Genomic DNA, 57,671 nt, shown 5'->3' on the forward strand with positions numbered 1-57,671 from the left:
TGACCTGCCCCCACGATTAGATACAACACTCAGTTAGTAACGTCGGAATCTTCATTCTCAGAATGACCCTTTCTCCAGCCCGCTGCAAATTCAGACGGTGTCTGATAATTCAGCGTGGAGTGCGGGCGGCATTCGTTATAATCCTGCCGCCAGTCATTAATAATTTTCCTGGCATGAACGATATCGCTGAACCAGTGCTCATTCAAACATTCATCGCGAAATCGTCCGTTAAAGCTCTCAATAAATCCGTTCTGCGTTGGCTTGCCCGGCTGGATTAAGCGCAACTCAACACCATGCTCAAAGGCCCATTGATCCAGTGCACGGCAAGTGAACTCCGGCCCCTGGTCAGTTCTTATCGTCGCCGGATAGCCTCGAAACAGTGCAATGCTGTCCAGAATACGCGTGACCTGAACGCCTGAAATCCCAAAGGCAACAGTGACCGTCAGGCATTCCTTTGTGAAATCATCGACGCAGGTAAGACACTTGATCCTGCGACCGGTGGAAAGTGCGTCCATGACGAAATCCATCGACCAGGTCAGATTGGGCGCCGCCGGACGGAGCAGCGGCAGACGTTCTGTTGCCAGCCCTTTACGACGTCTTCTGCGTTTTACGCCCAGGCCACTGAGGTGATAAAGCCGGTACACGCGCTTATGATTAACATGAAGCCCTTCACGGCGCAGCAACTGCCAAATACGACGGTAGCCAAAACGCCTGCGCTCCAGTGCCAGCTCAGTGATGCGCCCTGATAAATGCGCATCAGCAGCCGGACGGTGAGCCTCATAGCGGCAGGTCGACAGGGATAAACCTGTAAGCCTGCAGGCACGACGTTGCGACAGACCGGTCGCATCACACATCAACATCACGGCTTCCCGCTTCTGGTCTGTCGTCAGTACTTTCGCCCAAGAGCCACCTGAAGCGCCTCTTTATCCAGCATGGCTTCGGCAAGCAGCTTCTTGAGTCTGGCGTTCTCTTCCTCAAGCGACTTCAGGCGCTTAACTTCAGGCACCTCCATACCGCCATACTTCTTACGCCAGATGTAAAACGTGGCATCGGAAATGGCATGCTTGCGGCAGAGTTCACGGGCGGGTACCCCAGCTTCGGCTTCGCGGAGAATACTGATGATCTGTTCGTCGGAAAAACGCTTCTTCATGGGGATGTCCTCATGTGGCTTATGAAGACATTACTAACATCGGGGTGTACTAATCAACGGGGAGCAGGTCACCATGAAACTAGTTCTCCTTAAGAGGAAATCACTCAAATATGCACAGTAGTGCTGACGATAGGAGACGCATTGAACAGGCAGAAAGCATCAGCAATTTGATTGCTCTGGCGGCGAGTATCAGAACAGGCGCGCAAGTACAGAAAGCATCATTCGCGGATTAGGTTGGGGGCGAAAGGTAGTGATTGTAAAAATCAATGCACGCTTCCTCTACCGTCAAGAGGTCGTCCCTAAGAATCATCTTAGTATTTTGCTAACATTAAAGTATAACGCGAACTTGATCTATAGATTAGGTCAGCCCAGTAATCTGAGGTGGGATAGCAATTTCAGAAAGATTTATGTTTTTGATAAATATATTTTTTTCTTTCATCCCTCGATTCACTTGTAACGATGAACAACAAAAAAAAACAAGAAAAGATGATGTTCGATATAATATTTTGAAAAATTCCTAGATAACAATTGAATATATCTCTTGACCTGTTCCCTGTTGTTGAGCAAGGCACTATTTTAATCATACCTTTGTCAAACTGTGAACTTCCGCTATTCGCTCAAAACAGACCGTCACGTTCCCATTTTATTTTTTTTGATATAACTGATGATTGTATTGAGCCCTCAATAATGAAGGCTCAATACTAGCTCTTCCTATTGTAGAACTTTTTCCTCCAGGAATTTACTCACCATATCAGCAATCTGCACATTATTTAAATCAGAGAACGGGAAGTGGGTATTCCCTTTGATTCCTTCCTCAGGCAGATGCGTCACAGTGACATCTCCGCCATGCTTATTCACCACGTCACGCCACTCGCGAGCCATTGCCAGACGCACGCGCCAGCTGTCTTGCGCGGGCATGGCGACAGGTTTATCAGGGATGTTATCGCCGTAAATAATCAGAATCGGAATTTTAGTCAGTGCCATAAACTGCTCCATCGGCACCGGTTCACCCTTCAGCGTGTCGAACGCGCTTGGCATTGGGGCAGGGAGCTCTTTCTCCGGGAAGACAAAGCTGCTACCAGGCTCGAAGGCGACAATGGCTTTGACCTTGTCATTTTTCATCGCCGTGTACCAGCCTGGTCCGCCACCCTGGGAGTGGGTGAAAAGGATAGCCGGGCCGGATTTATCCACGACGGCGGACATCGCATCGGAGATAACATTGATATCAAACGGCCCGGTATTTGGGGTCATCTGACGGAAATACTGATTCAGGGCTTCTTTGTCGTGAGAAAACTGAACGCCCTTAAAATACTCTGGCCACACGCCAACGCGGAACTGGTTAAACCACATCTGTTCATCCGGTTTAGGCGTAACCGTACCTTCTACCGTCGTGCGCCCGGCGCTGCCCCGGCGGGGCTGATCGACAAGATAAGTTGAGAATCCACGACGCAGGAATATGTTCTGGAATCCTTCGCGACCATCCGGGGTGGTTTCCCAGGTGCGGGAGAACTGACCTGCGCCGTGCAGCATGACGATAGGGTATTTATGCGGATTTTCCGGAATTTGGTAGAACACAGACGCATGATCGCCATGCCAGGTTTGACCCGCAGAGTCCAGCGGCGTTTTCGCGTCAAATTTCCCTGGTGCGGTGATGATAGTGCCACCAGCAGAAAAGCTTCCCTGTTCCTGAATGACCAGCGGCTCGGCGTATACCGACTGAGCCACCATGCCACCCGCCATCGCGCAGATGGCCAGCGTTTTTAAGACAGTTTTCAAGATTACATCCTCTGTTATGTTTGCCGTTCAATCATATCTGAGTTGTCAGCGTGAATTATTTAGCACCTTTGATTGCCCTTATTTGGCAGACTCATGAATGCGGAGGATTAGCACCGTATCGTCTCAAACCAACGCCTAACTGTTTGCTAACGCCCGTTGCAGCGCCTGTTCCGCCCGCGTAGCCGCATCTTCTTCGCCATTTTCACGAAGAACTTGTGCCAGTTGGCGCAGTTGCGCTGCCGTCAGGCCGACTCGCATGCTGGCTCGCGTATGCGATAACAGCTGAGCTTCAACGCCCGGCGTGGCGGCTAATGCGCCAACCGTTGCCAGCTCGCGGCTTTGCCAGTCGAGGTTATCGCGGGCGAAAATGTCGCCGAACAGATGCGTTTGTAGGAATTGATTAATGACCGGGGCAAAATCAAACAGAGGTCCCTGGACGGGGGCGCCGGAGATTTTAGTCTGGTTTGCGGTACCGACACGGCGAAGCTCATCTCCGACAGGGATGGCGGCGACCGGCTCTTTACCTTCAACGTCTTCAACGCCACGTTGTTTACGTGCTTCGACGACTTTCATCAGTTCATTCAGCGCGTTCAGGCTACGGGGAAATCCCGTATAGGCATAGAGCTGGACGAGAATCTCTTTGGTCTCGTTTATCGTGAGTCCTGCATCAAGCCCCTGATTCAGTGCCGCATTCAGCTTATCCATCTGACTGCTGGCCATTGATGCCGCAATCAACGGGATGGCTTGCTGGCGAGCTGACAGCGTATCTGAAACCGTTTGTTCGTGGTTCATTTCTGAGGCTCCTTTATTGACGGGCGCAGCATGTGCCGTGAGACCCAAACCAAAGGTCAGCAGTACCGCTGCCGTTAATGCCTTAATGGGCGTGGTATTGTTCATCTGTCACTTTCTCCATCCAGTTAACGCTTTTGCCATCCACAATCCCGGTTATCGCCAGGTGCGTCATTGCGCTGCCGGGGGCCGCCCCGTGCCAGTGTTTGACGCCCGCCGGGCAAGAGACAACGTCGCCAGCGCGGATGACCTGCACCGGCTGGCCTTCTTGTTGGGTAAGCCCAATTCCCGAGGTCACAATCAGCCGCTGCCCTGCCGGATGAGTATGCCAGGCGGAACGAGCACTTGGCTCAAAGGTGACATAAGCCCCGGAAACGCTAATTTCGTTATCTGGTTTGAAGAGAGGATCAACCCGGACGCGACCGGTAAAGTTCTCTGCTGCCCCGTACACCGCATTCTGGCTTCCGGCGGTGGCGATATGGACAGCGGGATTTTGCTCCGCCGCCCAGGATGAAAACGTAAAGAGGGGCAGTAACAGCCCGAGGTAACGTAAATGTCTGATCATGCAAAGCGTCCTTATCTACAATGATGGAGAGGGTCTGCAATGATTCTAATCAGGGGGAGATGTCGTCAGACTGACGCCAGCCTGACAATTCTGTCAGTTAACCCTTATTATGGTGACGCTGCTTTGTCTTTTCTAAAAATAAGGCCCCAAAGCGAAAACCGTGTAATTAATGAAAATAAAACAATAATGGCCAGGTAGCGTAGATAAAAAAGTAGGGCAGATTCATCGTAATCGAAAAAGGAGAAATCGACCTTTATCAACAAATAATCGAGATAGTCCTGGTTCAGTAATTCGTACAATCCCAGTAGTGCGATTAGCGAAAAAACTCCTGGCATCATGACATTTGCAAAGAATGAATTGCTGGAGATGTTCAGGACCCGGCAGAAAAAGGTTGCCAGCATTTTCCAGTGCAACCCGATATGCAGCGCCAGAATGAGCATTCCCCAGTGGACCAACGTCATGTGTACTTTCCTGACCCCGCTCGCCGGGTTGTGGAACGCCAGGTCCAGAAGGATATGTCGGGACAGCATCATGCCCGAGACAATCGCGGTCAGAATGACAACGAATGTCACTGCATTAATGATTCTGTTAACTACCAGCATGGTTAACGGAATATTGGGCGACAGTGACCACAAGCGATGCCGGTTAAGATATAAATGCAGCATGATGAGCAGCGTAAAAATAATACCCGCCCATTCATGCACGATTTCACCGTGAAGGTGAAATCCCATCAATACCAACAGAAGTAACGTCATCAGCGCATCCTGCATGACCTGGAAAATATAAATTTTCTTCATGTCGATGGATTAACGCTGTGGCTGGACTTGTTTTACCCATTGCTCAACCTGCGCGGGTACGTCAGGAGCTGAAATATCGTTGCGCGAGATCGCGAGCGCACGAGTGACTAATTTGGCCTGTGGCTGCATGCGAGCAATTTCTCGCAGGGAGTCGGCTAACCTGCTGCCACCATGGGTGGTAAAGGGAACGACCGTTTTGCCTGCAAAGTCATTTTGCTCAAAGAGGCTGTATATCACCATTGGCATGGTATACCACCAGATGGGGTAGCCGACGTAAATGGTGTCGTAATCGCTCAGGTCAGGGAGCGGCGTTTTTAGCGAGGGTCTGGCTTTCGTTTGCTGTTCCTTTTCGGCAACGCGCAAAAGTGCATCATGCTGGCGAGGGTAGGGAGTGGCGGTTTCAATGCGAAACAGGTCGCCGTGAGTCTGCTTCTGAATAAGTTGCGCAATAAACTGCGTGCTGCCGGTCTCTGGCGTATTTTTTTGTAATACGCTGGCCCCGGAAAAACCATCCACGGCACCAGGTTTCATCTCCTCTGGTTGTGAAAAGTAGATAATCAGCGTGCGGGCGTGCGCGGATGAATCCTCTGATGCGAACGCGGGCTGCCCCAGAAGCCCCATGACCATCATCGCCAGAAACCCGCTAAATACCTTTTTCATTCTCACTGTTTCATTCCTTCAATCAGCCGTGGTGAGTATCAGCAGTGATTCTGGCGCAGATAGCCTGACATCAGACTGACGACTCTCTGACAATTTTGTCAGAAGTCTTTGCGCGCGGAGATCCCGATTTTGTCTCTGAAATCAGTCTCCCGGTTCGGATAGCGTCAGGCTGTTTAGCAAACGTCAGGCCAAAGGTATTGATACCGTTCTCGCTACGGGCAAAGACATCTCCCCGGTGCATAATGGCGACGGCACGGACAATCGACAGGCCCAGCCCATGATGGGTATCACTCCTGGCTCGGGAGGTGTCAACACGATAGAACCGTTCGAAAAGCCGGTGTAAGTGCTCTGGCGCTATTGGATCGCCAGGGTTAGAAACGTCTACACAAGCTTGATTGCCTTTTTCGCTTAAGCGCACCGTAACCGTGCTATTGGAAGGGGAATGCCTGGCGCTATTTTCCAGCAAATTAGCCAGTGAACGGTGAAACAGCCGCCTGTCGATATGCGCCGTGACGTCGCCCTCAACCTCCAGCGAAAGCTGTTTTTCAGCAAAAGAGGGTTCAACATATTCCGCTGTTTTCAGGGTTTCTTCTCGCAGGGACACCTGCGTAAGCTGGGAAGCATGTTCACCTGCGTGCGCATGAGACAGGAACAGCATGTCGTTAACTATCGACGTCATGCGTTCAAGCTCTTCCAGATTGGAACCCAATAACTCTTCCAGTTCATCTTGTGAACGTCGGCGTGATAGCCCGAGTTGCGTCTGACCGATCAGGTTAGTCAGCGGGGTACGAAGTTCATGCGCAACATCGGCATTAAAGCTCTCGAGCTGTCGCCAGGCGATTTCCTGACGCTCTAACACGCCGTTAAATGATGATGCCAGTTGCTGCAGTTCTTCGGGCAACGCGCGGGTATTCAGGCGCTGGCCATGGTCACCTGGTGCAAGGTGTTGTGCCTGCTGACTGAGCATGCCCACCGGACGCAGGCCAATCCGTGAAACAACGTATCCCAGTAAGGCGACAATCAGTACGCCCAGCGCGGCAATAATCAGCAGCGTCCGTGTGAACGCATCGAGTGTGCCCATATACGGCGTAGAGTCGATGGCAACCACATAGCGCAGCTCAGGCCTTTCACCGTTGGCGGGGATGGTTTTCACTAACAGGAACAGTGAGCATGCACCTTCCGATGCGCCGGGCACTTTATTAAATCCCTCCTGCAAAGAGGACCACTGAACGCTCACCGGTGGTATTCCCCCCATGCTAAAGCGCGGGTTATCGCTCACTATCCAGTAGCGAACGCGCTCACCTTCAGAATTGGTTAGCAGAGTAAATTTATTAGCCAACGTCGACCAGCCGTCAGCCGAGGTTCGTGCGGCGATCCACGGACTCATTAATGATTCCCGGAACAACAGTTCGTTGTGCATCTGCTTTTGCAAAGAGTCATGTAAGGAGCTTCTGAGCAAGATGCCGATAATGGACACAATCAGCAGCGCGGATAAGGCAAACATCAGCGCCAGGTGAACGGAGATGGAACGTTTAGGCATGCTGAGCCTCTTCATTTATTCCGACCGGACTTCGAGGACATACCCCATGCCACGAACGGTATGTAACAGTTTGACGTCGAATGGGGCATCCACTTTGGCTCGCAGACGTTTAATGGCGACTTCAACCACATTGGCATCGCTGTCAAAATTCATGTCCCATATCTGCTCAGCAATCATCATTTTTGACAGAATCTCCCCCTGATGCCGGGCCAGAAGACTTAACAGGGAAAACTCTTTTGCGGTCAACTCCAGTCGCGTTCCGGCGCGAAATACGCGGCGGGCCAGCAGGTCGAGATGCAGATCGTGAATTTGCAGTTGGGTGATGTCTGCGCCATCCGTGGAGCGGCGACGCACCAGAGCCTGAATGCGCGCCACCAGTTCAATCAGCGAAAAGGGTTTAGGGAGATAATCATCCGCGCCAAGCCGAAGCCCTTTGACGCGCTCGTCGACCGAACCGCGGGCCGAGAGCATCAGTACCGGCGTTTGTTTGACGGCCCGCACCCCCTCGAGTACCCGGTAGCCATCCATCCCCGGCAGCATCACATCAAGGATTATCGCGTCGTAGTCAAGCTCCAGCGCGTAATGAAGACCTTCAGCGCCATCTGCAGAGACATCTACCGTAAATCCCGATTCACTCAACGCACGGTTGAGATAGGTTGACGTTTTTTCTTCATCTTCGACTAGCAACAGGCGCATAACGGGATTTCCTCTTAACTGTTCAATCGGGTTATTCTGCCTCTTGATTGCCAACATAAAGCTGACGCTTACCTGACAGCATTGTCAGAAACATGAAGCCATCTCAGCCTGCTTGCTGACAAAAATGTTATTTACCTGTCACGATGCTGACAGGCCTCTCTCTCTAACCTGAGTCGGCACATTTAAATCCGCAAGCCTGAAACTCATCGGGAGAGACCATGAAATTCAATCTGTTAACTGCAATACTGCTCACGGCAATAACCGGGGCCACCTCAGTCAATGCGGCTGATTACAAAAAAAATCCATTCACCCTGGCCTATGACGGTGCCATCACTGATAACGTCAAAGGCAAGGTCAACATTCATCCGGTGAAGTACGATCTGCATGGCATTCAGATAGCTGCGAATGTCTATACCCCTGCTAACTACGATCCCGCCAAAAAATACCCTGCCGTGGTGGTTGCACATCCGAATGGCGGCGTAAAAGAGCAGGTCGCAGGTTTGTATGCCCAGCGTCTCGCCGAACAGGGCTACATCACGATTACTGCCGACGCGGCTTATCAGGGCGCGAGCGGTGGGATGCCTCGCAGCGTGGATAAACCCGCTAATCGTATCGAGGATATCCACGGCATGGCTGACTACATCAGCCAGTATCCGGGAGTGGATACTTCCCGCCTCGGTCTGCTGGGTGTTTGCGGAGGTGGCGGTTATTCACTTGTTGCGGCCGAAACGGATCAACGGTTTAAATCGATTGCAACCATCAGCATGTTTAATTCAGGCCTGGTGCGCCGCAACGGTTTTCAGGACTCACAGTTGGATACTATTCAGCAGCGTCTTCAGCAGGCTTCTGACGCACGTGCTCAGGAAGCTTCCGGAGGCGAAGTCCTGTACTCCGGTGATGCCAATCTGACTGATGAACAGATCGCTAAGTTACCTTTTGCCTTATATCGACAGGGCTATGAGTACTACTGGAAAACTCACGCGCACCCGAACTCTACGTTTAAATACACGACAAGCAGCCTGTTAGATTTGATGAGTTTTGACGTTACGGACCATATCAATCTCATCAATAAACCGCTGCTGATGATTGCTGGCACAAAAGCGGATACGCTCTATATGACGGAAGATGCGTTTGCGAAAGCCACCGGTACAAAAGACAAAGAACTCTTCCTGATCGATGGCGCTACCCATATCGAGACGTATTGGGTTCCTGAGTACGTCGACAAGGCTTTGCAAAAGCTGGACGTCTTCTTCGATAAGAGTATTTAACCCCTATCAGACGATACCTTTGGCCAGCCACTCAGGCTGGTCATATCAGGACATAATGAGTGTGTCCGCATGTGACCAAGACTAACGAAGTCGGGAGGAAAGATAATTACGCACATTAAATAGCCGCTATGAATGAAATTCATAAAACGGCAGCGACATCTGAGGATTATTTTTTGCCTGTAAGGTTTTACTTCGTGGTCCAGGCCAACTTTAGGTTTAGCATTACCGCATTGAATTCCGGTGAGCATAACGAGCTCTTGTTTGTACTGTCTCGTTACGAGATGGATTTACACTCTATGAAATGAAAAAATCCACGCAATTGCGTGGATTTTGTAGACTTTTTCAATATTCATGAGATTTGATGAAACCTCATGAGACGAGAAGTTTTGTTTAGACGTTGAACAAAAATTAATGTCTCAATATCTTGTTTTTATTGTTAATATATTTTAATTTCTTTAGTTATACTCACTTTTGTACTCATCTTTGACTTTGTTTGCCACGCGAATGGACGGATGAAGTGTGTTGTCGTTTGCCACCACAGAACTATATCTGGCGATCTGCGACGGATACACAGTGCAAAGCAAACCTGAATTTTGCTAGTGTAGCGGGTTTGTAAATCCCATACTCATTAGTTCAGACGTGCCAGCGCCAGCTCTTTTTTGCCAGTATGTCCTACAGCATGGTTTTGTCGAAGCTCAGTCGGCAACCAGTCGCATCTGTTCCAATTCTAAGGGGAAATCCCATCATATTCTTGCGTCACGTATGAAATGTGGAATCGGAGGTACTCAGCTTACGACAAACTTCCGGCACAGATGTACCCAACTCGTCCAACTTCAGGGCAAAGATAATCTGTTTGTCGGTAAATCGTAACATTTTCATCGGTATAACCTCCGCTTAGGGGAGTGAATATCATGCCGGAGTCCGGTTTTTGAATGGCACAGAATGTCGGGGTAGGGTGAAAAAATCAAACATGCTGATGTAAGATTTGTTGTGCTAATGTATAATCTTTCCTCATGATTTTATGGATAAATTGATAATCCATTGAGAGTTTTTGCACAGTTATAAAAGAATTTTGGCATGGGTATATGAACAGTATTTTCGAAAGAGACAATGATAATATCCGAGTACTTTCACTATTCTCCGGTTGTGGTGGTATGGATTTTGGGATTACCTCAGCCGGTGGAGACATCGTCTTTGCCAACGATGTCGTAGAGAATGCCTGTAAAACATTAGGAAATTATTTCCCCGATACTGATGTCAGACATAGCGATATCTCTCAAATTCAGTCTTTTCCAGATGTTGATATTGTTGTTGGTGGCTATCCTTGCCAGTCATTTTCAATGGCAGGTAACAGAAAACCAAACAATGACGACAGAACAAATCTTTATAAACACTTTCTACGGGTATTAGAGACCGTTCGGCCTAAGTATTTTGTTGCTGAGAATGTTTCTGGCTTGAAACATTTGGGAGCCGGTAGTTTTCTGGAACAACAGCTCACAGCATACAAAGCTGCCGGATACCAGGTCAGCTATCATATGGTAAACGCAAGGGCTTATGGCGTACCTCAGTCACGCAAGCGTTTGTTTATCATTGGTGTCAGAAACGATCTGGGGCAATACTTTGAATTTCCTGCTGAAACACATGGCAAAGCGACAAAAAAGAATCCTCATTTAAAACCCTATGTTTCGCATGGTGAGGCTATTAGGGATTTACCACTATGGCCTGAAGGTGAGTTTTACGAACGACCACATGATCCTGAAGGGCATTTCTCATGGTATTTCATGTCCCGAAATCGTAAAGCTCTATGGGACAGCCCTGCTTACACCGTCGTAGCTAACTGGCGTCATGTGACATTACATCCTGCCAGCCCGGTGATGAAGTTAACATGGTCAAACCTGGAGGATGGCTGGAAGCAGCGCTGGGACTTTTCTGATGAATATGAGCATCTAATTGTTGATACTTCTCGTCCCAAACTGGAACAGGCAAGGCGGTTATCATGGCGGGAATGTGCACGAATACAAACTTTTCCACAGGGTTTTGAGCCTGTAGGAGACGTCGAGTCAAAATTTACCCAAATTGGTAATGCTGTTCCTCCACTGCTGGCTGAGGTACTTTTTCGGCATTTATTTTCTGGTACTGGTTTGAAAATGATGACAGCGAACGGTAATTAGGCGGTGAGTATGGATGATTCTTTCCCGGTTACTTTAGAAGAATGGAATGCTGAACTAGTAAAGATCGTCTTTCTTGAGTCTTCGCATACGGGCTCGACTTTAAGCCGAATTGATACTACGGGCCGCATTTTTGAGCAACTTGCAGGTCCACGTAGCAAAGAGGATGCTAAGCGAAGTTTCCTGATTTCGTTTGGAAAAAAAGCGTCTAAAATCCAGGATGCTCTCAGAGATGAGTCGCGATTAGACATTTTAGCGCAAATAAAAGGATACCCTACTTATTTTGCCGTTTTATATTTAACATTACTTGCTGCCAGTGCTGATGATGAAACACATGACGAAGGGGATTTTCGGGTTCGATTTTCTGTGCTGCTTGGCTTTGATAAAAATAAAAAATTTGTTTTTACTGAATTACCCAACTTATGGGAAAGGTTAGAAAGATGGAGTAGTAAAAGACAAAACTGTACCCGTTTAATCTTGCCAAGGCCATCAAAGCATGAAAGATTGATTGGGTATTCCAAGAGAATTGCTTTTCCCTGCTACAAAGATGAGGTCTTTTTACGGAATATTCTCATCGATAATAAACTAGATAACTATTCAACTTTTGAATCAGTTAATAAGGTAGTACATCAATATATATCTTATTTTAGCGAGGTTTTTAACCAAGAGTTTATTGAGTTCAGAACATTACTTTCAAAGGCTGCCATGCAGCAGGCTTATGACTCTCCTTTTTGGGGCGCTGTTCGTGATATCACTGTACATACGGAGAGAGAACAACTCAAAGAGAATGGTAAGTATTGTATTCACATGGAGTTTAATGATTCAGGTAATCCGGAGATTTATCTTCTTATGGATGACGCTGCTGCTACAGCCTCAGAAATCCAGCATTATTACTCCTTGCCTAATGAAATAGAGAACTATAATAATATATATTACGAACGAGACATAGGCACCACATTAAATTCCTTGGATTTATTATTAAAAAAACGGAAGGGTTATTTCTATAAATCACGAGTGGGAGTCGCATTGCGGTCTGGGTGTTTACCGCTTTTTCGTGATGATTTTTGTCATATTAGTTCAGAAGGAGAATATTATGAAGATTCTCCAACCTATTTAATACTTCATCATACATATGCAGACAGTGTTTTCACTGTCTTGAAGAAGGTTGGCGAAAGAGTACAACGTCGGGATATTAAATCTACCAAATGGTCGATAGTTTCTTCCGATAAAGTTGGCAGGCAAACGCTGGATAAGATTGCCCGTTTGTTACCAGAAGAAGCCAGTCGTTTTCTAATACAGGGATGGCAGCCTGCTCGACCTCGTATGTCAGGTGCAGCGCGATTTGGACAGGCTATACTGCTTAACCCTGCCAGTACACCGATAATTCATATGCCTGAAGTACTAAGAGGATGCTATGTCATCAGCAATAAAGACGGAGAAGAATTAACTCATGGCTCGCTATCTCAGGGAGCTGAAGGATTATTCATTCCACCAGAGGAGTTGATGGAAATATCTGGTCAGGCATTTTGTCGCTACGAACTTACGTTAGCGCATTCAGATATCCCAGTAAATTTTGATGTGCACGTGTTAGATCATGCGCCTTACGCCACTTATTGTAAAATTTCAGAGCCACATGATTGGCTGACTGATGGACCATCGGGAGTATTAATGGCGTTAGGGGATACGGCAGTGATCCCCCCACTGAAACGCGAAGAAATAACGCCATTGAGTGGTGCTCAGATGTTATGGCAGTATGAAAATGGCTTTCCTGTAACATGTCAATATACTGAATTACATAATATACCCGCAGCATTTGACTGGATCGCTGAAGCGCTGGCCTTGCGTTTTCAACGCCGTAGCACATTGCCTTTTGGTGAATTAAAAAAACATATTGAACCGGTATCACAGGTAACGAGGATACCCGAATGGCAATTGCGTCGCATGCTCTTTGCCGCTGGCTGGCTTTGTGTAGTACAACGACGTCATGCGCCATATTCGTTAGTCTCATTGGCTGAAAGAACCATTTCCGTTGATGTCACTGAGCAGGGAATTGTTGCCCGAATTCTGGGGATGTTTACAAGAAGTGAACGTAATCTTCTACAAGAAGCACTTAATAACGGTGAGCGAATAGGGCGTCGGTTAGTTGAGGATAACGGCTGTTCAATGGGTTGTATTGAATTGCATCTGTCAGCCAGAGAGCGTGTCCATGCTTTCATTGAACAGTTTGGGTTACGTTTGGTTAATCACGACGATTTCCCCGTAAATGCTTTGAGCGGAGTATTGCTACCGATGTCTCAAATGCAGTTTACCCCGGCTTTACCCCCGGATCTCCATGTGTCGCTATGGCAAGCTGAAAAATACCAATGGTCAGAAGAACAGCGGATTACTCAAACGGCAAATAATCTATTGATACGGTGTCAGGAAAAACAGCGTTATCGTTATTTTATTAGGCAGAATGCTGGATACTGGCAAACCGATAGCTTCTCCTGGGCCTTAATGGCTCAGATGATATGTTCAGGAGAAACGGTTGGTGTGCAAAAAGGCGATAGTGGCTGGTGCTGGTCAACGAAAATTATTGCGTTACCGCCCTCCGTTTTACAGTGGTGGATCCATGTTGCCCATGGATGCTTGTCGATAACAGATAACGGTGGTTACTTATTTGCAGGGGGGAAAGTTCCACTCTGGGACAATGTAATGACCTTCCCCTCCTGTCAACGAGCGTTGGCACGACGGAACAGAGCGCTGACAACACGCAAGTTGCGCAGAACCTTACAGTAATTTTACAGAATCAGGTGGTAAGGAGAACGTTTAAGATGGCTAAAAAGAAAAATATTATCAGCGACCGGCTGGGCCAAATGTACTACTTCGGTACAGAATCTCATGAATTGATCAGATGCTTGCAAGAGTGCAAGCAAAGACTCACCAGAAATGGCGCTAAAGCGGATAATTTACCGAAAGGACCGGAGAAAAGGTTACATTTTCTCCGTACGTTACCACCTAAGGCCAAACCTGTTGTGTCTGATTGGCTTCGTGAAAATTTAACGTTTTCTGAACAAAATGACCCACAAATTGTTCTTAGAGATCTGTTAGAAGCAGAAAGTAATGCAGAAGATATTGAACTCTGTAAACCGTTATGGCGCACCATTCTGGGATTCTATATCTCTTCTGACTGCCCTGAAATTATAACGAAATTCCTGAATGGTGAAGAAATTGATTTACCCCAACATGGTGTTTCTGACTCCTTGACAATTAATTTCACTGACGAAGACATTGAACAATGTGCCTTAATTAGTCAGGGTAAAGAAATTTCTATGCCAGAGCGCACTATTCCACTGTTTGTTGGGGGATTGGTTGACGCTCTTAGGGGAACGCGTACAGCCGATAATCGATGGCGGACAAAGCTATCAGAACATTCTTTACCGCTGGCGCGAAAATTGGGTGAACTTATCGATCAGTTTGAAGCCAGTCACGACCTTAAAAAAATGGATGGTACCAGTGTAATACAGGCTCCTCCCGTTGTTTCCAAAGAAATCGACAGTTCGATGGACGAAGTTATGTTCATTGGAAAAGTGTTAGCGTTAACCGCGTCCGGCGCTTTTTTTGTTACGCCGATTAGTCTGTTAATTAATGGCAACCTACGAGACCTCCCGGAGGAACTGGTAAAAGATCTTTTCCCTCATGGTGGTGAAGCCATTGGTTTTGAGAATCATTTCAGCAAAAAATTTACTCGGGGTGAAATTGCAATATGGAAAGCCCGATATCAGCCGTCTGATAAACCCGCGCAGTATGTCATTACTGACTACCTGTCGCGCGTTTATCCTGTCGTCGCGCTGCCTCATGCCTCTGATGAACCTGATACTGTCAGAGAGTGGTTACTCACCAGCTACCAACCGCAAAACGATACGTCGGTCATTTTTCAGCTAAGTGATGGAGTATCCCTGAGATTACCGGGTGACTTGTCTGATCCTAAAAAATATGACTTTGATATGCCGCTGGAGAGTTATCGTCAGGTTCCTCAGACATTACTTGGTTCTCATGCCCTCACGGTGATCACTGAACTCCCTCAGGTAAGTGAAAAGTATGATTGTGCTGAAGCTACTACGTGGATCAAACGCCTGCTTAAACGAACTGATTCAGCAAAAGACTTCCCTCAATTCAGTAAAGGGCAGCTACAAAACTTAACCCATTTTATTGCTGAACATGAATCTGATAATGAGGCATCCTATCTTCGTGCAGTATCTCATCTGGAACAGATAGCAGATACAAGATCCTTTCTTAATGATACGACTCAACAGTTACTGGCTTTACCTGAGGTTGAGGCGCAAATTAATATTGAGAAACAGGAAATACTGACTCGTTACGAAGACGAACAGTATCAGATTAAACAATCAATAATGGTATTATCTGAAAAGAAAATACAGCTTGAAAATGTAATAGCCGATCAGAAGAAAAAACTGAAAAAAGAGACCGATCGAATTAATAAAGCACTACGTCAGCAAGAAAATGAGCTGGAACAACGGATTAAAAAGACCTTCGAAGCCGCATCTCAAGCGGGAGTGGAAACGCTAGCCCAGACAGCGCTACTGCGGGCGATTATCAAAAATGAAACAGCGCAGGAACAACCTGTCCAACAACGGATAACACCAGAACCTGTAGCCGAATCAGTAAATTCTAATTTCCCATTAGCAGAGGTGAGCATCCTGACTCGCAAGCATCAACTATCATTGGCTATCGAAAAACAGGCACAGGCAACGGGACTAAGTGAATCTTTATTATCCAGCCTGATTGCCACTGCGAGTATTACACCCGCGATCGGATTGATGGGAAAACAGACAAAACAGACTATCGCTTCATTAGCGAACCTTTTAGCTGGTAATGTTTGGGGGGAAGTATCGGTACATAGCGATCATTTTAGCTTCAGCGATTTAATGAACTCCCCCACGCTGATCCGCTTATCCGGCGATACTCATACCATGACACTGGGCGATTTTTTGACCCAACAACAAGAGGCAGGGCTGGCGAGCATTATTGAATTGCGTGGTTTTAACCGTACTCCGCCAGAAACGCTGCTCCCCGAACTCCACGAGTGTTTATTCAGAACTCCCCATTCTGCCGCATGCAGTTGGACGGATCGGCGACAGGCTTTGCGACATTTGCCCATCCGGCACCCAATACTTTTTTTACTCACATTCACCACCGGGAAAAGCACGTTTCCATTACAGGCTCCTCTTGCTTACCAGTTACCTCTGTTTCTGGCAGAGAATATATGGTCGGATGAACGGCCATTTGAGCAAAATACTGACATCACGCCTTCTCGTATTGCCCCAGAACTATGGCAGACAATCTATGTGGACAACCACCAGCCAGAACACCCGGCTTGTGCGCCATGGGAAGCACTAAAAGCAGCGCTACTCTCTTTACTTCCTGATGAACAAGCGCAAGCCGTTGCCCGTCTGGCTTACGGTCTCGGTCGTAGTACAACACAAGATATTGCGACCACGATTGACATTCTTGCACCGGAATTAGGGCCATATGTTCAGGAAATGACTAGCGGTGAATCGGCAAGCGTACTTGAGCACCTTTTCCAGTTATAAGCAAAGGAATAATAATGAATAATCCACTGGAAACATTTGAATCAATAAGAGATTTTTATATTTCATACCTTGAAACAGCCTTCCGTATTGATTCATCAGACATACAGTCTGAACGGCGAGCGTTACTGGAACAGCAAGGGACATTATGTGCCGATCTATTTCTTGAACCGATGCCCCGATATCAGCATTATGGCTTAACTATCAGCGAATTACGAAATGATGCTTATGGCCAGACATGGTTGCCAGGGTTTAATGCGCAACAAAGGGCGGCATTCATCGACCTCTGTTTAGGTGGACTTCTGCCCCACAATAAAACGGATTCAACTAAGGGACGTTTTAATCTTTATACCCATCAACTGGACATGCTGAAAAGAGGGGTACAGCCAGGGAAACCGGGTATTGTCACCTCCGGGACCGGTTCCGGTAAAACCGAATCATTTTTACTGCCTGTTCTGGCACAGATCGCAAAAGAAGCTACCGGCTGGCCGCAAAGCCCGGTGTTGAAGTGCTGGCAACCGTGGTGGCATAAGGTAGCGGATAAACAGCCCAGCTTCATGCGCGAGCATGAAGCCGCTGCTCGTCCGAAAGCGGTACGCGCGCTGATCCTCTACCCGATGAATGCCTTGGTAGAGGATCAACTGGTACGTATGCGACGGGCGCTGGATTCCAGCGAAGCTCATGATGTCATGGATACGCATTTCGGCGGCAACCGGATCTTCTTTGGCCGTTATACCAGCGCAACTAAAGTAACTGGCTGGCTTAAACATCCCCGACTCAGTGAAGAAAAAAATGAGAAAAAGCGCGTGGCTAAAAAAATCACTGAGCTGCGTGAATATATGCAATTAACGGAAGAGACCCATCAGGAGGCGGTACGACAAGCGCAGCAGGACAAGGATAACGAATTATCGTTTAATTTCCCCCGAACCGCTGGCGGAGAGGTTCTCAGCCGCTGGGAAATGCAAAAGACACCGCCCGATATTCTGATCACCAACACCAGCATGCTCTCAACGATGCTGGTTCGCGAGGTGGACGATCCTATTTTTGAGCAAACCCGACAGTGGATTGAGCGCGATCCTGATGCCTATTTTTATCTTATTCTTGACGAACTTCATCTACAGCGAGGAACCGCTGGTACTGAAGTCAGCTACTTGCTTAAACATTTGATCAACCGGCTGGGGCTGGATCAGGAAAAACACCGACACAAATTGCGCATTCTGGCCTCCAGCGCCTCTTTACCCGTTGAAGGTGCTGAAGGTGATCAAAGCGTCGAATATTTATGGGGGATGTTCGGTCAGCGGGGATTACCCGCAGGTGCCTCTTCCAGCGACTGGAGAGAATGTATTATTAAAGGTGACACCCTTCCCCCGGGCAATATGTCTCTTTTCCAGGGGGATCTGGAGGCGTTTTATCACGCAGTGCTTCAGTTACAGCAAGCACCACTTACCTCATTACAACACTGGCAGAATGTCGCCCGCAGCATGGAAATGACAGCCAGTGAAGCCTCTACAGAACAACTAGCGCAACGTGTCGTTTTACAGGCGGGCAACCTGCTTGAAAGTGGCTGCTATACGGACGATCATTCTCCGAGAGCTACGTCAATCAAAATGCTTAGTTCACGCCTTTTTAACGCCCAACCCCATAGTGACAAAGCGCTCCAGGCATTAATCTGGTTACGTTCGACTGAGGGAGATTGGCCGCAATGGTTTTCACATGCCTTTCCTGATGATATCGGTGCGCCACGTTTCCGCGCTCATGCTTTTTTGCGCGCTCTTGAGGGGTTATATGTCGCGCCATTGCCCATCCCTAGCGCTGCATCTGCGCAAGAAATTAATCAAAGATATTTTGGCGATCTTACCGTGGAGTCCGGCTTACGTTACGGCAAAGATAAAAAATCGCGGCGTGTCGAATTACTCTATTGTGAATGTTGCGGTAATCTCTTTTGGGGGGGTAAACCTTCGGTCTTTTCCGGTTCAGAAAGTCGAATTGAACTTTTACCCAACGACCCTGATACGGAACAACTGCCCGAACACGCAAAATCAGTCATGGTAGAACGCCGATCTGCTGAAGAATACGCGCTATTTATGCCTGTTGTCGAACGTTTCTGGCCGAAAGGAAATGAGGAGCTAAACAGCGATAATGACAATACTTTTGGTACTTGGGTAAAAGCCAGCTACGATCCATTTACCGCCACTATTCAACACCCAGTATCGCTCTTAAAACCGCTACCGGAAAACCATATAGCGGGCTGGTTCTATTACGTCAAACCCGGTGAATTTGCCTCCTCGGAAAGAGGCCAGTCATCCAGCCAGTCACCGGGAACGGCGCTACCTTTTCAGTGTCCGGCGTGTGGTACGTCCTATAAATACGGCAAAGGTAAGCTCTCCCCAATCCGTAGCTTTCGCGTCGGTTTTTCGAAAACGACACAACTACTGGCCAGCTCGCTAATGGCGGAACTACAGCGATCGGGTAACCGTGAGCAACTGGTAACGTTTTCAGACAGTCGTCAAGATGCCGCAAGGGCGGCGCTCGATCTGGAATCGGGTCACCATGACGACGTCAGACGAGAAATTGTTGTCCATTCGCTACAGACTATTGCGGCTGATAAACCGTCCCATAACCAACTAAAAATACGCCAGGCAGAGATAGAGAACCGGAACAAAACACTAGTTAACCTCAGCGTAAGGTCGGATGAGGAAGAGGATGAATTGGATCAACTTGCTGATGAACGAAAGAAAATCAGAGGGTTATTATCAAAGCCTGAATCTGACAGCATACCTCTGCGTGAAATCCTCGAACCTGAATCACCGGATGCAGGTCAACCGCTTGGCCCGCTGTTAAGGGCGCAGGTAGATGCAGGTATTCACCCTTCCGATCGTACTGGCATCGCGCCTGTTCCCGATCCAGAAAAACATGAAGAAGGCACGCTGACCTTTGCATGGCAACAACTCTTTGAAAAGAACACGCAGGGGGAGTGGTGCTGGAAGGCGCTTCCATCCTATGAAGACAACCTGCTTGTGGCACGACAGGAGATTTCACGCGATCTGAAACGGCTGGTGGGGGAAAGCGTATTCAGTAAAACCTACTTCGCGCTGGAAGAGTCCGGTTGGGGTTATCCCTGCCTTCCCATTACCGGAAACGACTCACGGGAACATCTCGCGATTTATGACGCAATGTTTCGTGTGTTGGCGGACGCATACCGGGTTACCCCTTCACAATATACAAAGACAGAAACTCCATGGAGTTCAGCGCGTGATGTCAATCGTAGAAACCGCCTGTACCGTTTTACACAGGAGATATGCCAGTGTTCAGGAGGCGAGCCTTTATCTTTAATTGATAGTTTTCTCCGGCGACTAGAGCTGGCGGGTCATCAGGGCGGTATTATTGATATTGGTAAAATGCATTTTCGCCTGGCGGAACCTACAGATCGCGTCTGGCGCTGCTCCCGCTGTGGGCGTATACACATGCACACCGGCGCGGGAATCTGTACTCGCTGCTACTCTCCTTTACCAGAAACGCCGTGCAGTGAGGCAAAAACGCTCCAGATGCAACACTATCTCGGCAAACGTCTCTCACATTCTTCTGGTACTCACAGGATGCGCTCAGAGGAACTGACTGGAATGACCGAAAATCCGGCGGCAAGGCTACGCCGGTTTAAAGGTATTCTGATTGCCGACGACGATGATATTTTACCGGAAGGAATGAAAGATTTTGCGCCCGATAGAGACCTTGACCGGGCAGCTCGCGTGGTCGATGTGCTTTCCGTAACCACCACCATGGAAGTGGGCGTTGATATCGGTGATTTACGCGCGGTCTTTCAGGCCAACATGCCACCACAGCGCTTTAATTATCAACAGCGTGTCGGACGTGCCGGACGACGTGGACAGGCGTTTTCATTCGTCTTAACCGCGTGTCGCAGCAAGAGCCACGATCTGTTCTACTTCCGCCACCCGGAAAAAATTACTGGCGATCTCCCTCCGCCACCGTTTCTGACCACAAAGCTGGAAATGATCTGCCAGAGACTGGTACGAAAAATCTGGCTGGTGTCGGCATTCAAATGGTTAAGGCAGCAAACGGAAAAAGCCGATCACCCATGGCCGGTTGACGACTACGCACACGTCCCTGATAACCATGGTGAGTTTTTCCCGGTGCACTGGCTGAAAGAAAACCAAACGGACTGGCTGCCAAAAATCCGGCAGGCTATCGAAGCAACCATCCTGGCGCGCGATGAATTTGCCCGGACCAGCACACAGCAAAACCCCCATTTGTCCCAGAAAATTATTCAGCCTTTGACGCCGGAACAGCTGATTCAGGATATCAACGCCGTACTGAACGACAGCGCGATGGAGGCGAAAGGACTGGCAGAAGCATTGGCGGAACACGGTAAATTCCCAATGTATGGCATGCCGACCCGATCACGCCTTTTGCTGACAAGGCCAGTCAGCACAGGTGAAAAAGAAATCGAATTCGCCAGCATGGACCGCGATCTGGATATTGCGATACAGGAATTTGCCCCCGGAAAAATTCTGGTTCAGGATAAACGACGCTACTTTACAGCAGGTTATAGTGGACTGCTTAAACAGAGCAGAAAAAATCCACGATCATTTTATTCAAATGCCTGCGAACCGGGTGAACTCAGAACAATGACCGCCTGTCCGGTGTGCAACATCTGGGCTCCGGCAAACTCTCTGGCCACCGAATGTACTATCTGCGGTGCCGTTATGGATAAGGCAGAGCGCTATCAATGCTATGTTCCTTATGGATTTATCACCACGCTGGAGCCAAAATCGGCCAAAGAGGATTTTGATCAGATCCTGACCACGGCCAGTCGTGTATCAATTGCAGAAGCCTACACTTTTTCTGCCACGCCAGAGCCTGACGTTAATGTGGCGATACAGCTTCAGCCGCAGACATGTCTGCACCGCCTGAATCGGGGAATTTATACCGATAAAACATGGCGTGGTTTCAGCGCAACACAGGGGAGCCTAACGGTCCCTTTCAGAAAGCAGGGGACCTACCAGCCGCTTTGGGCTAACCGGGTTTGGATGGATAGTCAAATTATTGAGGGCGACCTGTTAGTTAAAAAACGCTTTAACGATCGGGGAGAAACCCGAAACACATTTTATCTTGCCGCGCCTAAAGTGACTGATCTACTTGCGCTGATGGTTGCCCAAACCCCGCTGGGTCTCCGGCTACAGTATTCCACTCTAACTCCGGCATTCAGAGCTGCTGCGCTCTCGGCGTCTTTTATCATTGTTAACTATGCATCAAAAGAGCTATTGGATATTGATCCTGAAGAAATTGAAATTCTGGAACCCCGCGTTCAAATGCTGAAAAACGGTAAGTCGGTACCAGTTCTGCAAATGGCCGATCGTCTGGTTAATGGTTCAGGGTTATGTGAACGGCTGCAGCAGAAGGACGCATCCGGTTCTCTCATTATACTTGAGGTCATGAAGAAGATTTTAAATAACAAAACGGCTTACCCGCTGGCTGAGTTCCTGCAATCCGATCATCGCGAACGATGCTTTCAAGGATGTTATCACTGCCTGCACCGATACGGAAACCAGCCGTATCACGGGTTGCTGGACTGGCGTCTGGGACTGGATGTTATTCAACTTCTTCTGGATCAAACCTATAACGCCGGGCTGAACGGTGATTTTACATCTCCGGGCGTGTCTGACTGGCCGGAAAATGCCCTACGATTAGCTAAAGAGGCCGCTTCGCTATACAGCGACAGTGACGTAAAAGTAATGGGGAATATACCCGTGATTCGCACCGGTGACGGGCGGTGGGCCGCCGTACTACATCCATTCTGGGATCCCGATGCTGCATTTGCTGCAAACCCCGAACTTGAGGCATTTTCATATGAGGTGGACGTAGACGCGACGAATACTTTTGCGTTGTCCCGCCGCATGGGGACTGAAATGGCGAAATTACGGACTCAGGCGTCCTCATCTCAGGAGTGTTAATGCAATGAATGAAATGACGCTATCGCGTACTCGTCCGGTGCTTCCTTCCTTGTTGGGTTATTTCGCCGTTTGCCCGGCGAAATACCTGCTGGAAAGTGAAGCTCATTCTTACGCTCGTTTACCGCTGCACCCGGGAGTGATTCTGGGCCAGGTAATACATCAACGGGTCAATTCAGTGATACGCAGGGAGGCCGCTTTTGGGAATTATACCCTCAGGCAACTGGAAAATGATTTTTCGATCGAGCTGACAGCCAATAGACGTGCCGGGCCGGTAGCAAACTGGATATATGACCGTCAAGGCGTTGCCGGGCTGGTATCACGCCAAATGCTTGTTACCCAGATCCGCTACGTCAGATCGCTTATGCCACCTGTTTTCGTAAAAGGGGGCCCTGCACACGAAAAAACATTACCCGTTGGCCGGGAGGTTATGCTGACCAGCAATGTTTTCGATATGCATGGGCGGGCCGACCTCATATATCAGGAGCGACCCGATCGGTTAAACGTAGTTGATTTGAAAACCGGAAAGGTAACAGACGAACTAAACCAGCCGAAAGAAACTAACCTGTTACAGATTGCGGCCTATGGCATAATGGTAAGAGAGCGAGCACCTGATATGAACATTGGGTTAGTTCTGACGGGGAGCCGTGATAGTTGGGAAGGGGTACTGAATACAGACCTGATTGAACGGGTCACTACGATTATCAAAAATATTAATCGACTTTTGCCACGGAATATCCCACTTTCAGTATATGAGTTGGCTTGTCCAGGCACGTACTGCTCCCATTGTTCCTGCCGTTGCTCGTGCCCTGCCTGGACAGAAAAGCTACGCAAGCAGATGCAACTGTCTCTTTCTGATCATCAGCATGGCGGAATCGATATTAGTGGAAAATTACTTGATGCGGAAAGTGACGATCATCTTCTTACGCTGAAGATCCTGCTACCCGATAATTCAGTTGTTAAGGTCTTTCGTGTGCCTTCCAGCACCATCCCAGATCCAACGGAAATAATAGGAAAACAAATTGCATTGTACGGATTAAACACCTTCAGTGAGACACCAATAGAGTATTTTCCCCGCAACTTCTACGTCATCAATATGCAGGATACAAGAAGATCGGCGTTTCAGTTTCACTGGCAGAGTGAAGGAGAGAATTAGACCTGGGGAAAACGCTTACCTTAAACAACGCTCGATGGTCTTACCCGTAATATATTGACGCTCAGCCAGCGGTGATTACTCATGACAAAACCAGCATCGACCAGCAAAATGACCCATAAGCAGTACATACCCTAATTCCTCGATGAAGCCCTGAAACTGGCTGAGCGTATTGGTATCGCTGCCGCTGCCCGTGAGCTCAGCCTGTGACCTGCTCCCTTTTGATTAATACATGCGATTCTTTTTAATGTCTGCATATGGCACGGAGCGCACATATAGAGTCAATTAAGTTAGCGCGTCGGAACAACGGCGGCGGTCATTGATTTGTCACAGTCCCTAACATTACTAATGTGTAGCATGAATGTCTTCGGCTGTTGTGCCAATCTGAATCAATCCCATCCACCGGTCAAATTCTAAAAAAAATCCTCTTCTTGTCGACTGGCATCCTTTGCCGTTTAACTATCATAAACCATACACATTTATATAAAATTGTCCCTTGCCATCCTCTGTTTTCTGTATCCGATACGAAATTGGCAACGAGTCTTTCATGTTTGGTTTGGCGAAAGTTAGATCAGCAGCACACTGATAAACTTCAAGACCTGGCTCATGACTTAAAGTCCTGACATTATCGACAGAAATTCGGACATCCTTATCCAACGTCATTCCTTTCTCTATCGTTTTCCTCGCTATATCAACGACCAGATTCTTGGCATCATCACTGTTGCATTTGGGCGTCTTATCACCGCAACCGACCATTAAACCCGCTGCAATCAACACCAGAAGCATGTTTACTTTCATTTATTGTTTTCCTTCAATTCAAAGTTGTTGTCTTGTTATTTTTTGTTGTATTGGCCATCCATTAAACCCGACGCAGAAGCACCGCAGTATCCTTCACAACTACGCGTCATAACGCCGGCTTTCCCATTATTCATTTCACTGAACACTGCAACACACTGGCTGGAACTATCATTCCAAACCCAACGGTGCTTCTGATTCTCGCCAGCAGCTATTTGTTGTGCTGTCCCCTCCATATTGCAGGTCCCTGAGCCATCCCTGACTGATGCACTTATACTGAACTCCGCATTACTATTACTTGGTTTCAAGGCTAAAACAGCGCCGGGTTTGGAGTACTGAGCAGCGATTGTCGGAAGGGCAACGCCTGCCAGTAATAACGCAACAAATGTTCTTTCCATCATTAAATTCCTTGTTAGTTGATACGAATGTTTTTGGTGATTTTCCCTAGTGCCAGAGGTCTGCGTTTTTCCACAAAGAAATACACAACGTTGAAAGCTGATTTACGGTGATTCCCCCGACCCAGAGAGGGCCAGTTACGGAAAGATTCGATCTGTTCTTCTGAATAGGGCGTGTCAGAGAAGTCAAACAGCACAAGCAAGGCTTTGCCGTCATGCTTCATCAATTTCTTAACTTCTGTACTGTTGACGGTCGCGGAGACATTGGAACGTGCCGCAGTTGGTTTACGTACTGCAAACTCAACGGCTACATCATCAATCACAAAGTCAATATAGCCATGACCTGAGACGCTGCCAGGTAGCTTGCTTTTGACTTCCGGTGAGACATTATCTGCAAACCAACCGAGTAGATAGCAGCGCACTAATGGCAGTAATTCCCGCTCGCTACATTCATTCAGACGCAGTGTTTTGACAAATTCTCGCCGGTAAAGAGAGCTGAAAAAGTACTCAAAGCAATCCGTTATCTCAGTAATGGTGGTTGCCACAATGTTCTCCTTTTTGTCCACCTTTGCTCTGCTGCTCAACAGATGGGGCTTTCAATCCAGTCTGGTTGATCGGTTGTAGTTGCTTTTGTCCATAAAGGACGTAAACATAAATTTTATGTCCATTAGTGATGTTCATGCAAGAGTAAAAAAGCCCCAGAATTCCTCTTATGGACGTTCTGGAGATAAAATGATGGTTAAACTGATGGCAGATTCAGCTGATAAGCTGGTAGGACAGCGTATTCAGGCCAGACGTAAAGAAGCAGGGCTAACCGCTGCCGATCTTGCAGAGACTATCGATATCTCTCAACAACAACTTTCCCGCTATGAACGCGGAACGAATAAGATCAATATTGCTCATTTAGTCAAAATTGCTGTTGCTTTAAAAACTCCAATCAGTTGGTTCTTTATTGATTGTATGGAGGATTTAAATGTTTCTGATATCCCGATTAACTACGCCACTGGGCTTGACGTTGAATTAAAACAACGTCTCGAACAAGTCTGGAATAAGCTAGATAACACTAAGAGGAAAAGCTTAATTATGTTTTTAGATGAGTTTATAAAATAACAACCAAATTAGTTCCTGAGTGAAATTATTTGCATTAAAAGCATGGCGCTGGTAAAATAACATTGCTGGATAGTGTCATATTGTCCAGTAGCTGATACAAACTAATTGCCAACTTAGTATTTCATTTTATTATCCCATCCTGATGGGAGGGCGCCTATCGTCTAAACAGTCAGTATGGGCAATGGCCAATTATTGGTTTGTATCATCAATTCAAATGCATATTTGCCGGAATAAAAACGATGAGTGTTATCCATCAGGAAGGGTTAGCTATGCCCGTCGATCAGGAATTAATAAATATAATATTAAATGAAGCGGGAAATTCACCGCCGCATAAAGCAAAAATTACAGCCGTCAGCCTGTTATTTAAAGACCTAAGCTACAGCGCTGAAAAGGGCGGTTACCATCCTGTCGAAATACGTCTTATTTCACGCAATGATAAATGGTATTTTGATTACATCACCGACTTCAGTTATATGGGGACGGTATACCCCGAACTGGAAAAGGAAATTGATATCAGCTGGAGTCAGCAATATGTTTTTCTTGCTCATGTTGGTGATCTGCCTGTTAACGCCGGAAGGGAGCTATTTGAACTCTGGCAATCCAACTTTATTCAGTATCACGCTATGAACATCTACACTATTACCGTTCTCTGGGAAAGCTAATCCTGCCGCACTAATTATCACTACTGACATGGAGAATTATCTGTGACTACTGACAGAGGGATACGTGCGTCTCAACAGGGCGAACTGGACTGTCTTTGCGGTGCTTATTGCATGGTTAATATGCTGAGCTGGCTGTATGACGGCAGGGTGAAACGACGCCCGTTAATGAACCGGCTTATTCAGGCTTATCAGCAGCGTTGGCCCTTGCATGAATGGCTGACTGAAGGGATTGAAGAAGACCGTTTAGACTGGCTGATAGCTCAGGTATTGCAGAAAGGGTATTACAGCCGCCAGTTCCCGGTTCAAATTACCAGACCCTTTGCAGGGAAGCGAGGGTTATCAGACGGGCGACTTTTCAGGGAAATGCAGCGGTTTCTTGACGTCACTGACCACTTCCGCCTGATTATGCTCAGCGACCAGTTTCACTGGTCCCTTCTGGTCAAAATAGATGAAGAAACGCTCTGCTTCTTTGACAGCAACGGGCGAGCCACCATGCCCCGCAAAACATTCTCCCTGCGTACTGGCGTAACCCGCCGCCAGCTGTTTCCTGACGCCATTTACTTCATTGAACGGGAGTTCTGAAATGACCCTATTTACCCAACGTGAAACCCGTATCCTTGACCAGGCGCGTGACATTATCAGCCGGTATTACCAGCGTGGGGTTCAGCTCTGTTCCCCTGATGACGTTCGACGGTGCGTAATGGTTGAGCTGGCACCGCTTGAACATGAAGAGTTTGGCATCATCCTGCTCGATAATCAGAATCAGCTGCTGCACAAGGAAATCCTGTTCAGGGGTACGTTAAACTCGGTCAGCGTTCACCCCCGTGAAGTTATTAAGCGTGTACTGAAACATAATGCCGCCGCAATCATCCTTGTCCACAACCATCCCAGCGGCGAGCCTGAGCCCAGCCGTTGCGATATCAAGTTGACTAAAAAGTTTCAGGAGCTGCTGGAAATGCTGGATGTGCGGTTGCTTGACCACTTAATCGTCGCCGGGACTGAAACGGTGTCGATGGCTGAACGGGGGCTGGTGTGATGCTGAAAGTTACCTGGTTTAATGTACGTTATTGCGGGTTACGAGCATGAGCAGGACTACGTTGCTTCAGGTCGCGCCAGTGGTGAAGACTACCGTGTTTGATGCGTATATTGGCGGTCTGGCACCCTCGGGGCGGCGGGGTATAACTAGCCTGTTAAACCGCAGCGCCAGCATACTTAAACGCGGTACTGGCGCAAACAATCACCCGTGGGAACAACTCAACTACGCCGCCGTCGCTAAAGTACGTGCGGCACTGCTGGATGACGGTTACGCCGTGTCATCGGTCAACATGGCGTTGTCAGCACTCCGGGGTGTGGCGCAGACGGCCTTTAACCTCAATTGCATGGATGCCGAAACGCTGGCCCGTATCCGATCAGTGAAGCGCGTAAGTGGCGATATCCAGAGGAAGGGAAGGGCATTAGACAGGCAGGAAATCCGGGCGCTGATTCAGGCCGCTAAACAGCATCCGCAGCATGTACGGCGCTACCGTGATGTCGCTATAGTGCTGACACTTTGCGGAACAGGCCTGCGGGCCGGGGAACTGGTTAAACTTGAGCGCCGGGACTATGACAATGGTGTTCTCAAGGTCAGACAGGGAAAGGGGCGTAAATACCGTGAAATTCACGTGGCGGATGCAGTGGATAAGGCTATCCGCGCATGGCTGAAAGTTGGCGCAGACGAGGCTCACAGCGCACTGTTCAGTCGAATTCAGCGCAACGGTAAGGTCGCAAGCCAGCCGCTGACTACGACCGGGTTAACGGGTATCCTGGCTGATTTACAGCAGACGTCAGGTATTGCACGTTTCACCCCACATGACATGCGGCGCACCTTCATCACCCGTTTACTGGAGCAGGGCGTGGATATCAACACCGTCCGCCAACTGGCAGGCCACAGCGACATATCCACGACAACCCGCTATGACTGTCGTGGTGAGAGCATGAAAGTCAGCGCCAGCAAACGCATCAGGTGTTTTTAGCTTTTGAGCCGTTTCCAGACGCGGCTTTAGTTTTATCTTCAGCACTCAACCGCGCGTACTTTTGATTCTGGACGTTAATCAGTGCATTGATATTTTCAGGCTGAAGTACCCACGCAACATCCTCACGCGCCCATTCTTTACCGTCAGAGAGTCGTTTTAACCGGGGTTTCCATATTCCATACTCATTAAGTTTTTCTGCTACCGAAGCATATTTCTCACGATCTGACTCCCCCGTATGAAGCTTGTCAAAACGACCTTTTACAAGCTGGTAAACAGTGTAGATTTCCAGTGCCTTAGGGGACCTGGCCGGGACTATCATGGGGTGTTCCTCCGACCTATAAATCCCGTTTAGCTCTCCCTCATTGAGCAGGTCATTAAACATGTGGTTCACGCAGGCACTCAGCACATCCGCCGCTTTCTCTGCAGCGAATTTATCCGGGCTAAAACCCGCTCCCGTCAGTTTCCGGGCAATCAGTGCCAGCTTTTGCCGGGTATCCCGCCCCAGATAGAGCTTCTTCTCCAGAAATTCAAAGACCTCGTTACTGCTTTTCCGTTCCCGGTGGCATCTGGCGTCAGCCTTGTTGCTTTGGTTACCAATCATAGTCACCTCCATGAGAGCATTTTGTACAAAATATCACCATTGAGCCTCAGTGAAAATTGCTTCTTTATATGACCGTTTTGGAGACAGAAATAGATGATCTCGAATGACATCCACATTAAAGATGCCCTTAAAGTGCTCAACGAAGGCATCGTTGAGTGAATCCTTGCGTTTTTTGGTGGTTGTAAATAACCCCGCTCCTGAAACAGCTCAAAGGAGCACAAGCATGAACACCAACCGTATTTTGCGTAAAAAAGAGGTTCTTCATCTGACGGGGATCTCGTCGGCGACGTTGTACCGACTCATCTCGAAAGGAGTCTTTCCTTTGTCAAAGAAGCTAACGGGCGACAGTGGCCGGGCGGTGGGTTGGCTGGAGAGTGATATCAATAACTGGGTTAACAATCGTATGCAGGCGGGAGAATAAAATGAAAGAGATAAAATCGAAAACAAGTTCTGCGGGAAAAAAATTAGTCCCCTGGTTTGAAGCTATGGTGAAACAGGTTGGATTATCAAAATCTGAGATAGCTTATGTGTTAAATGAGCAGGAGGTTCGGATAAGTAAACTTAACGATGCATCGGCATATATGGTATCCGTTGCCCTTAAGCGGGATTGTACAGGAAACGACGGCCTGTGGAATGTATACGGTAAACTGGCGCTGATTCTTGAGCGTTGCAAATACATTCCCTGCGGGAGCAGGGCCTGCGTATATTGCACTGTAGCTCAGCAATTACATTTTCAGGGGATAGATATCGGCGGGAAACATACTATAAATAAGCTACCTACATTGTATCTGGATTTTTTAAACTCCAGTAATGAGTCTTCTTCTTTTCACTGGGATGCAAAAAAGTTAGTCGAAAGGCATGGGGATGGCATGCTGAAATAATCGGTGGATAGCCATTTCTACATGGTGAAAACTGACATATTACCCTGCAGCTGCATTTTGGTGGCAGGGTAATCAATCAATACAGCCAGGAATATTAAATGAATGATTCTTATTTCTTCAGAACATCAGATCCGGATTACATTCGCCACGCACCGTCAACGCTTGAGATTTTAAGTAAAGCATTCCCCACTATTATTACGCAGCAGGAAAGCGAGCATGAACTGCAGCGTCTTATTCATTTGTTGAATAAATTGAAAGGCAGCAATCGCTGCTATGAAGTTATTGCCCAAAAACTCAGGCAGTGTAGAAACGGATCTCCATGCAACAGTCTTATATGCCCGCATTGCCAGCGGGAACGCATTCTGGCGCAACTGGCGATGTTGCCTGTCCTGCCGGGGAATTCAGCAGAATACGTGGGAGTGGTCTTGTTTTTCAACAAGGATACGCAAACTCCGCCGCCATGGAAGAACACCGATGCGCTCAGGACGCAAATTGGTCGTTATAAGCAGAGGATAAGCCGGGTACTTAACCGCCTGGGGTACGCCGGTCAGGCCATAGGCACCTTTAGTATGATGCGCCATATGCCTGATGGCCCAGAAGCGCGTATTTTCTGGGTTCCACAGTTGTGTTTGTTCCTGCCCAATGACAGTACGTTGATTAAGGGGCTAAAAGCGCATATGTCGCGAAGTGGTGGGGCATTCATTGATTCGTCGACTGTCAACACGCCGGTGATCTGGCTCAGGTATAAAGACCCCGCGAGGCTGCTTTCATGCGCCCTAGATCCCGCCTGGCACACAACGGATTATACACTGACTGATAAAGACGCTCTTGTTAAGTCCAGAGTAGCACCATTGAAAGGCCGGACACTGTTAAAAAATCTGCTTGCCCTGGACTCACTCGGAACAAATATTGTTTCTTTTTCGTTTGGGCAACCTCCAGGGAAAGTGCACTGATCTACCGGTAATGCAGCAACTACAATGCATTTTTGCTGTTGATCAAATTGCAGTGGAACGACGAATAACACCGGCGACCACTGCAATTTTGTAGTTGTAAAACTGTAGAGCTGGCCAGTGATTTTGATGGCGTTGATGCACTTTAAAATTCCAACTGTTCCGATTTTAACGTAACCGTCTGTTTTCTGCAGGGTCTTACGGATGCATCTGCGCACCCGATCTTTGTCATCAACTGACGAGTTAGCGCATCTGCGAGGGCTTTCTGCGTTTCTGCCAGTGAATATTATACACACAATGGGGGGAGCGGTCAGCGAGCACCATTGCCATTGAGCGCAACGGAGAGCCTGGGGACACGCAGCATAACGGAGGCTTCATCCCCTTCTCATGTCATTAAACGATACGGCGAACGAGCGCAGCGAGTGAGGGAAGGCGTCAGCCTGAACAGGGGAAAAGATTTGCGACCGGAGTGGAGCAAATCATGGGCGGAGCCCATCCTCGCAACCGGGGTTTTGACTTTCAAATTGCCCGACTTAAAAACTGGTGGAATGGTAAACGTAAAGGCCTGCGTAAGAGTCCGCGTAATGGCTAATGCAACGACACCGCTTCTGAGCGGGACCGTGAATACTGAAAAGGATTATCCAGTGAAGATCCCTAAGTGGGTTTATGACCGTATTACTGAAATAACGAATTGTGTCGTAGGGGATACGCAATGGGCTGTCACCCGTCGGCAGATATTGCGTCGGTTCCTGGCCCATATATGGCTGGAGGCAGACGATGATGGGTGGACTATATGCACTGTCCGGGATATCCGGAGCAGTTATGCCAGTCTCCTAGGACAGTGTGAAATTAGTTACCAGGGGGAGTGCTTTATGTCCACGCTAACTGATTTCCTGCCGACACTTTCGGATATTGAATTTCGTGCAGGGAAAGCGAGCAAAGATCCGGAAAAGCGTAAAGCCAATGCTTGGCTGTTCAATCCCAAGTGGACTATGTGTGATGAGGCTCAATTGGGCAAGCTAAATCTGGTTGACCTTGAAACCGGTGAGTCTGTCAGTTTTAAAGATCTGCTTAAGGAGAACGGGAAAGCTCCCAGGCATGCGATAGATGTCGAGAAACGCCAGACTGACCTAAAACAAAGGGAAAAGGCGTTCCTGGGCAAGGTTACGCGGGGACGCATGCACATCAGCCTGGTGAAGGCATTACGTAGCCGGGAGCCTGATACTTATTACCGGGCAGGAATACGCAGTTTAAATCGTCTCTACAATGGTCGGATTGAGGGACAATATGTTACTTACGACCATCATTATCGTCTGACGTTCGGAGGGCGGTATTATGATCAAGCTTTCCAGAATCTGCCCAATGAGTTGAAAGCTAAGTTTCGTAGCGACTTGCATAATTATGATATCGAAGCCTGCAATCTGGCCTGTCTGAACCATCTGTTCAGGGGATATAAAATCGATTACTGCGTGGATGCTTCTATCTATGCGGAGATGATGGAACATACCGGGCTGACCCGTAAACAGTGCAAAGCCATGGTCCATACCACCACCTACAGAATTGGGCGTGTGACTATTGGTATTAATGATGGCCTTGGGGCAAAAGTGTATGAATGGTGCGGTAACAGCAGAAAAAAGGCGCTGAAGCTCCTGCGTTGGTGGAACCAGTATGTCAGCCCGTTGAGATGTGCGCTGGAGACATTGCTTGAACGTGTGCATGAGGCACATCGCAAGAGTTGTTCATCACCGCGTAACTATCACAAGTACGCCAATGAAGTCGGATTAATACTGGATCTGAATAGTGAGGAGTATCAGCGCGAAAAGACTCACCATCAGCAATATGCGCGAAATAAGGCACTGTTGGCGTTTATGATCTGTGGTGTGGAGCAGGCGTATATCCGTGAGGTAGTCAGTCTGAACCCTGGTCGTGTCTGCATGCTCGATCACGATGGGGTAGTGGCAACGGGCGCGCTTTCACTGCCGGACTGGCGGGGTTTCACGATGAAGGTGAAGGACTAGCTTACTTTCTTGAATTTAACTATCTGCGATCTCTGATAAGGGCGTATTACGTTGTCAATCATAATGGGATATGCGCATTGGAGCACGATGTGCATATCCAGCAAGTGTTCCACGTCCGCTTTGAGTGAAAAGCGGACATTGGCCTTATAGGATACCTGAACCGTTCACTGAGAATTCTCTAAAAGTGAATGGATTAGTTAAGCGGATACTTACAAAGGGCCAGCCAGTTCCACACAACGCGGTTTTGACTGAGTACGGCAAGTGCGGATGCCGTGCAGGTTTCTAGGATGTTGAAAGCCATACGCTACTCAAGAGCAAGGGGCAGTCCAACTATAGGGCAGGATCGTCTACCGGGGTGGGGTCAGTCCAAAAATGACTCTGAGGTGTCTGTTAGACCCGTGTCGATTCACTATTGAAGAACTTTCCGGCATACGTGTGGATCTCGATTTTGGTAATGGGCGTACAGGAAAGTTACATATTGAGTCGTTTACGGCCAGAGAATTTTCATTACTGGGTAAACTGGAATCTGCCGATGATTTACAAGGGATGGCACTGGAAGAGGTGGTGGAAGCACGTATTGAAGTCCAGAATCCATCGTTCCTGCAGCAGGTGTTGCTGGAACGATTCCAGGAATTGAGATTAGGCGAAACGTTTGCGATGAAAGCGGGCCTGACGTCTGACATTGAGTTTGTGTTTGGTCCACCAGGAACAGGTAAGACGACTCATCTCGCAGAAAAAGTACTGATACCAAGAATGAAGGGTAGCGGGAAGGAAAACGTGCTTGTCCTAGCGCCAACCAACAAGGCTGCAGATGTGTTGACGACCCGCGTCATGGAGGCGATGGTTGGGGATACCTCATATCAGGAGTGGTTGGTGCGTTTCGGATCATCTGTTGATGTGCGTATTGAAAACGCTGGAGTATGGCGGGACAGAACATTCAACATCGGCGCATTGGATCGCTCTATAACGATCACCACCATTGCTCGCTTCGCCTATGATGGATTTACTGGTGAGTATGGTAAGAAACTTTATGAAATGGAGTGGGATACCGTCGTCATTGACGAAGCGTCAATGATTTCGTTAGCCAATATCATCTATCCACTTTACCGCATACACCCACGAAAGTTCATTATCGCTGGAGATCCTTTCCAGATCGGGCCGATTGTTGCTGTAGAAGAATGGAAAGATGAGAACATTTACACGTTGGTCGGTCTCAATAAGCGAGGTTCTTTTGCGCAGCCGTCGACAGAGCCTCATGATTACCCGATAGTCAATCTGGAAACACAGTACCGTAGTATTCCTGCAATTGGTGAAGTTTATAGCCGTTTCACTTATGACGGGATCTTGCAACATCACCGTACGACAGAATCTCCCTGTTCGTTTAGTTTCTGCGAATTCGATGCTATGCCGATAAATCTCATCAAATTTCCGGTCAGTAAATATGAAAGTATTTACCGGGCAAAACGAATGGAAAGCGGAACACCTTATCAGACTTATTCAGCATTGTTCACTTTCGAGTTTGTTCGCTGGCTGTCAGGGAAGATACAGAGAAAAAATTCAGAGATAATCCGTATAGGAGTTATCGCTCCTTATCGCGCTCAAGCTAATCTACTGAGCAAGTTGAATGATTCATGGCTTACCAAACCTGATACTGTAAATGTTCAGGTCGGTACGATACACGGCTTCCAAGGGGATGAATGCAATATTATTATTGCGGTGCTTAATCCGCCGCCAAACATTTCAAGTGACTCCCGGATGTTCCTGAATAAACAGAATGTTCTTAATGTAGCGATCAGTCGCGCACGCGATAACTTGTTCATTGTTATGCCTGATGCTGAAACAGAGAATATTGGAAATTTACGCAAAGTTACTGAGATTAAGAGGCTGGTGAAAGCAAGTGATGCGTACTACGAATATGGATCGAATGAAATTGAGAAGATGATTTGGGGCAATGCAAGATATCTTGAAGAGAATATATTCTCGACTGGCCATCAGATGGTGAACGTTTATCGGAAGCCTGAACGTTACTACGAGGTACGTAGTGATGATTCTGCGATTGATATTCAGATTCATGAAAAATAAAGCGGAAGTAAGTCACAGATACCTTGATCTGGAAACGTAGCAACCTCACCCGATAATATGATGTTTACCGGGTGAGGAATTACTATTTCTGACCTTCTAAATAGAGCTGACTCCTAATCATTGACTGAGATTGTATCTTATCTATCCTTTTTTCTTACTGCTTTTTGTCCGCTCATGGCAGGGAGCAGACAGGCTTGCTGGACTAGAAGGTCTGCTTTGAGCGAATAGAAGACGCTAGCGCCGCATTGCGTATTAGTCGTATATTTGTAGTTAAATTACAATTACCTAATACGACAGGCCGCGATGAGCCACTTGTCATGATAACCTATAAATACTCACAATTTGAGAATGGTCAAAAGAGGTTCGTAGAGGAGGATTATATGCTTGTTTGGTGAGTTGAATTATTTGTGTTTGTGATATCATATGTCTATGTAAATTTAGTACTAAATGGAGTTGATGATGAAAATGAGTGAGGCTGTAGATGCAGTCAATAATTCTGGAAATAGAGCATTGCTAGATATTGCATTCGATAAATTACGCAATAACTTTTATGGATATGTATTAACCTCATTATTATTTTTTAACTTAGAAAACATAATCCTCATTATCAAATCTAAAAACCCCATAGAAATGACCTTGATATATATAGGGTTGCAAAAAGAATTTTCGTGGGATTTCTTTTGGGTACCAATATTCTATGGCATGTTAGCTTCAGTCATCATGCCAATCATCACTGCAATATATGCCTTAATAATCGGTGTTATTAAGGCTATAAGGGATGATAGTGGTACCTTCGGTTCAGTTTTATGGACTAACATAAAATTAATGACTCGCTCATATCAGAAAAAGGAAGAGAAGATACGTGATGAACTAAACGATGAGATCGATGGATTAGTTACTCGCCGCGATGCAGAATATAGTCGAATAAAGGCAGCTGAGATCCAGAGGGAAGGATTAGAAGAATATTTGAGGAAATTAGCAGGAGTATATGGTGTTTACAATAATAATAATAGCGAGCGAAATTTGGTTGGGTTCTTGAATGAAATTGATAAGGCAGATATAGCCAAGCATTTTCCTAATCCACAGTTGTTGAATGATTTACTTATGTTTGTGCAACATCATGCGAATCAGAAAACAGGTGATTCTGACAATAAGAATAACAACTCAAACATAAACTGAGCGAGTGGCGAGATTACTTCTCGCCGTTCTTTACATACTCTAAGCTATATTAGTTCATACTTGTTCCCTATTGATTCGCAGACCATGATGAATGGAACGTCCGTTTTTGGCACAGAGTTGACGTGCTAACTGGGCTAAAGGTCCGCTGTGAGCGAGGAGAGATGGTTCGGCTTCAGAGAAGTTGGGTAGACCTTTAAGAGAGAATGGACTGTTTTTCTTAGGTGCTTATGGTATGACTGCCCCACAATAGCGTGAAGCAGACCGTTTTAGAAATATTATTCACCTTCAGTAATGCGTTTGAATTGATTCCCAAAAGATAATTTCTTTTTCCCAATGTGCAAAAACCTCTTCAAACTTTGAATCTATAGGAATCAATGCTCTTAATTCGGAAAGTTTCTGATAAGCTTCACTATGATGATGATTTAACCTTAAATCCTGAGCAATGCCGAAAATAAGAAATGCTTTAATTACTTTGTTAGGTGAATTACGCACTAAAAGATTTAAGTTTTCATCATACCCCAAGAAAGATAAGATTTTTATTGACTCATTAAATACTTCAGCACTCGATTCAAAATCACTACCTATAGAGGTGGAATTATCCATAACTGGATACCGTTGAGATGATGTTATTTCTTCAGGGTGTTCAAGTAAGAAATATACTATAATTTCAAATGCGGAAATTATTAGTGCATGAAATGCTATGATTTTATTGGCATTCGATATTCTATATAGCGCCTTTGCATAATGGTAAATAACCATTATCTGCTTGGTATTATATGTGTCCATGCTCATTAGAATGACAAGCTCAGAAGACAACTCATCTATAATTGGAGTTAGTTGGCTTTTGATTTTCGATAGCTTTATTAAATTGAATAGTTTTCCTTCAATGCCACTTACATTGGAAATTTGATCATAATGAGAAATTAGCGTATCAAAAAACTCAAAGCTTTTGGGGTCTGATTTCATTAAAATTTCACTCAGGACTCCATAACATGATTCGAAGGACGGTCTTAAACTTGGATTGGGCGATAACATTTCATCTATTAACTTTATTAAAATTGCTTCATTTTCACTCTCGGCGATTTTATAGTTTCTTACCCCATATAATGCCCAGCGCTTAAGTCTTTTTCCCTTCCAACTCCTAATGCGCTCATTTTCATCTTTAGCTGGTATAGCTGGATGGTAGCCTTGAAAAAGTTCTGCAATTATAATCCCTACAGAAAAAACATCCGGTTCGAAACATCCTGGAAACATTTCAATATCATACTGCTCTGGTGCCTTATATACATTTGTACCGCCAGGATGTCCATTTAGATATGCATTTGCCACACCAAAATCTGCAATTCTAACTGAATACCTTAAATAGTGTTCAACATCTTCAGGCGGAAAGTTTCTATATTTTTCACTTAGATCAATGTAGAGTATATTATCCGGCTTTATGTCTTGGTGATATTTTAGGCCTGCTTTACTTGCCTCTATCAACCCTTTAATTATTTGCAATGATAAAATAATAACACTTGTAAGGCTTTGCTTAGAACGAGTGAAGGCGCTAAGATCTCCATTACAGTATGGCATGCAAATTATAGGGAAGTTATTGACTAATGTTACTGAAAAAGGTCTTATTAATAAAGGGTGATTGGAGTATCTAAACCAATTCCCGGCTTCTCTTTCGATATTTTCAATAGCTCCAACTTTAATAGTTGAAATGTCCTCTTTCTCAAATTCTTGCGTGGTTTTATAAGCCACAAACTTTGGAATGCAATCTCTCTCAACTATATATATCAACCCACCCCGACCTTGAAATTGTTTGATTATTTTTCCTTTAAAAATATTTTGCTCTAAGAATGCTCTCTTTTCACGACTTAACTCCATGAAATTACCATTTGGAATATGCATCACACTCATAACTCCTTATGCAATCATTAACAGTTTAAACCATCTACAATCATTGGAATTGGTTGTGTCATCCATCACGTCGGGCTTAGAAAATCAGAGGCTGATATGAATTTTTCGTATATCTTAACATGCTTAAAATCAGTATGTAACAACACGATTATCATCATTTCTTGGGCGCTCCTACTTTCAACGTCTGCTTTTGGCACAAAGTGGACCCTGAGGAATGAGTTCTATCCTCGTGGTTCAGTAAGTGCAGCAAGTTCTACTCGAATCCTGCTACCCATTTGTCCAACATATCAGCCCATTCCTGCATCATCACTTTACGCTCATCAAGATAAGTTGCATGGTTGTATGTGCGACGAACATTGTTGGTATCAGCGTGCGCAAGTTGGGCCTCAATAGCATCAGGTCGATAGCCCAACTCGTTTAAACGGGTACTTCCTGTGGTTCGGGTTGCATGTGGGCTATATGTACCACTCCAGCCGAGGCTTTTAAGTAGCTGGCGCAGCGAGTGCGATGTCATTGGACCTAGCGGATTGTCTCTCCCCGGGAAAAGGTGCTGCCGATGCCCGGTTAATCCCTGTAGTGTTCTGAGCATTTTGACAGCTTGGAAGGGTAGGGGAATAACGTGTTCTCTGCGGGCTTTCATTCGCGCTGCCGGAATGGTCCATAGGGCGTTATTAAGATCGAATTCTGTCCATTCTGCTTCGGTGGCTTCTGCAGGACGCGCCAATGTCCACCACATAAGCCACATGCAATAGTTAACCTGATACGAGCCACGACTATTGTCAAAACAGCTTAGTAACTTTCCGATTTGCTGAGGATTTAGTGCCTGTTTGTGCTGTGTCTTATTAGCCGGAAGGGCCTTGCGCACAGGCCATACGGGATCGCTATCAGCTCTAAGCGTCGCGACTGCCAACTCAAAAACTGATGAAATGGTGCGACGGGCTTCAGCGGCAACAGTCGGAGCGCCGCGCTTAGCCGTTTCCTGAAGAATTTTAAGTATATGGTGTGGAGTGATCTCTCTGACTGGGAGCTTACCGATTGCGGGAAAAACCACACGTTCAAGCATATTCAGTCGCCGCGTTTTGGTGATCTCGGCCCAGTCTTTCATCTGCAACCACTCTTTGGCGATCAGCTCAAAGGTGTTGGATGCGTCATTGACCTTGCGGATCTTATCTAACTGGCGAGCCTGTGTCGGGCTAACTCCATCTGCGACTTGCTTACGCGCTTGCTCGCATTTCTCGCGAGCTTCGGCAAGTTTGACCGTCGGGTACTCACCCAGCGCGAACATGCTGGATTTGCCGTTGAGTTTAAACCGATAGCGCCATGCCTTTTTGCCGTTGGGTTTCACTTCGAGGTAGAGACCATTGAAGTCATTGAGTCGATAGAGTTTTTCTTTCGGCTTAGCAGTGCGGCATTGCGTATCAGTGAGCATAGCGAGTCCTTGTTTATTTCTTATACTGCTATTGTACTCACCTAAAATGAAGATGGAAACTGATTGTACTCATTCCTATACTCATTTTTGGCTGCGCTATTATGAGATGAGGTGAGACGTTATGAAAAGAAAAATCCACGCAACTGCGTGGATTTTATGAGGTTTTATATTTTTATGCGATTCACTGAGATCGCATGAGACAACAGAAACGAATTAGACGTTGAACAGGAAGTTCATCACATCGCCATCTTTAACGATGTAATCTTTACCTTCTGCACGCATCTTACCGGCTTCTTTCGCGCCTTGTTCACCTTTATAGGTGATGAAATCTTCAAACGCGATGGTTTGTGCGCGGATAAAGCCTTTCTCGAAGTCAGTATGAATTTTACCCGCGGCCTGCGGAGCCGTTGCGCCAACAGGAATGGTCCATGCACGAACTTCTTTCACGCCAGCGGTGAAGTAGGTCTGCAGGTTCAGCAGTTCGTAACCAGCGCGGATTACGCGGTTCAGACCTGGCTCTTCCAGACCCATTTCTGCCATGAATTCTTCACGGTCAGCATCATCGAGTTCTGCGATGTCAGCTTCAACGGCAGCGCAAACTGCAACAACCACGGAGCCCTCAGCTGCGGCGATTTCACGCACTTTATCGAGGTATGGGTTGTTTTCAAAACCGTCTTCATTGACGTTGGCGATATACATTGTTGGCTTCAGCGTCAGGAAGCTCAGGTATTTGATAGCCGCTTTGTCTTCATCGGTCAGCGTTTTCAACGCACGCAGCATGCCAGCGTTTTCCAGTTGTGGCAGGCATTTTTCCAGTGCAGCCAGTTCCGCTTTAGCGTCTTTATCGCCGCCTTTGGCCTTCTTCTGTACGCGATGGATAGCGCGCTCACAGGTATCCAGGTCAGACAGCGCCAGTTCGGTATTGATAACCTCAATGTCGTCAGCCGGATCCACTTTGTTATTAACGTGGATGATGTTGTCGTTTTCAAAGCAGCGAACCACGTGGCCGATAGCTTCGGTTTCACGGATGTTCGTCAGGAACTGGTTACCCAGACCTTCGCCTTTGGACGCGCCTTTTACCAGACCGGCAATGTCGACGAATTCCATCGTTGTTGGCAGGATACGCTGCGGTTTGACGATTTCGGCCAACTGATCCAGACGCGGATCGGGCATCGGGACAACACCTGTGTTCGGCTCGATAGTACAGAACGGGAAGTTTGCCGCTTCAATACCCGCTTTTGTGAGCGCGTTGAACAGGGTGGATTTGCCTACGTTTGGCAAACCGACGATACCGCATTTGAATCCCATGTTTAAATCACCTTAATCTTTTGATATTCAACCTGTTATGGAAAACAGATTGTAGAAAAGTAAATAACTCTGCCTATTATACACAGCACGCGAGAAAAATGCCGCACATCGCTGCTTATTGCGCTTTAAAGGTGTGTAACCGGCTCGTTGCCTTGGTCAGGCCATCTTTGAATAAAATCTCGGTACAACGTGCCGCTTCGTCAATTGCTTCATCAATTAACTTCTGTTCTGAAACAGGCGGTTTGCCTAAAACAAATCCGACAACTTTGTTTTTATCACCCGGATGACCAATTCCCACGCGTAAACGATGAAAGTTGGGGTTATTGCCCAACTTGCTGATGATGTCTTTCAGGCCATTATGTCCGCCATGACCGCCACCGAGCTTAAATTTTGCCACGCCAGGCGGCAGGTCTAATTCGTCGTGCGCGACCAAAATTTCATCGGGGTTGATACGATAAAAACTGGCCATCGCACTCACTGCCTTGCCGCTGAGATTCATAAATGTGGTCGGTACCAGCAAACGGACATCTTCCCCTTCAAGCGTTACTCTGGAGGTGTAGCCGAAGAATTTCGGCTCTTCACGCAGGGGCGCGCGTAATCTCTCTGCCAGTAAATCGACATACCATGCGCCTGCGTTGTGTCGCGTTGCCGCATACTCTGCGCCGGGGTTCGCCAGGCCGACAATCAATTTAATCGTCACGTGTTTTGTCCTGAGTGTTTCCATAAACGACGTGTAGTTTACTGTCTGACGCTGCTCTTGACAAAAAACTGCGTTCTAATCGCCAAAAGCTGAATAATTGCACAAATGGACTATTAGAAATTGAGTGTGTTCAGTAGCTTATTTGTAAAGTTTTGTTGCGCGAGTGTTTGTAATTGTGATCGCTCCCGCACTTGCGAACGGCAGTGTTGTCTATACTTTACACATAAGGATTAGGGGTATTCCCTGTAGCAACCCAAAGTTCCGGAGGTGACACATGAAACGCAAAAACGCTTCGTTACTCGGTAACGTGCTCATGGCTTTAGGGTTGGTGGTGATGGTGGGGGGGGTTGGTTACTCTATTTTAAACCAATTGCCGCAATTTAATCTGCCACAGTTTTTCGCACATGGTGCCGTGCTCAGTATTTTTGTAGGTGGTGTTCTGTGGTTGGCGGGAGCCAGAGTGGGCGGGCACGAGCAAATCAGTGACCGTTACTGGTGGGTACGCCATTATGACAAACGCTGTCGTCGCGGTGATACCACTCATCGTCATAACTAAATCGTTTCCCGGCAGAGAGGGCTGCGGTTTGAATACAAAGTCCTGGTTGAAAAACCAGGACTCTGCTTGTTCATTATCCTTGCATAGAACGCACTTTTATATTCGCTACGGAATATAAGAAACGTTATTCGAATAACCGATAATGTAACGTTTTAACCGCGCTATCCGCGTCTTCAGCGGGCAACAGGAAACACAGGTTGTCATTTGACGCGCCGTGGCAAATCATTCGCACCGTATGCCCTTCAAGCCAGGCAAAAACGTCTTTGCAAACTCCCGCCGCCTGAGTCAGCCGATTCCCCACCAAAGTCACCAATGCCAATCCGGTTTCCACTTCCACACGACAGTGGGAGGATAATGCGGTAAACAATGCGCTGGTCAGTATATGATCTTCACCTGAGGTAGCGTGAGTCGCGTCCAGCGCCAGCGCAATACTGTTCTCTGAGGTTGTAACCAAATCCACCGTGACCGCGTGGCGAGCTAAAATGGCGAAGGACTGCGCCAGGAAAGAACCGGACGGTTGTGTCTCCAGACTATGTAATCGCAACAGCGTCTGTTTACGGCGCACGGCAAGCGCACGATAGCGAGGTGGGTTGTCGGTGGTGTTATGCACCAGCGTACCACCGGCAGCCGTATCCTTACTTGAGCCAACAAAAACCGGAATGCTTTTACGCATTGCCGGAAGCAGCGTAGCCGGGTGGAGGACCTTCGCACCGAAGGCGGCCATATCGCTGGCCTCGGAAAATGAGATGTGGTCAATCCGTTTGGCCCGCGGCGCAATGCGCGGATCGGTGGTGTAGATCCCTGCGACATCGGTCCAGATGTCCACGCGTGCGGCGTGAAGCGCCTCACCGAGAAGCGTCGCCGTGTAATCACTACCACCGCGTCCCAGCGTAGTGGTATGCCCTGCGGCATCCCGGCCGATAAACCCCTGGGTCACCATAATCGCTTGCTCAAGACGAGGGCGCAGGTGAGTCTCCACCAGGTGGTGCAGGGTACTGAGTTCGGGTTCGGCGCAGCCGAAACTCGAGTTGGTACGCATCACGCTGCGGACGTCAAACCACCCGGCCTCGGCATGCCGTTCACGTAAGACTTCAGTAAACAGTAAAGAGGACATCAGCTCGCCGTGACTGACCAATTCATCGCTTAGCGCATCAGACGGTGAAACGGTCGCCGTTTGTGCAAGATGGCGGATGTTGTTGAGAAGATTATCGATTTCCGTGCTGATAACGGACGGCTGCTTCAGGCGGGAAATAATGTTGTATTGGATGGCGCGTAAGGTCTCAAGCTTATCTAATTGTTGATGCGTTTCCAGACCTTCAGAAAGCTCGACCAGTAAGTTTGTAACGCCTGCTGAAGCAGACAGCACGACTAAACGGACATCTTGATCAGCAAGGACAATGCTGGCGCTTCGGTTCATCGCATCAAAATCAGCGACGCTGGTGCCGCCAAATTTGGCAACGACGGATGGTGGATAAATGCGAGTCATAACAATCTCATATCAGGGCGCCATAAAAGTATGGCTAGAAAATTTTCATTCTCGGCATAAGGGGAAACGGTGTTCGCCTTACGAAATGTCCGCCCGCGAACATTTCTGCTGACAACCCAGGGAATTCCTGTTGTCGAAAACGCGTGTCGCCTGTACGCGTTACCGGGTGCTGCGCATTAATTTTATTTACATAGCCTGCAAATAAGCGCGCCATACTAAGTGATTTATATTTAGGGATCGACTTTTTTATTCGATTTATCGACAAATAAGTGAAAAATTATGTCGTAACAAGAAAACGCGTACATTATTAATGGTAAAAACGTGTAAAAAAATAATAAAAACATGAAAATTACATGGTTTTTATAACATCGTATGCGTTGCAATTGGCTACGGTAATTGTTAATTAAATAGATATATTTCTTTAGGGTTTCGTAATGAAGGGTGGCTGTTACACTTTGAATTATAAAGAAAAAACACCCGCTAAATGTGTTGAAAAATAAATGATTGAGTCCAGGGCTAAAACAACATATATTAGCCGCGCTTTTTTACAGGTAACCCTTATAACCATTTATTCAATCAGGCGTTAATCTACACCTGGTTGTAGGAGTGATATGATGACGGATAAAGTCCGTATTGATACTTTAAGTGCTAATTCATTACCACAGAGCAATGATACCTTTTTAGCAAGACAGGCTGAGTTTGAATCTAATGTCCGCAGCTATCCACGTAAACTGCCATTAGCGATTGCTAAAGCGCAGGGCGTCTGGATTACTGACGTAGAAAATAATCAATATCTTGATTGCCTGGCAGGTGCCGGAACCCTGGCGCTTGGTCATAATCATCCTGAAGTGCTGCAGAGCATTCAAAGTGTCATCACAAGCGGCTTACCGTTACATACGCTTGACTTTACCACACCGTTAAAAGATGAATTCTCATCGTATTTACTTTCTTTATTACCGGGCCAGGGCAAAGAGTATTGCCTGCAGTTCACCGGGCCGTCCGGTGCCGATGCCGTTGAAGCGGCGCTGAAGCTGGCGAAGAAAGTTACCGGCCGTTCCAGCATCATCAGCTTCTCCGGTGGCTACCACGGGATGACCCACGGCGCGCTGTCCGTGACCGGCAACCTGTCGCCGAAAGAAGCCGTCAGCAACATGATGGCGGAAGTGCAGTTTATGCCGTATCCGCATCAGTACCGTTGCCCGCTGGGTATCGGCGGCGACGCTGGCGTCAAAGCATTGACCTACTACTTCGAAAACCTGATCAACGACGTTGAGAGCGGCGTGCGTAAACCGGCTGCCGTGATCCTCGAAGCGGTGCAGGGCGAAGGCGGGGTAAACCCGGCTCCGATCGAGTGGCTGCAGCGTATTCGTAAAGTGACCCAGGAACACGGCATTCTGCTGATTATCGATGAAGTTCAGGCTGGCTTCGCGCGCACGGGTAAACTGTTCGCTTTCGAACACGCCGGTATTGAGCCGGATATCATCGTGATGTCCAAAGCGGTTGGCGGCGGTCTGCCACTGGCGGTACTGGGCATTAAAAAGCAGTTCGATGCGTGGGCTCCGGGCCATCACACTGGCACCTTCCGCGGCAACCAACTGGCGATGGCGACCGGTCTGACAACGCTGAAAATCCTCAAAGACGACAAGATTGCCGATAAAGTTGCTGCGCAGGGCGAGTGGCTGAAAGGCAAACTGACTGACCTGCAGAAACGTTACCCGGTTATCGGCCAGGTACGTGGTCTGGGCCTGATGATTGGTCTGGAAATCGTTAAGCCGAACGAAGCGCAGGATCACATGGGCTGCTACCCGGCCGATGGCGAGCTTTCCGCGCTGCTGCAGAAAAAATGTTTCGAAAACGGCCTGATTCTGGAGCGTGGCGGCCGTAACGGTTGCGTACTGCGTCTGCTGCCGTCTCTGTTGATCACCAACGCAGAGCTGGAGATTTTCCTCGATAAATTCGAAAATGCCCTGCTGGGTGCTGGCGTGAAGCCGGTTTAAACGGAGTTGGATCGAATGTCAGACGTAAATCCGATTCTGTCCGGCTCGGCACAAAGCATCGCTGCCTACCAGGACGCTATCGAGCAGAGTACGCAAGCGGTCGTTGAATGGTTGAAGCAACCTGAGATGTATCAGGGCAAAACCGTTGAGCAACTGCGCGAACGTATCAACCTGAATTTTACGTCTCAGGGCCTGGGCAACCAGGCCGCTATTGAGCGTGCGGTTGAATACTTTCTGAAAGACAGCTTGTTGGTTCACCATGCGCAGTGCGTGGCGCACCTGCACTGCCCGAGCCTGGTGATTAGCCAGGCGGCAGAAGTGCTGATCAACGCCACCAACCAGAGTATGGACTCCTGGGATCAGAGCCCGTCGGCGACCATCATTGAGATCAAACTGATCGAATGGTTGCGTGAGCAGGTGGGCTATGCGGCAGGCGACGCGGGCGTGTTCACCAGCGGTGGCACCCAGAGCAACCTGATGGGCCTGATGCTGGCACGCGACGCCTTCTTTGCCCGCCAGGGGCATTCCATTCAGCAGAATGGTCTGACCGGCGACCTGAGCAAAATCAAAGTATTTTGCTCTGAAAGCGCGCACTTCTCTGTGCAGAAGAACATGGCGCTGATGGGGCTGGGTTACCGTTCCGTCACACAGGTGAAGACTGATGCGTTCTCACGCATGGATCTGGCTGACCTGAAAGACAAGCTGGCCCAGGCGAAAGCCAACGGCGAACAGGTGATGGCGATTGTCGCCACTGCGGGTACTACCGATGCGGGTGCGATCGACCCGTTAGCGGACATTGCGGCGCTGGCGGCAGAACACCAGATCTGGATGCATGTGGATGCAGCATGGGGCGGGGCGTTACTGCTTTCTGAGCAGTATCGTCACTTCCTGAACGGCCTTGAACTGGCGGATTCCGTGACGCTGGACTTCCACAAACAGTTCTTCCAGACCATCAGCTGCGGCGCGTTCCTGCTGAAAGACGCGCGTCATTACGAGCTGATGCGTTACCAGGCGGCGTACCTGAACTCTGATTTTGATGAAGAGGCGGGCGTACCGAATCTGGTGTCGAAATCGCTGCAGACCACGCGCCGTTTTGACGCGCTGAAGCTGTGGATGGGTCTCGAAGCGCTGGGCAAAAAGCAGTATGCCGAAATCATTGATAACGGCGTAACGCTGGCGCGTGATGTGGCTGCGTTTGTGAAAACTCAGCCACACCTGGAACTGGTGATGGAGCCGCAGCTGGCAAGCGTGCTGTTCCGTTTCCGTCCGCACAGTGACGACATGGCGTTCGTTGCGCTGTTGAACCAGCGTATTGGCGACGTTCTGCTGGCTTCTGGTAGCGCCAACGTTGGCGTGACCGAAGCAGATGGCGTAACCTGCCTGAAGCTGACGCTGCTGAACCCAACGGTGTGTCTGGAGGATGTCAAAGTCCTGCTGGCAAGCGTGAAAGCGACAGCTGAGCAACTGCTGAACGCGTAAGCAATAAGCTGATTATAAAAATGGCTCCCACACACGGGAGCCATTTTTTTGCCTGTCATTTGTAGCCCGGCGGCGCTTCGCCTGGCCGGGCTACACGTCAGCTGATATCTGCCAGCGCGGCGTCTTTATTCGGGAAGAACGTCAGGCGTCCGGCAATCGGCTGAATGCCCGCGCGCGCCATTGTACGTAACGGCTGGAATTCCAGATTACTGATCCGCAGTTCACACCCTTCCGGGAGGCGTTTTACAAACCGCTGGAAAGCGTCCAGACCACCGGCATCCAGTACCGGGACCGCGCCCCACTTTAAGACCACAATACGTTTACCTGCAATACGCGATTCGAGATCGGTAAATAATCCCTCCGCAGCGGCAAAGAAAAGTGGGCCAATAACGCGCAGCACCAGCACATCGTCAGGTACATCTACGTTGACCGGCGCCAGACGCGTCATGCGCGCGATACGACGCATAAACAGCAGGGAGGCGAGAACGATACCGACGCTGATGGCGATCACCATGTCGAATAGCACCGTCAGCGACATACACATAAGCATGACAATGATGTCGTCTTTTGGCGCATGACGCAGCAGATCCACCACTTTATGCGCTTCACTCATGTTCCATGCCACCATCAGCAGCAGGGCGGCCATGGCGGAAAGCGGTAACCAGGAAAGCAGCGGCGCAAGCACCAGCAGGGCAAGGATCACCAGAATCGCGTGGATGACCGCTGAAATTGGTGAGGTCGCCCCGGCGCGGACGTTTGCCGCAGAACGGGCAATTGCCGCCGTGGCGGTGATACCACCGAAGAACGGTGCCACGATGTTACCCAGGCCCTGGCCAATCAGCTCACTGTTGGCTTTATGCTTGGTGCCGGTCATCCCATCGAGCACGACGGCGCACAGTAGAGATTCAATCGCCCCGAGCATCGCCATGGAGAAGGCGGCCGGTAACAGCGCCTGTAACGAACTCCAGCTCAGGGTAAAGTTTGACTCCGGCATGTCCCACGGTAATACCAGTTGCGGCAGCAACTGCGGGATGCCGTTACCCTGCGAGCCGTCAGCCAGAATGTAGTGGAACTGAGAACCGATGGTGGCGACATGGCCGCCGGTCAGGTTCACAATCCCCATTACCGCACAGCCTGCCAGCAGCGCAGGAAGGTGGCCCGGCAGTCGGATCCCCAGACGCGGCCAGAAAATCAGGATCCCCAGCGTCACCACGCCAATTGCGGCATCGCCAACGTTGAGGGTTGGCAGGGCCATAAACAGCGCGCCGACCTTTTGCAGGTAGTGCTCCGGGACATGGGCCATTTGCAGACCGAGAAAATCTTTAATCTGCATGGTACCGATGGTGATACCAATACCCGATGTAAAACCTAACGTAACGGATACCGGGATATATTCGATCAGGCGACCAAAACGGGCGAGGCCGAAAAGGATCAGGAATATCCCGGACATTAGCGTTGCGACCAGCAGGCCTGCCAGCCCAAACTGTTGCGAAACCGGATACAGAATCACCACGAAAGCGGCAGTTGGTCCAGATACGCTAAAACGTGAGCCACCGGTAAGGGCGATAACAATCCCAGCCACGGCTGAGGTATACAAGCCGTACTGCGGCGCCACGCCACTGCCTATTGCCAGGGCCATCGCCAGCGGAATGGCAATGATCCCAACGGTTATTCCGGCGATCAAGTCGCGGGTAAAGCGAGAAGCGGTATATTTTTCTTTCCAACAAGCGTCGATGAGGGCGCGGAAAGGCATCACATGTGAGGAAAATAATCTGTTCACAATAATGTTTCATCCATGAGCGCATCATCTGTCAACTAAATGGCAGGTGAAGGAGGCATAAGTCATACAAATAGATGTTGCAGATAAAAAAACCCGCCGCAGCGGGTTTTTGAGCCGGGCTCGATTAATGCTCGAACATAGCAGAGATGGATTCTTCGTTGCTGATACGACGAATCGCTTCGGCCAGCATACCCGACAGGGTCAATGTACGCACGTTTGGCAGTGCTTTGATTTCGTCAGTCAGTGGAATAGTGTCACAGACAACGACTTCATCAATCACTGAATTGCGCAGGTTGTTTGCCGCATTACCTGAGAAGATTGGGTGGGTAGCGTAAGCAAATACGCGTTTTGCACCACGTTCTTTCAGTGCTTCTGCTGCTTTACACAGCGTACCGCCGGTATCGATCATATCATCAACCAACACGCAGTCACGACCTGCAACGTCACCAATAATGTGCATCACCTGAGAAACGTTCGCGCGCGGGCGTCGTTTGTCGATGATAGCCATGTCGGTATCGTTCAGCAGTTTAGCGATAGCGCGGGCACGCACGACGCCACCGATGTCCGGAGAAACCACAATCGGGTTGTCCAGATTCAGCTGCAGCATGTCTTCTAACAGGATCGGGCTACCGAATACGTTATCAACCGGTACGTCAAAGAAGCCCTGGATCTGTTCAGCATGCAGGTCAACGGTGAGGACGCGGTCAACGCCAACGCTGGACAGGAAATCAGCGACGACTTTAGCAGTAATCGGTACACGAGCGGAACGTACGCGACGATCCTGACGTGCATAGCCGAAGTAAGGAATAACGGCGGTGATACGGCCTGCGGAAGCACGGCGCAGCGCATCAACCATAACGACCAATTCCATCAGGTTGTCGTTAGTAGGGGCACAAGTGGACTGGATGATGAAAATATCACCACCGCGTACATTTTCATTAATTTGTACGCTGACTTCGCCGTCGCTAAAGCGACCTACAGCGGCGTCGCCGAGTGAAGTGTACAGGCGGTTGGCAATACGTTGTGCTAGTTCCGGGGTGGCGTTACCAGCAAAAAGCTTCATATCAGGCACGAGAAGAACCTCAGGCATGCGTCCATTGGTGGAAAGAATCTGCCGAAAACTGTGCGGGCCAGGCAGTATCCTCTCCATGCGGTGTATTAAAGAGCGCGATGCAACGTCTGGAACAGGGTGACGTTGTCACCGCAACTCAGCTTGCCCGGCTTACTCGTCATCTTTCACGTTTCATGTGTGCTGGCATATTTCGCCATCTTCCTGAAACCCGAACGATTTAGAGTAACGCTCTGTGCAATGGGGAGAGGTTGACACCTTTCGCCACAAAGCCTTTGAGCCATTCCGGGGCTTGCTCAAGCACCTGGCGAGCACGAGACTCAGTGTCAAATTCAGCAAAGACACAAGCCCCTGTACCAGTCAGGCGCGACGGCGCGTATTCTAACAGCCAGGAAAGCGCCGCATCAACCTCGCGAAAACGTTTTCTTGCGATAACCTCGCAATCATTGCTGAATTCACATTTTAGTAACGTTTTTATTGACCTTTTTGGCGTGTTGCGCGGGAGGTCGGGATCTTTAAAAATCACCGGCGTCGGAATACTGACTCCCGGGTGGGCGACCAGATACCATTTTTCCTCTGGCTCGACCGGGGTCAGAATTTCACCTACGCCTTCAGCAAAGGCCGCATGGCCGCGCACGAATACGGGAACGTCCGCCCCCAGCGTTAAGCCGAGTCCTGCCAGTTCATCAACCGAAAGTCCGCACTGCCAAAGGTGATTCAGCGCCACCAGGACGGTAGCCGCATTAGACGAACCTCCGCCAAGACCGCCGCCCATCGGCAGGCGTTTTTCGATACTGATGTCGGCGCCGCTCCCTTTGGGAAGGCGATCGCTTTCAGACGCCGCCTTCATCAGCAAGCGCGCCGCACGGACAATGAGATTGTCTTCATGTGCAACGCCTTCCACCGGCGTTAACAGGCGGATTTCGCCGTCGCCACGCAGCACAATACCTATCGTGTCGCCATAATCAAGAAACTGGAATAGCGTTTGCAAAGTGTGATAACCGTCCGCACGCTGCCCGGTGATGTATAAAAACAGATTCAGTTTTGCCGGAGAGGGCCAGTGGGTCATCATTTCACAATCCAGTTATCCATTTTCAGCTTAATACGCTGATCGCCGTCGGACAGTTCCATGTTTGCCGGCATCGCAGGCTTAATTTTGCTGTCGTAGGCGCTATAGACCACTTTCCAGTTTTTACCGTCTTTGCTGTAGTTCACTTCACTCAGACGATACTGGTCGTCGAGTTTGTAATCGCTGGCGTCTCCCGGCAGGCCAAGGATCCACTGGCGCAGGCTGTTCAATGGAATAGGCATGCCGGTCAACTTACCAATCATCTCTTCGGCGTCGTCAGCGGTGTAGTGCTTGCCTTTGTTATCGACAAGTTCGACATTGCCCGGCTGGGCATTGAGTTCCAGTTCAGTGCTGCCCAGGGGATTGGTCAGCAGGAGACGGTAGCGATCTTGTCCGGTTTGTTGCCAGAAAAAGCGGGCATAGACTTTCTGTTGATCGGAAATATACGCAAATGCACCGCGCGTCTGATATTGGTTCAGGGCACGTACTTCCTGCTGGTGCTGGCGCCACTGTGGAGAGTCAGGGCTTTTGCCGGGACCTTTCGGCGCGTTGAGCGTACAGGCGGTAAGAGCCAGGGCCGCCAACGGCAGCAGGCGAATCAGGCGAAAATCAGGCAGGGTCATAATGATGACAAATCCTTGAGATACGTTGCAGTTATAACTCTTAATGCTAGCGCCGCCATCATACATCGTCTACGTTCAAGTTATCTTAAATCGCTCAAATTTGTGCACTAAGCTATTACTCCAAAAGGGGGCAGTCTCTTTTATTGACCGCACGCATCCTGTATGATGCACCCAGTCTAACCTTATCAACGCTGGTACTATTCCCGCACACATGACCCTTTTAGCGCTTGGTATTAACCATAAAACGGCACCTGTATCGCTGCGAGAACGCGTAACGTTTTCGCCGGATACGCTCGATCAGGCGCTGGACAGCCTGCTTGCGCAGCCAATGGTGCAGGGCGGGGTGGTGCTGTCGACGTGTAACCGTACGGAACTGTATCTCAGCGTTGAAGAGCAGGATAACCTGCAAGAAGCGCTGGTTCGCTGGCTGTGCGATTACCATAATCTTAATGAAGAAGACTTGCGCAATAGCCTGTACTGGCACCAGGACAACGACGCCGTCAGTCATTTGATGCGTGTTGCCAGCGGTCTGGATTCGCTGGTGCTTGGTGAACCGCAGATTCTGGGGCAGGTGAAAAAAGCTTTTGCGGATTCGCAAAAAGGTCACCTGAACGCCAGTGCGCTGGAGCGCATGTTCCAGAAATCATTCTCTGTCGCTAAACGTGTACGTACAGAAACAGACATCGGTGCCAGCGCCGTGTCCGTAGCTTTTGCCGCCTGTACGCTGGCGCGGCAGATATTTGAATCGCTCTCCACGGTGACCGTGCTGTTAGTGGGAGCAGGCGAAACCATTGAGCTGGTGGCGCGACACCTGCGTGAGCATCAAGTGAAGAAGATGATCATCGCCAACCGTACCCGCGAGCGGGCGCAAGTGCTGGCGGATGAAGTCGGCGCCGAAGTGATTTCGCTGAGTGATATCGACGCGCGTTTACAGGATGCCGATATTATTATCAGTTCTACCGCCAGCCCGCTGCCGATTATCGGCAAAGGAATGGTGGAGCGCGCGCTTAAGAATCGCCGTAATCAACCTATGCTGCTGGTGGATATCGCCGTACCGCGCGATGTCGAGCCGGAAGTGGGTAAGTTGTCCAACGCCTATCTGTACAGCGTTGACGACCTGCAAAGCATCATTTCGCATAACCTGGCCCAGCGCAAAGCGGCGGCCGTGGAAGCCGAAACCATTGTGGCGCAGGAAACCAGCGAATTTATGGCCTGGCTACGCGCTCAGGGCGCAAGTGAAACTATCCGCGAGTATCGCAGTCAGTCAGAACAGATCCGTGATGAACTGACTGCCAAAGCGTTGGCTGCTCTTCAACAGGGTGGTGATGCGCAAGCCATTATGCAGGATCTGGCCTGGAAACTGACCAACCGCTTGATCCATGCACCAACCAAATCACTTCAACAGGCCGCCCGTGACGGGGATAGTGAACGCCTGAATATTCTGCGCGACAGCCTCGGGCTGGAGTAGCAGCACACCAATCTTATTTTTTACAGGGTGCATTTACGCCTATGAAGCCTTCTATCGTTGCCAAACTGGAAGCCCTGCATGAACGCCATGAAGAAGTTCAGGCGCTGCTCGGGGATGCGGGTACTATCGCAGACCAGGAACGCTTTCGTGCACTGTCGCGCGAATATGCGCAATTAAGCGATGTATCTCGCTGTTTTACGGACTGGCAACAGGTTCAGGAAGATATCGAGACGGCTCAGATGATGCTCGACGATCCTGAAATGCGTGAAATGGCGCAGGATGAACTGCGTGAAGCAAAAGATAAATGCGAGCAGTTGGAGCAACATCTGCAGGTTCTGCTGTTGCCTAAAGATCCTGATGACGAACGTAACGCCTTCCTCGAAGTGCGTGCGGGAACCGGTGGTGATGAGGCCGCGCTGTTTGCCGGCGATCTGTTCCGCATGTACAGCCGTTACGCTGAATCGCGTCGCTGGCGGGTAGAGATCATGAGCGCCAGCGAAGGCGAACATGGCGGGTTTAAAGAAGTCATTGCTAAAATTAGCGGCGAAGGCGTGTACGGTCGACTGAAATTTGAGTCCGGTGGGCATCGTGTGCAACGCGTACCTGCGACGGAGTCACAGGGCCGTATTCACACCTCGGCCTGTACGGTCGCGGTCATGCCGGAACTACCAGATGCCGAACTGCCGGACATCAACCCGGCCGATCTGCGTATTGATACCTTCCGCTCATCAGGCGCAGGGGGTCAGCACGTTAACACCACCGACTCCGCAATCCGTATTACCCACTTGCCGACCGGTATCGTAGTGGAATGCCAGGACGAACGTTCGCAGCATAAAAACAAAGCGAAAGCGATGTCGGTGCTGGGGGCGCGAATTCGTGCCGCCGAAGTGGCAAGACGTCAACAGGCCGAAGCCTCTGAGCGTCGCAATCTGTTGGGCAGTGGCGATCGCAGCGATCGCAACCGTACCTATAACTTCCCGCAGGGTCGCGTGACCGATCACCGCATTAACCTGACGCTCTACCGTCTAGATGAAGCGATGGAAGGCAAACTGGATATGCTCATTGAGCCAATTGTCCAGGAATACCAGGCCGACCAACTGGCGGCGTTGTCCGAGCAGGATTAATGGATTATCAGCACTGGCTGCGTGAAGCGATAAGCCAATTACAGGCAAGTGAAAGCCCGCGCCGTGACGCCGAGATTTTGCTCGAGTTTGTTACCGGTAAGGGACGCACCTTTATTTTGGCTTTCGGTGAAACGGTATTAACCGAGGCGCAGCGTCAACAGCTCGACACATTACTGGAGCGCCGTCAGCGGGGTGAGCCGGTGGCGCATTTAACCGGCGTGCGGGAGTTCTGGTCGCTGCCGCTGTTTGTGTCTCCGGCTACGCTTATCCCTCGTCCGGATACTGAGTGTCTGGTGGAACAGGCGCTGGCTCGCCTGCCGGCGTCAGCGTGCCGCATTCTCGATTTGGGAACCGGTACGGGCGCCATTGCGCTGGCACTGGCAACCGAGCGTCCGGATTGCGCGGTAACGGCGGTTGACCGCATGCCGGATGCTGTTGCGCTGGCCGCTCGCAACAAACAGCATCTGGGCATCGACAATGTTTGCGTGCTGCAAAGCAACTGGTTCAGCGCTTTGCAGGGACAACAGTTTGACATGATTGTCAGCAATCCGCCGTATATCGACGAACAGGATCCGCACCTGGCGCAAGGCGATGTACGCTTTGAACCTCTGTCGGCACTGGTGGCGGGCGATCGGGGACTGGCGGATATTGTGCATATCATTGACCAGTCTCAGCGCGTGTTAACGCCTGGCGGCTATCTGTTGCTGGAACATGGCTGGCAGCAGGGGCAGGCCGTCCGGGACGTCTTTACTCGTACGGGTTACCAGGCGGTTGAAACCTGCCGTGATTATGGCGGCAATGAGCGAATTACGCTTGGACGCATCCCAACATGAGTACCTTCAGTGTGTTACTCAACATTCATCTCATCAGTATTGCGCTTTCCGTTGGTTTGCTGACGCTGCGTTTTTGGTGGCGTTACACCGACTCGCGTCTTGCCTGCGCACGCTGGACGCGCATTGTGCCACCGGTTGTGGATACCGTTTTATTACTCAGCGGCGTGGCGCTAATGGTTAAAGCGCACATCCTGCCATTCACTGAGCACGGGACATGGCTGACTGAAAAGCTGTTTGGGGTTATCATTTACATCGTTTTGGGTTTTATTGCGCTCGATTATCGTCGGGCGCGCAGTCAGCAGGCGCGATTAGTCGCATTTCCGCTGGCGCTGGTGGTGCTGTACATCATCATTAAACTCGCCACCACAAAAATACCGTTACTGGGGTAAGCATGAGGTCGTTAGCTGATTTCGAATTTAATAAAGCGCCATTGTGTGATGGGATGATCCTGGCGTCGGAGTCTATCCGTCTGGATTTTCCAACACAAACTGTCTACGACGAACTGGAACGTCTGGTCAGTCTGGCGCAAGAAGAAATTAGCCAGCTCCTGTCTCAGGATGAGCAACTGGAAAAACTGCTGGCACTTTTTTACGGCGAATGGGGATTTACGGATACCCACGGCGTCTATCGTCTTTCTGATGCACTCTGGCTTGACCAGGTACTGAAAAATCGGCAGGGCAGCGCCGTGTCGCTGGGGGCGATCTTATTGTGGATTGCCAACAGACTGGAGCTGCCGCTGGTACCGGTGATTTTCCCGACGCAACTGATCCTTCGTATTGAGTCGCTCGATGGCGAAATGTGGCTAATCAATCCATTCAATGGCGAAACGTTAAATGAGCACACGCTGGAAGTGTGGTTGAAGGGGAATATCAGCCCGGTCGCGGAGCTGTTTAACGAAGACCTGGATGAGGCGGATAACGCGGAAGTGATCCGCAAACTGCTCGACACGCTGAAATCATCACTGATGGAAGAGCGGCAAATGGAGCTGGCGCTGCGTGCCAGTGAAGCACTATTGCAGTTTAATCCTGAAGATCCGTATGAAATTCGCGATCGTGGTTTAATATACGCGCAACTCGAGTGCGAACATGTTGCGCTGACAGATTTAAGTTATTTCGTTGAACAGTGTCCGGAAGACCCGATCAGCGAAATGATTCGTGCGCAGATTAATACTATTTCGCACAAACAAATTGTATTGCATTGATTAATGACACTTTACCTACCGTTTAAGGCGATCCTATGAAACAAAAAGTGGTTAGCATTGGCGACATCAACGTGGCAAATGACCTGCCGTTCGTGCTGTTTGGCGGAATGAACGTGCTGGAATCCCGCGATCTGGCGATGCGCATTTGTGAGCACTACGTAACCGTTACTCAAAAGCTGGGTATCCCTTACGTGTTCAAAGCCTCCTTTGATAAAGCCAACCGTTCTTCCATCCACTCTTACCGTGGACCGGGCCTTGAAGAAGGGATGAAAATCTTCCAGGAACTGAAGCAGACTTTTGGCGTAAAAGTGATCACCGACGTTCACGAAGCCAGCCAGGCACAGCCTGTTGCTGATGTGGTGGATGTGATTCAGCTTCCGGCATTCCTCGCTCGTCAGACCGATCTGGTGGAAGCAATGGCGAAAACCGGTGCCGTTATCAACGTGAAGAAACCGCAGTTTGTAAGCCCGGGCCAGATGGGCAATATCGTGGATAAATTCCATGAAGGCGGCAACGATAAGGTTATTCTGTGTGACCGTGGTGCGAACTTTGGTTATGACAATCTGGTTGTGGACATGCTGGGCTTCAGCGTGATGAAGAAAGTCTCCGGCAACTCACCGGTGATTTTTGACGTTACCCATGCGCTGCAGTGCCGCGATCCGTTTGGCGCAGCAAGCGGCGGTCGTCGTGCGCAGGTTACCGAACTGGCGCGTGCCGGTATGGCGGTTGGTCTGGCAGGTCTGTTTATTGAAGCGCATCCGGATCCAGCCAATGCGAAATGCGATGGCCCATCCGCGTTGCCGCTGGCGAAGCTGGAACAGTTCCTGACGCAGATTAAAG

General features: G+C 48.8%; 48 protein-coding genes and 1 pseudogene (1 of these 49 running past the window's edge). 27 read left to right on the forward strand and 22 right to left on the reverse strand.

The window, feature by feature from the left end; all coding sequences use genetic code 11:
- Positions 1-29: 29 nt before the first annotated feature.
- The 8 genes from OGV38_RS09835 to OGV38_RS09870 form a co-directional block, all read right to left on the reverse strand.
- Positions 30-1,150 (reverse strand): IS3-like element ISSen4 family transposase gene (locus OGV38_RS09835; RefSeq protein WP_096147877.1). Its coding sequence is split into 2 segments (ribosomal slippage): positions 30-892 and positions 892-1,150, totalling 1,122 coding nucleotides; the frame shifts between segments, so codons are not numbered across the junction.
- A 711-nt stretch (positions 1,151-1,861) separates the two neighbouring features.
- The gene (locus OGV38_RS09840; RefSeq protein WP_181500332.1) at positions 1,862-2,926 is read right to left on the reverse strand and encodes an alpha/beta hydrolase; all 1,065 of its coding nucleotides are present in this window, start codon (positions 2,924-2,926) and stop codon (positions 1,862-1,864) included.
- Positions 2,927-3,061: 135 nt separating this feature from the next.
- Positions 3,062-3,823 carry a carboxymuconolactone decarboxylase family protein gene (locus OGV38_RS09845; RefSeq protein WP_047358267.1) on the reverse strand — a complete coding sequence of 254 codons (762 nt, stop codon included), beginning with the start codon at positions 3,821-3,823 and terminating at the stop codon, positions 3,062-3,064.
- The gene (locus tag OGV38_RS09850) at positions 3,801-4,280 is read right to left on the reverse strand and encodes a (R)-mandelonitrile lyase (RefSeq protein WP_181500333.1); all 480 of its coding nucleotides are present in this window, start codon (positions 4,278-4,280) and stop codon (positions 3,801-3,803) included. Before OGV38_RS09850 ends, OGV38_RS09845 begins: the two co-directional genes overlap by 23 nt.
- Before the next feature lie 107 nt (positions 4,281-4,387).
- Positions 4,388-5,035, reverse strand: a complete 648-nt coding sequence (locus tag OGV38_RS09855; protein WP_181500334.1) for a DUF4405 domain-containing protein — start codon at positions 5,033-5,035, stop codon at positions 4,388-4,390.
- A 51-nt stretch (positions 5,036-5,086) separates the two neighbouring features.
- Positions 5,087-5,737 carry a flavodoxin gene (locus tag OGV38_RS09860; protein WP_032931593.1) on the reverse strand — a complete coding sequence of 217 codons (651 nt, stop codon included), beginning with the start codon at positions 5,735-5,737 and terminating at the stop codon, positions 5,087-5,089.
- Positions 5,738-5,807: 70 nt separating this feature from the next.
- Positions 5,808-7,277 (reverse strand): heavy metal sensor histidine kinase, encoded by a 1,470-nt coding sequence (locus tag OGV38_RS09865; RefSeq protein ID WP_181500335.1) that lies wholly within the window; start codon positions 7,275-7,277, stop codon positions 5,808-5,810.
- 15 nt (positions 7,278-7,292) lie between these two features.
- Complete coding sequence (locus OGV38_RS09870; protein ID WP_141875255.1) at positions 7,293-7,973, reverse strand: heavy metal response regulator transcription factor; 681 nt, start codon at positions 7,971-7,973, stop codon at positions 7,293-7,295.
- A 218-nt stretch (positions 7,974-8,191) separates the two neighbouring features.
- Here OGV38_RS09870 and OGV38_RS09875 point away from each other — a divergent pair, with 218 nt between their 5' ends.
- Positions 8,192-9,241, forward strand: coding sequence for an alpha/beta hydrolase (locus tag OGV38_RS09875; protein WP_286473243.1), 1,050 nt, complete (start codon positions 8,192-8,194; stop codon positions 9,239-9,241).
- 756 nt (positions 9,242-9,997) lie between these two features.
- On the opposite strand, the gene OGV38_RS09880 is transcribed toward OGV38_RS09875, so the two are convergent.
- On the reverse strand, positions 9,998-10,120 hold the full coding sequence (locus OGV38_RS09880; RefSeq protein ID WP_219817862.1) for a transposase: 123 nt from the start codon (positions 10,118-10,120) through the stop codon (positions 9,998-10,000).
- Positions 10,121-10,326: 206 nt separating this feature from the next.
- Between OGV38_RS09880 and OGV38_RS09885 the strand changes: the two genes are divergently transcribed.
- From OGV38_RS09885 to OGV38_RS09910, 6 genes and pseudogenes are all read left to right on the forward strand, one after another.
- Positions 10,327-11,412, forward strand: coding sequence for a DNA cytosine methyltransferase (locus OGV38_RS09885; protein WP_102601651.1), 1,086 nt, complete (start codon positions 10,327-10,329; stop codon positions 11,410-11,412).
- Between the two features lie 9 nt (positions 11,413-11,421).
- Entirely contained in the window at positions 11,422-14,187 is a 2,766-nt protein-coding gene (locus OGV38_RS09890) for a hypothetical protein (protein ID WP_286473244.1), read from the forward strand.
- 35 nt (positions 14,188-14,222) lie between these two features.
- Positions 14,223-17,003 (forward strand): kinetochore protein, encoded by a 2,781-nt coding sequence (locus OGV38_RS09895; protein ID WP_102601653.1) that lies wholly within the window; start codon positions 14,223-14,225, stop codon positions 17,001-17,003.
- A 14-nt stretch (positions 17,004-17,017) separates the two neighbouring features.
- On the forward strand, positions 17,018-22,969 hold the full coding sequence (locus OGV38_RS09900; protein WP_316416966.1) for a DEAD/DEAH box helicase: 5,952 nt from the start codon (positions 17,018-17,020) through the stop codon (positions 22,967-22,969).
- 4 nt (positions 22,970-22,973) lie between these two features.
- Positions 22,974-24,122, forward strand: coding sequence for a PD-(D/E)XK nuclease family protein (locus tag OGV38_RS09905; protein ID WP_102601655.1), 1,149 nt, complete (start codon positions 22,974-22,976; stop codon positions 24,120-24,122).
- An 81-nt stretch (positions 24,123-24,203) separates the two neighbouring features.
- Positions 24,204-24,326 (forward strand): annotated as a pseudogene (locus tag OGV38_RS09910) (IS3 family transposase); the annotation flags it as partial.
- A gap of 255 nt (positions 24,327-24,581) precedes the next feature.
- Here OGV38_RS09910 and OGV38_RS09915 read toward each other — a convergent pair.
- Genes OGV38_RS09915 through OGV38_RS09925 form a run of 3 tightly spaced genes read right to left on the reverse strand, consistent with a single transcriptional unit; the run spans position 24,582 to position 25,854 of the window.
- A complete protein-coding gene (locus tag OGV38_RS09915) occupies positions 24,582-24,917 on the reverse strand; it encodes a hypothetical protein (protein ID WP_102601656.1) in 336 nt (111 codons plus the stop codon).
- A gap of 35 nt (positions 24,918-24,952) precedes the next feature.
- Complete coding sequence (locus OGV38_RS09920; RefSeq protein ID WP_102601657.1) at positions 24,953-25,312, reverse strand: acyl-CoA dehydrogenase; 360 nt, start codon at positions 25,310-25,312, stop codon at positions 24,953-24,955.
- 14 nt (positions 25,313-25,326) lie between these two features.
- On the reverse strand, positions 25,327-25,854 hold the full coding sequence (locus OGV38_RS09925; protein WP_102601658.1) for a hypothetical protein: 528 nt from the start codon (positions 25,852-25,854) through the stop codon (positions 25,327-25,329).
- Between the two features lie 190 nt (positions 25,855-26,044).
- On the opposite strand from OGV38_RS09925, the gene OGV38_RS09930 reads away from it, so the two are divergent.
- From OGV38_RS09930 to OGV38_RS09950, 5 genes are all read left to right on the forward strand, one after another.
- Positions 26,045-26,419 (forward strand): helix-turn-helix domain-containing protein, encoded by a 375-nt coding sequence (locus OGV38_RS09930; protein ID WP_039695432.1) that lies wholly within the window; start codon positions 26,045-26,047, stop codon positions 26,417-26,419.
- Between the two features lie 269 nt (positions 26,420-26,688).
- Positions 26,689-27,081 carry a DUF2787 family protein gene (locus tag OGV38_RS09935; RefSeq protein ID WP_102601659.1) on the forward strand — a complete coding sequence of 131 codons (393 nt, stop codon included), beginning with the start codon at positions 26,689-26,691 and terminating at the stop codon, positions 27,079-27,081.
- Between the two features lie 120 nt (positions 27,082-27,201).
- The gene (locus OGV38_RS09940; protein ID WP_353622393.1) at positions 27,202-27,663 is read left to right on the forward strand and encodes a hypothetical protein; all 462 of its coding nucleotides are present in this window, start codon (positions 27,202-27,204) and stop codon (positions 27,661-27,663) included.
- 1 nt (position 27,664) lies between these two features.
- On the forward strand, positions 27,665-28,117 hold the full coding sequence (locus tag OGV38_RS09945; RefSeq protein ID WP_102601660.1) for a JAB domain-containing protein: 453 nt from the start codon (positions 27,665-27,667) through the stop codon (positions 28,115-28,117).
- A gap of 46 nt (positions 28,118-28,163) precedes the next feature.
- The gene (locus OGV38_RS09950; RefSeq protein WP_102601661.1) at positions 28,164-29,093 is read left to right on the forward strand and encodes a tyrosine-type recombinase/integrase; all 930 of its coding nucleotides are present in this window, start codon (positions 28,164-28,166) and stop codon (positions 29,091-29,093) included.
- Here the strand turns inward: OGV38_RS09950 and OGV38_RS09955 are convergent.
- Complete coding sequence (locus OGV38_RS09955) at positions 29,080-29,694, reverse strand: hypothetical protein (protein WP_016248782.1); 615 nt, start codon at positions 29,692-29,694, stop codon at positions 29,080-29,082. The genes OGV38_RS09950 and OGV38_RS09955 overlap by 14 nt on opposite strands.
- 223 nt (positions 29,695-29,917) lie before the next feature.
- On the opposite strand from OGV38_RS09955, the gene OGV38_RS09960 reads away from it, so the two are divergent.
- The 6 genes from OGV38_RS09960 to OGV38_RS09985 all read left to right on the forward strand — a co-directional run bounded on the left by OGV38_RS09960 (position 29,918) and on the right by OGV38_RS09985 (position 36,804).
- Entirely contained in the window at positions 29,918-30,115 is a 198-nt protein-coding gene (locus OGV38_RS09960; protein WP_016248781.1) for a helix-turn-helix transcriptional regulator, read from the forward strand.
- Position 30,116: 1 nt separating this feature from the next.
- The gene (locus tag OGV38_RS09965) at positions 30,117-30,575 is read left to right on the forward strand and encodes a hypothetical protein (RefSeq protein ID WP_102601662.1); all 459 of its coding nucleotides are present in this window, start codon (positions 30,117-30,119) and stop codon (positions 30,573-30,575) included.
- A gap of 98 nt (positions 30,576-30,673) precedes the next feature.
- Positions 30,674-31,528 carry a hypothetical protein gene (locus OGV38_RS09970; protein WP_286473248.1) on the forward strand — a complete coding sequence of 285 codons (855 nt, stop codon included), beginning with the start codon at positions 30,674-30,676 and terminating at the stop codon, positions 31,526-31,528.
- 869 nt (positions 31,529-32,397) lie between these two features.
- A complete protein-coding gene (locus tag OGV38_RS09975; protein ID WP_233896727.1) occupies positions 32,398-33,543 on the forward strand; it encodes a hypothetical protein in 1,146 nt (381 codons plus the stop codon).
- A gap of 435 nt (positions 33,544-33,978) precedes the next feature.
- On the forward strand, positions 33,979-35,625 hold the full coding sequence (locus OGV38_RS09980) for a DEAD/DEAH box helicase (protein WP_286473249.1): 1,647 nt from the start codon (positions 33,979-33,981) through the stop codon (positions 35,623-35,625).
- A 456-nt stretch (positions 35,626-36,081) separates the two neighbouring features.
- Complete coding sequence (locus OGV38_RS09985; RefSeq protein ID WP_139108594.1) at positions 36,082-36,804, forward strand: hypothetical protein; 723 nt, start codon at positions 36,082-36,084, stop codon at positions 36,802-36,804.
- A 285-nt stretch (positions 36,805-37,089) separates the two neighbouring features.
- Here the strand turns inward: OGV38_RS09985 and OGV38_RS09990 are convergent, their stop codons facing one another.
- From OGV38_RS09990 to pth, 4 genes are all read right to left on the reverse strand, one after another.
- Positions 37,090-38,709 (reverse strand): protein kinase domain-containing protein, encoded by a 1,620-nt coding sequence (locus OGV38_RS09990; RefSeq protein ID WP_286473250.1) that lies wholly within the window; start codon positions 38,707-38,709, stop codon positions 37,090-37,092.
- 253 nt (positions 38,710-38,962) lie between these two features.
- Positions 38,963-40,138: a tyrosine-type recombinase/integrase gene (locus OGV38_RS09995; protein WP_102601669.1), complete on the reverse strand. Its 1,176-nt coding sequence runs from the start codon at positions 40,136-40,138 to the stop codon at positions 38,963-38,965.
- A 213-nt stretch (positions 40,139-40,351) separates the two neighbouring features.
- Complete coding sequence (gene ychF / locus OGV38_RS10000) at positions 40,352-41,446, reverse strand: redox-regulated ATPase YchF (protein ID WP_016153303.1); 1,095 nt, start codon at positions 41,444-41,446, stop codon at positions 40,352-40,354.
- Positions 41,447-41,561: 115 nt separating this feature from the next.
- Positions 41,562-42,146, reverse strand: a complete 585-nt coding sequence (gene pth / locus OGV38_RS10005) for an aminoacyl-tRNA hydrolase (RefSeq protein WP_181500336.1) — start codon at positions 42,144-42,146, stop codon at positions 41,562-41,564.
- Positions 42,147-42,420: 274 nt separating this feature from the next.
- Here pth and ychH point away from each other — a divergent pair, with 274 nt between their 5' ends.
- Positions 42,421-42,702, forward strand: coding sequence for a stress-induced protein YchH (gene ychH, locus OGV38_RS10010; RefSeq protein WP_016153301.1), 282 nt, complete (start codon positions 42,421-42,423; stop codon positions 42,700-42,702).
- Positions 42,703-42,826: 124 nt separating this feature from the next.
- On the opposite strand, the gene lysC is transcribed toward ychH, so the two are convergent.
- Positions 42,827-44,188: a lysine-sensitive aspartokinase 3 gene (lysC, locus tag OGV38_RS10015; protein ID WP_104652216.1), complete on the reverse strand. Its 1,362-nt coding sequence runs from the start codon at positions 44,186-44,188 to the stop codon at positions 42,827-42,829.
- 611 nt (positions 44,189-44,799) lie between these two features.
- On the opposite strand from lysC, the gene OGV38_RS10020 reads away from it, so the two are divergent.
- Both OGV38_RS10020 and OGV38_RS10025 read left to right on the forward strand, forming a co-directional pair.
- A complete protein-coding gene (locus tag OGV38_RS10020; RefSeq protein WP_181500337.1) occupies positions 44,800-46,185 on the forward strand; it encodes a diaminobutyrate--2-oxoglutarate transaminase in 1,386 nt (461 codons plus the stop codon).
- A 15-nt stretch (positions 46,186-46,200) separates the two neighbouring features.
- Complete coding sequence (locus OGV38_RS10025) at positions 46,201-47,664, forward strand: pyridoxal phosphate-dependent decarboxylase family protein (protein ID WP_016156743.1); 1,464 nt, start codon at positions 46,201-46,203, stop codon at positions 47,662-47,664.
- A 97-nt stretch (positions 47,665-47,761) separates the two neighbouring features.
- Here OGV38_RS10025 and dauA read toward each other — a convergent pair whose 3' ends face one another.
- The 4 genes from dauA to lolB form a co-directional block, all read right to left on the reverse strand.
- Positions 47,762-49,444, reverse strand: coding sequence for a C4-dicarboxylic acid transporter DauA (dauA, locus tag OGV38_RS10030; protein ID WP_286473251.1), 1,683 nt, complete (start codon positions 49,442-49,444; stop codon positions 47,762-47,764).
- A gap of 124 nt (positions 49,445-49,568) precedes the next feature.
- Positions 49,569-50,516 (reverse strand): ribose-phosphate diphosphokinase, encoded by a 948-nt coding sequence (prs, locus tag OGV38_RS10035; RefSeq protein ID WP_001518537.1) that lies wholly within the window; start codon positions 50,514-50,516, stop codon positions 49,569-49,571.
- A gap of 217 nt (positions 50,517-50,733) precedes the next feature.
- The gene (gene ispE / locus OGV38_RS10040) at positions 50,734-51,585 is read right to left on the reverse strand and encodes a 4-(cytidine 5'-diphospho)-2-C-methyl-D-erythritol kinase (protein WP_016156742.1); all 852 of its coding nucleotides are present in this window, start codon (positions 51,583-51,585) and stop codon (positions 50,734-50,736) included.
- Positions 51,582-52,205 (reverse strand): lipoprotein insertase outer membrane protein LolB, encoded by a 624-nt coding sequence (gene lolB / locus OGV38_RS10045; RefSeq protein ID WP_047358971.1) that lies wholly within the window; start codon positions 52,203-52,205, stop codon positions 51,582-51,584. Before lolB ends, ispE begins: the two co-directional genes overlap by 4 nt.
- A gap of 211 nt (positions 52,206-52,416) precedes the next feature.
- On the opposite strand from lolB, the gene hemA reads away from it, so the two are divergent.
- The 6 genes in view from hemA to kdsA are tightly spaced (at most 41 nt apart) and all read left to right on the forward strand, a layout consistent with a single transcriptional unit that may run on beyond the window.
- A complete protein-coding gene (hemA, locus tag OGV38_RS10050; protein WP_016153294.1) occupies positions 52,417-53,673 on the forward strand; it encodes a glutamyl-tRNA reductase in 1,257 nt (418 codons plus the stop codon).
- 41 nt (positions 53,674-53,714) lie between these two features.
- The gene (prfA, locus tag OGV38_RS10055) at positions 53,715-54,797 is read left to right on the forward strand and encodes a peptide chain release factor 1 (protein ID WP_016153293.1); all 1,083 of its coding nucleotides are present in this window, start codon (positions 53,715-53,717) and stop codon (positions 54,795-54,797) included.
- The gene (gene prmC / locus OGV38_RS10060; protein WP_137367333.1) at positions 54,797-55,630 is read left to right on the forward strand and encodes a peptide chain release factor N(5)-glutamine methyltransferase; all 834 of its coding nucleotides are present in this window, start codon (positions 54,797-54,799) and stop codon (positions 55,628-55,630) included. The genes prfA and prmC overlap by 1 nt, the downstream gene beginning before the upstream one ends.
- The gene (gene sirB2, locus OGV38_RS10065; RefSeq protein ID WP_016153291.1) at positions 55,627-56,019 is read left to right on the forward strand and encodes an invasion regulator SirB2; all 393 of its coding nucleotides are present in this window, start codon (positions 55,627-55,629) and stop codon (positions 56,017-56,019) included. Before prmC ends, sirB2 begins: the two co-directional genes overlap by 4 nt.
- 2 nt (positions 56,020-56,021) lie before the next feature.
- Complete coding sequence (sirB1, locus tag OGV38_RS10070) at positions 56,022-56,831, forward strand: invasion regulator SirB1 (RefSeq protein WP_003020775.1); 810 nt, start codon at positions 56,022-56,024, stop codon at positions 56,829-56,831.
- A gap of 35 nt (positions 56,832-56,866) precedes the next feature.
- Positions 56,867-57,671: the 5' portion of a 3-deoxy-8-phosphooctulonate synthase gene (gene kdsA / locus OGV38_RS10075; RefSeq protein WP_003020772.1), read on the forward strand. It continues 50 nt past the right edge of the window; the window shows 805 of its 855 coding nt (coding positions 1-805); its start codon is at positions 56,867-56,869; the stop codon falls past the right edge of the window.

This window comes from Citrobacter sp. Cb080, from assembly GCF_030334745.1.
GTDB lineage: Bacteria > Pseudomonadota > Gammaproteobacteria > Enterobacterales > Enterobacteriaceae > Citrobacter > Citrobacter braakii.

Excerpts from the sequence above, each read along its gene's own strand:
- lysC (WP_104652216.1), bottom strand. The coding sequence starts at position 44,188 with ATGACTCGCATTTATCCACCATCCGTCGTTGCCAAATTTGGCGGCACC.
- OGV38_RS09855 (WP_181500334.1), bottom strand. The coding sequence starts at position 5,035 with ATGACGTTACTTCTGTTGGTATTGATGGGATTTCACCTTCACGGTGAA.
- ispE (WP_016156742.1), bottom strand. The coding sequence starts at position 51,585 with ATGATGACCCACTGGCCCTCTCCGGCAAAACTGAATCTGTTTTTATAC.
- sirB1 (WP_003020775.1), top strand. The coding sequence starts at position 56,022 with ATGAGGTCGTTAGCTGATTTCGAATTTAATAAAGCGCCATTGTGTGAT.
- OGV38_RS09845 (WP_047358267.1), bottom strand. The coding sequence starts at position 3,823 with ATGAACAATACCACGCCCATTAAGGCATTAACGGCAGCGGTACTGCTG.
- hemA (WP_016153294.1), top strand. The coding sequence starts at position 52,417 with ATGACCCTTTTAGCGCTTGGTATTAACCATAAAACGGCACCTGTATCG.
- OGV38_RS09950 (WP_102601661.1), top strand. The coding sequence starts at position 28,164 with ATGAGCAGGACTACGTTGCTTCAGGTCGCGCCAGTGGTGAAGACTACC.
- OGV38_RS10025 (WP_016156743.1), top strand. The coding sequence starts at position 46,201 with ATGTCAGACGTAAATCCGATTCTGTCCGGCTCGGCACAAAGCATCGCT.
- OGV38_RS09930 (WP_039695432.1), top strand. The coding sequence starts at position 26,045 with ATGGTTAAACTGATGGCAGATTCAGCTGATAAGCTGGTAGGACAGCGT.
- OGV38_RS09905 (WP_102601655.1), top strand. The coding sequence starts at position 22,974 with ATGAATGAAATGACGCTATCGCGTACTCGTCCGGTGCTTCCTTCCTTG.
- OGV38_RS09915 (WP_102601656.1), bottom strand. The coding sequence starts at position 24,917 with ATGAAAGTAAACATGCTTCTGGTGTTGATTGCAGCGGGTTTAATGGTC.
- lolB (WP_047358971.1), bottom strand. The coding sequence starts at position 52,205 with ATGACCCTGCCTGATTTTCGCCTGATTCGCCTGCTGCCGTTGGCGGCC.
- OGV38_RS09885 (WP_102601651.1), top strand. The coding sequence starts at position 10,327 with ATGAACAGTATTTTCGAAAGAGACAATGATAATATCCGAGTACTTTCA.
- OGV38_RS09985 (WP_139108594.1), top strand. The coding sequence starts at position 36,082 with ATGATGAAAATGAGTGAGGCTGTAGATGCAGTCAATAATTCTGGAAAT.
- ychH (WP_016153301.1), top strand. The coding sequence starts at position 42,421 with ATGAAACGCAAAAACGCTTCGTTACTCGGTAACGTGCTCATGGCTTTA.
- OGV38_RS09960 (WP_016248781.1), top strand. The coding sequence starts at position 29,918 with ATGAACACCAACCGTATTTTGCGTAAAAAAGAGGTTCTTCATCTGACG.
- OGV38_RS09900 (WP_316416966.1), top strand. The coding sequence starts at position 17,018 with ATGAATAATCCACTGGAAACATTTGAATCAATAAGAGATTTTTATATT.
- OGV38_RS09870 (WP_141875255.1), bottom strand. The coding sequence starts at position 7,973 with ATGCGCCTGTTGCTAGTCGAAGATGAAGAAAAAACGTCAACCTATCTC.
- OGV38_RS09865 (WP_181500335.1), bottom strand. The coding sequence starts at position 7,277 with ATGCCTAAACGTTCCATCTCCGTTCACCTGGCGCTGATGTTTGCCTTA.
- OGV38_RS09965 (WP_102601662.1), top strand. The coding sequence starts at position 30,117 with ATGAAAGAGATAAAATCGAAAACAAGTTCTGCGGGAAAAAAATTAGTC.
- sirB2 (WP_016153291.1), top strand. The coding sequence starts at position 55,627 with ATGAGTACCTTCAGTGTGTTACTCAACATTCATCTCATCAGTATTGCG.
- OGV38_RS09975 (WP_233896727.1), top strand. The coding sequence starts at position 32,398 with ATGTCCACGCTAACTGATTTCCTGCCGACACTTTCGGATATTGAATTT.
- prfA (WP_016153293.1), top strand. The coding sequence starts at position 53,715 with ATGAAGCCTTCTATCGTTGCCAAACTGGAAGCCCTGCATGAACGCCAT.
- OGV38_RS09920 (WP_102601657.1), bottom strand. The coding sequence starts at position 25,312 with ATGGAAAGAACATTTGTTGCGTTATTACTGGCAGGCGTTGCCCTTCCG.
- OGV38_RS09860 (WP_032931593.1), bottom strand. The coding sequence starts at position 5,737 with ATGAAAAAGGTATTTAGCGGGTTTCTGGCGATGATGGTCATGGGGCTT.
- OGV38_RS09970 (WP_286473248.1), top strand. The coding sequence starts at position 30,674 with ATGAATGATTCTTATTTCTTCAGAACATCAGATCCGGATTACATTCGC.
- prmC (WP_137367333.1), top strand. The coding sequence starts at position 54,797 with ATGGATTATCAGCACTGGCTGCGTGAAGCGATAAGCCAATTACAGGCA.
- OGV38_RS10020 (WP_181500337.1), top strand. The coding sequence starts at position 44,800 with ATGATGACGGATAAAGTCCGTATTGATACTTTAAGTGCTAATTCATTA.
- OGV38_RS09990 (WP_286473250.1), bottom strand. The coding sequence starts at position 38,709 with ATGAGTGTGATGCATATTCCAAATGGTAATTTCATGGAGTTAAGTCGT.
- OGV38_RS09940 (WP_353622393.1), top strand. The coding sequence starts at position 27,202 with ATGCTGAGCTGGCTGTATGACGGCAGGGTGAAACGACGCCCGTTAATG.
- ychF (WP_016153303.1), bottom strand. The coding sequence starts at position 41,446 with ATGGGATTCAAATGCGGTATCGTCGGTTTGCCAAACGTAGGCAAATCC.
- OGV38_RS09875 (WP_286473243.1), top strand. The coding sequence starts at position 8,192 with ATGAAATTCAATCTGTTAACTGCAATACTGCTCACGGCAATAACCGGG.
- OGV38_RS09945 (WP_102601660.1), top strand. The coding sequence starts at position 27,665 with ATGACCCTATTTACCCAACGTGAAACCCGTATCCTTGACCAGGCGCGT.
- OGV38_RS09890 (WP_286473244.1), top strand. The coding sequence starts at position 11,422 with ATGGATGATTCTTTCCCGGTTACTTTAGAAGAATGGAATGCTGAACTA.
- OGV38_RS09955 (WP_016248782.1), bottom strand. The coding sequence starts at position 29,694 with ATGATTGGTAACCAAAGCAACAAGGCTGACGCCAGATGCCACCGGGAA.
- OGV38_RS09995 (WP_102601669.1), bottom strand. The coding sequence starts at position 40,138 with ATGCTCACTGATACGCAATGCCGCACTGCTAAGCCGAAAGAAAAACTC.
- OGV38_RS09895 (WP_102601653.1), top strand. The coding sequence starts at position 14,223 with ATGGCTAAAAAGAAAAATATTATCAGCGACCGGCTGGGCCAAATGTAC.
- OGV38_RS09850 (WP_181500333.1), bottom strand. The coding sequence starts at position 4,280 with ATGATCAGACATTTACGTTACCTCGGGCTGTTACTGCCCCTCTTTACG.
- OGV38_RS09935 (WP_102601659.1), top strand. The coding sequence starts at position 26,689 with ATGCCCGTCGATCAGGAATTAATAAATATAATATTAAATGAAGCGGGA.
- OGV38_RS09880 (WP_219817862.1), bottom strand. The coding sequence starts at position 10,120 with ATGAAAATGTTACGATTTACCGACAAACAGATTATCTTTGCCCTGAAG.